This window comes from Pseudomonas sp. FG98 (assembly GCF_057808595.1).
Genome location: NZ_JBMDIJ010000004.1, coordinates 169846 through 227516, shown reverse-complemented (window position 1 = coordinate 227516; position 57671 = coordinate 169846). Strand labels below are relative to the sequence as shown.

Annotated in this window: 49 protein-coding genes and 1 tRNA gene (2 of these 50 only partly in view); 21 read left to right on the top strand and 29 right to left on the bottom strand. The window is 64.6% G+C overall.

Annotated elements, in window-relative coordinates; translation table 11 throughout:
- The 7 genes from dnaB to rnr all read right to left on the bottom strand — a co-directional run.
- A protein-coding gene (gene dnaB, locus ACODSK_RS04990) for a replicative DNA helicase (RefSeq protein WP_330078048.1) crosses the window boundary here: on the bottom strand, positions 1–285 show its beginning. The gene continues 1113 nt to the left of window position 1, outside the view; only the first 285 of its 1398 coding nucleotides appear in the window; its start codon is at positions 283–285; its stop codon lies beyond the left edge, outside the window.
- A 110-nt stretch (positions 286–395) separates the two neighbouring features.
- Positions 396–842, bottom strand: a complete 447-nt coding sequence (gene rplI / locus ACODSK_RS04985) for a 50S ribosomal protein L9 (protein WP_003249568.1) — start codon at positions 840–842, stop codon at positions 396–398.
- 21 nt (positions 843–863) lie between these two features.
- Positions 864–1760, bottom strand: a complete 897-nt coding sequence (locus tag ACODSK_RS04980) for a hypothetical protein (RefSeq protein WP_489014274.1) — start codon at positions 1758–1760, stop codon at positions 864–866.
- Between the two features lie 36 nt (positions 1761–1796).
- A complete protein-coding gene (gene rpsR / locus ACODSK_RS04975) occupies positions 1797–2027 on the bottom strand; it encodes a 30S ribosomal protein S18 (protein ID WP_009403887.1) in 231 nt (76 codons plus the stop codon).
- Positions 2028–2055: 28 nt separating this feature from the next.
- Positions 2056–2481 carry a 30S ribosomal protein S6 gene (gene rpsF, locus ACODSK_RS04970; protein ID WP_009403888.1) on the bottom strand — a complete coding sequence of 142 codons (426 nt, stop codon included), beginning with the start codon at positions 2479–2481 and terminating at the stop codon, positions 2056–2058.
- 258 nt (positions 2482–2739) lie between these two features.
- Positions 2740–3486 carry a 23S rRNA (guanosine(2251)-2'-O)-methyltransferase RlmB gene (gene rlmB / locus ACODSK_RS04965; RefSeq protein ID WP_489014272.1) on the bottom strand — a complete coding sequence of 249 codons (747 nt, stop codon included), beginning with the start codon at positions 3484–3486 and terminating at the stop codon, positions 2740–2742.
- Complete coding sequence (gene rnr, locus ACODSK_RS04960; protein ID WP_489014271.1) at positions 3483–6086, bottom strand: ribonuclease R; 2604 nt, start codon at positions 6084–6086, stop codon at positions 3483–3485. Before rnr ends, rlmB begins: the two co-directional genes overlap by 4 nt.
- Before the next feature lie 287 nt (positions 6087–6373).
- Here rnr and ACODSK_RS04955 point away from each other — a divergent pair.
- Positions 6374–6460, top strand: a tRNA-Leu gene (locus ACODSK_RS04955).
- 73 nt (positions 6461–6533) lie between these two features.
- On the opposite strand, the gene ACODSK_RS04950 is transcribed toward ACODSK_RS04955, so the two are convergent.
- The 4 genes from ACODSK_RS04950 to ACODSK_RS04935 form a co-directional block, all read right to left on the bottom strand.
- On the bottom strand, positions 6534–8027 hold the full coding sequence (locus tag ACODSK_RS04950) for a surface lipoprotein assembly modifier (RefSeq protein ID WP_489014270.1): 1494 nt from the start codon (positions 8025–8027) through the stop codon (positions 6534–6536).
- A 78-nt stretch (positions 8028–8105) separates the two neighbouring features.
- Complete coding sequence (locus tag ACODSK_RS04945; protein ID WP_489014268.1) at positions 8106–8957, bottom strand: Slam-dependent surface lipoprotein; 852 nt, start codon at positions 8955–8957, stop codon at positions 8106–8108.
- A gap of 72 nt (positions 8958–9029) precedes the next feature.
- A complete protein-coding gene (locus ACODSK_RS04940; RefSeq protein WP_489014266.1) occupies positions 9030–12161 on the bottom strand; it encodes a TonB-dependent receptor domain-containing protein in 3132 nt (1043 codons plus the stop codon).
- Between the two features lie 270 nt (positions 12162–12431).
- Complete coding sequence (locus ACODSK_RS04935) at positions 12432–13394, bottom strand: helix-turn-helix domain-containing protein (RefSeq protein WP_489014264.1); 963 nt, start codon at positions 13392–13394, stop codon at positions 12432–12434.
- Positions 13395–13556: 162 nt separating this feature from the next.
- Between ACODSK_RS04935 and ACODSK_RS04930 the strand changes: the two genes are divergently transcribed.
- The 14 genes from ACODSK_RS04930 (at position 13557) to ACODSK_RS04865 (ending at position 32680) form a co-directional block, all read left to right on the top strand.
- Positions 13557–14606 (top strand): class I SAM-dependent methyltransferase, encoded by a 1050-nt coding sequence (locus tag ACODSK_RS04930; RefSeq protein ID WP_489014263.1) that lies wholly within the window; start codon positions 13557–13559, stop codon positions 14604–14606.
- Positions 14607–14610: 4 nt separating this feature from the next.
- A complete protein-coding gene (locus ACODSK_RS04925) occupies positions 14611–15891 on the top strand; it encodes an MFS transporter (RefSeq protein WP_489014261.1) in 1281 nt (426 codons plus the stop codon).
- Complete coding sequence (locus ACODSK_RS04920) at positions 15888–18254, top strand: decarboxylase (RefSeq protein WP_489014260.1); 2367 nt, start codon at positions 15888–15890, stop codon at positions 18252–18254. Before ACODSK_RS04925 ends, ACODSK_RS04920 begins: the two co-directional genes overlap by 4 nt.
- A complete protein-coding gene (pigE, locus tag ACODSK_RS04915; RefSeq protein ID WP_489014258.1) occupies positions 18254–20773 on the top strand; it encodes a prodigiosin MAP biosynthesis aminotransferase PigE in 2520 nt (839 codons plus the stop codon). The genes ACODSK_RS04920 and pigE overlap by 1 nt, the downstream gene beginning before the upstream one ends.
- Positions 20774–21001: 228 nt before the next feature.
- Positions 21002–22174, top strand: a complete 1173-nt coding sequence (gene moeB, locus ACODSK_RS04910) for a molybdopterin-synthase adenylyltransferase MoeB (RefSeq protein WP_489014257.1) — start codon at positions 21002–21004, stop codon at positions 22172–22174.
- Positions 22175–22184: 10 nt separating this feature from the next.
- On the top strand, positions 22185–22595 hold the full coding sequence (locus ACODSK_RS04905; RefSeq protein ID WP_489014256.1) for a M67 family metallopeptidase: 411 nt from the start codon (positions 22185–22187) through the stop codon (positions 22593–22595).
- Positions 22596–22618: 23 nt separating this feature from the next.
- Positions 22619–22891, top strand: a complete 273-nt coding sequence (locus ACODSK_RS04900) for a MoaD/ThiS family protein (protein ID WP_489014254.1) — start codon at positions 22619–22621, stop codon at positions 22889–22891.
- 93 nt (positions 22892–22984) lie between these two features.
- Positions 22985–24787 carry a CoA transferase gene (locus tag ACODSK_RS04895; RefSeq protein WP_489014252.1) on the top strand — a complete coding sequence of 601 codons (1803 nt, stop codon included), beginning with the start codon at positions 22985–22987 and terminating at the stop codon, positions 24785–24787.
- Positions 24784–26433: a class I adenylate-forming enzyme family protein gene (locus tag ACODSK_RS04890; protein ID WP_489014250.1), complete on the top strand. Its 1650-nt coding sequence runs from the start codon at positions 24784–24786 to the stop codon at positions 26431–26433. The genes ACODSK_RS04895 and ACODSK_RS04890 overlap by 4 nt, the downstream gene beginning before the upstream one ends.
- A 3-nt stretch (positions 26434–26436) precedes the next feature.
- Positions 26437–27639: an acyl-CoA dehydrogenase family protein gene (locus ACODSK_RS04885; protein ID WP_489014248.1), complete on the top strand. Its 1203-nt coding sequence runs from the start codon at positions 26437–26439 to the stop codon at positions 27637–27639.
- A complete protein-coding gene (locus ACODSK_RS04880; RefSeq protein ID WP_489014247.1) occupies positions 27636–28814 on the top strand; it encodes an MFS transporter in 1179 nt (392 codons plus the stop codon). The genes ACODSK_RS04885 and ACODSK_RS04880 overlap by 4 nt, the downstream gene beginning before the upstream one ends.
- Complete coding sequence (locus ACODSK_RS04875; RefSeq protein ID WP_489014245.1) at positions 28798–29835, top strand: glucuronyl hydrolase; 1038 nt, start codon at positions 28798–28800, stop codon at positions 29833–29835. The genes ACODSK_RS04880 and ACODSK_RS04875 overlap by 17 nt, the downstream gene beginning before the upstream one ends.
- A 266-nt stretch (positions 29836–30101) precedes the next feature.
- On the top strand, positions 30102–31115 hold the full coding sequence (locus ACODSK_RS04870; protein WP_489014243.1) for an extracellular solute-binding protein: 1014 nt from the start codon (positions 30102–30104) through the stop codon (positions 31113–31115).
- Positions 31115–32680, top strand: a complete 1566-nt coding sequence (locus ACODSK_RS04865) for an ABC transporter permease (protein WP_489014241.1) — start codon at positions 31115–31117, stop codon at positions 32678–32680. Before ACODSK_RS04870 ends, ACODSK_RS04865 begins: the two co-directional genes overlap by 1 nt.
- Here ACODSK_RS04865 and ACODSK_RS04860 read toward each other — a convergent pair whose 3' ends face one another.
- The 12 genes from ACODSK_RS04860 to ACODSK_RS04805 form a co-directional block, all read right to left on the bottom strand.
- On the bottom strand, positions 32681–34615 hold the full coding sequence (locus ACODSK_RS04860; RefSeq protein ID WP_489014239.1) for a methyl-accepting chemotaxis protein: 1935 nt from the start codon (positions 34613–34615) through the stop codon (positions 32681–32683).
- 142 nt (positions 34616–34757) lie between these two features.
- Positions 34758–36050 carry an adenylosuccinate synthase gene (locus tag ACODSK_RS04855; RefSeq protein WP_489014237.1) on the bottom strand — a complete coding sequence of 431 codons (1293 nt, stop codon included), beginning with the start codon at positions 36048–36050 and terminating at the stop codon, positions 34758–34760.
- A gap of 56 nt (positions 36051–36106) precedes the next feature.
- Positions 36107–37294 carry an ATP phosphoribosyltransferase regulatory subunit gene (locus ACODSK_RS04850; protein ID WP_489014235.1) on the bottom strand — a complete coding sequence of 396 codons (1188 nt, stop codon included), beginning with the start codon at positions 37292–37294 and terminating at the stop codon, positions 36107–36109.
- 277 nt (positions 37295–37571) lie between these two features.
- Positions 37572–38441, bottom strand: a complete 870-nt coding sequence (gene hflC / locus ACODSK_RS04845; protein ID WP_489014234.1) for a protease modulator HflC — start codon at positions 38439–38441, stop codon at positions 37572–37574.
- A complete protein-coding gene (hflK, locus tag ACODSK_RS04840; protein WP_489014232.1) occupies positions 38441–39613 on the bottom strand; it encodes an FtsH protease activity modulator HflK in 1173 nt (390 codons plus the stop codon). Before hflK ends, hflC begins: the two co-directional genes overlap by 1 nt.
- Positions 39614–39709: 96 nt before the next feature.
- Positions 39710–41011 (bottom strand): ribosome rescue GTPase HflX, encoded by a 1302-nt coding sequence (gene hflX, locus ACODSK_RS04835; protein WP_489014231.1) that lies wholly within the window; start codon positions 41009–41011, stop codon positions 39710–39712.
- Positions 41012–41023: 12 nt separating this feature from the next.
- Complete coding sequence (gene hfq, locus ACODSK_RS04830; RefSeq protein ID WP_009399549.1) at positions 41024–41284, bottom strand: RNA chaperone Hfq; 261 nt, start codon at positions 41282–41284, stop codon at positions 41024–41026.
- A gap of 93 nt (positions 41285–41377) precedes the next feature.
- Positions 41378–42352: a tRNA (adenosine(37)-N6)-dimethylallyltransferase MiaA gene (gene miaA, locus ACODSK_RS04825; protein ID WP_489014296.1), complete on the bottom strand. Its 975-nt coding sequence runs from the start codon at positions 42350–42352 to the stop codon at positions 41378–41380.
- 1 nt (position 42353) lies between these two features.
- Positions 42354–44240, bottom strand: a complete 1887-nt coding sequence (gene mutL, locus ACODSK_RS04820) for a DNA mismatch repair endonuclease MutL (protein ID WP_489014229.1) — start codon at positions 44238–44240, stop codon at positions 42354–42356.
- Positions 44237–45676, bottom strand: coding sequence for an N-acetylmuramoyl-L-alanine amidase (locus ACODSK_RS04815; protein ID WP_489014228.1), 1440 nt, complete (start codon positions 45674–45676; stop codon positions 44237–44239). The genes mutL and ACODSK_RS04815 overlap by 4 nt, the downstream gene beginning before the upstream one ends.
- A gap of 2 nt (positions 45677–45678) precedes the next feature.
- Positions 45679–46149 (bottom strand): tRNA (adenosine(37)-N6)-threonylcarbamoyltransferase complex ATPase subunit type 1 TsaE, encoded by a 471-nt coding sequence (gene tsaE, locus ACODSK_RS04810; RefSeq protein ID WP_489014226.1) that lies wholly within the window; start codon positions 46147–46149, stop codon positions 45679–45681.
- A complete protein-coding gene (locus ACODSK_RS04805; protein ID WP_489014225.1) occupies positions 46137–46997 on the bottom strand; it encodes an NAD(P)H-hydrate dehydratase in 861 nt (286 codons plus the stop codon). Before ACODSK_RS04805 ends, tsaE begins: the two co-directional genes overlap by 13 nt.
- Before the next feature lie 64 nt (positions 46998–47061).
- Between ACODSK_RS04805 and queG the strand changes: the two genes are divergently transcribed.
- A complete protein-coding gene (gene queG, locus ACODSK_RS04800) occupies positions 47062–48141 on the top strand; it encodes a tRNA epoxyqueuosine(34) reductase QueG (protein ID WP_489014224.1) in 1080 nt (359 codons plus the stop codon).
- Here queG and ACODSK_RS04795 read toward each other — a convergent pair.
- Together ACODSK_RS04795 and orn are read right to left on the bottom strand one after the other, a co-directional pair.
- Entirely contained in the window at positions 48123–48734 is a 612-nt protein-coding gene (locus ACODSK_RS04795; protein ID WP_489014222.1) for a trimeric intracellular cation channel family protein, read from the bottom strand. The genes queG and ACODSK_RS04795 overlap by 19 nt on opposite strands.
- A 197-nt stretch (positions 48735–48931) precedes the next feature.
- A complete protein-coding gene (gene orn / locus ACODSK_RS04790; RefSeq protein ID WP_489014220.1) occupies positions 48932–49474 on the bottom strand; it encodes an oligoribonuclease in 543 nt (180 codons plus the stop codon).
- A 96-nt stretch (positions 49475–49570) separates the two neighbouring features.
- Between orn and rsgA the strand changes: the two genes are divergently transcribed.
- Both rsgA and ACODSK_RS04780 read left to right on the top strand, forming a co-directional pair.
- Positions 49571–50602 carry a small ribosomal subunit biogenesis GTPase RsgA gene (rsgA, locus tag ACODSK_RS04785; protein WP_489014219.1) on the top strand — a complete coding sequence of 344 codons (1032 nt, stop codon included), beginning with the start codon at positions 49571–49573 and terminating at the stop codon, positions 50600–50602.
- Positions 50603–50763: 161 nt separating this feature from the next.
- Positions 50764–51234 (top strand): TIR domain-containing protein, encoded by a 471-nt coding sequence (locus ACODSK_RS04780; protein WP_489014218.1) that lies wholly within the window; start codon positions 50764–50766, stop codon positions 51232–51234.
- A 57-nt stretch (positions 51235–51291) separates the two neighbouring features.
- On the opposite strand, the gene motB is transcribed toward ACODSK_RS04780, so the two are convergent.
- Together motB and motA are read right to left on the bottom strand one after the other, a co-directional pair.
- Positions 51292–52320, bottom strand: coding sequence for a flagellar motor protein MotB (motB, locus tag ACODSK_RS04775; protein WP_489014216.1), 1029 nt, complete (start codon positions 52318–52320; stop codon positions 51292–51294).
- A gap of 3 nt (positions 52321–52323) precedes the next feature.
- Positions 52324–53175, bottom strand: coding sequence for a flagellar motor stator protein MotA (motA, locus tag ACODSK_RS04770; RefSeq protein WP_042120313.1), 852 nt, complete (start codon positions 53173–53175; stop codon positions 52324–52326).
- Between the two features lie 131 nt (positions 53176–53306).
- On the opposite strand from motA, the gene ACODSK_RS04765 reads away from it, so the two are divergent.
- From ACODSK_RS04765 to asd, 3 genes are read left to right on the top strand one after another with little or no spacing between them, the layout of a single operon-like run.
- Positions 53307–54845, top strand: coding sequence for an HDOD domain-containing protein (locus tag ACODSK_RS04765; RefSeq protein WP_489014214.1), 1539 nt, complete (start codon positions 53307–53309; stop codon positions 54843–54845).
- A gap of 46 nt (positions 54846–54891) precedes the next feature.
- Positions 54892–55701, top strand: a complete 810-nt coding sequence (locus ACODSK_RS04760) for a rhodanese-like domain-containing protein (RefSeq protein ID WP_489014213.1) — start codon at positions 54892–54894, stop codon at positions 55699–55701.
- A 9-nt stretch (positions 55702–55710) separates the two neighbouring features.
- Positions 55711–56580: an archaetidylserine decarboxylase gene (gene asd, locus ACODSK_RS04755; RefSeq protein WP_489014212.1), complete on the top strand. Its 870-nt coding sequence runs from the start codon at positions 55711–55713 to the stop codon at positions 56578–56580.
- 54 nt (positions 56581–56634) lie between these two features.
- Here the strand turns inward: asd and ACODSK_RS04750 are convergent, their stop codons facing one another.
- Positions 56635–57042 (bottom strand): lectin OAA family protein, encoded by a 408-nt coding sequence (locus ACODSK_RS04750; protein WP_489014210.1) that lies wholly within the window; start codon positions 57040–57042, stop codon positions 56635–56637.
- 151 nt (positions 57043–57193) lie between these two features.
- Positions 57194–57671: the 3' end of a phosphoserine phosphatase SerB gene (gene serB, locus ACODSK_RS04745; protein WP_489014209.1), read on the bottom strand. It continues 737 nt past the right edge of the window; the window shows 478 of its 1215 coding nt (coding positions 738–1215); its start codon lies off the right edge, out of view; its stop codon occupies positions 57194–57196.

Here is a 57671-nt window from a genome sequence, read left to right as displayed (position 1 = left end):
GCCGCCGACCTGCGAGCTGAGGCCTTCCTTGTCGAGCTGCTCGTGCAGGGTCACCACGTCGAACGGGACGTTCTGGTCGACCAGCTTGTGGATGGCACGGAAGATCAGGCGGTGGTCATGCCGGTAGAAGTCGCCATCGGAGACTTGATCGAGCACGCGCTCCCAGGCGTTGTTGTCCAGCATCAGGCCACCGAGCACGGCCTGTTCGGCCTCGATGGAATGCGGCGGCACCTTCAGCGCGGCGGTTTGCAGATCATATTGCTCTGGGGCGGTTATCTCGTTCATGGCCACCTGGAAATCTGGGGGGTGAAAAAGACAAAGGGCACGACCTGCAATGCAGGATCGTGCCCGATGTTAACCGGCTGTTTCCGAAGGAACCAGCCGATCGATACAGCTTAGGCTGCTACGACGACCACGCGTACGGTGGCTTCGACGTCGCTGTGCAGGTGCACGGCTACGTCGTATTCGCCAACCTGACGGATGGTGCCGTTCGGCAGACGAACTTCAGCTTTGGCAACTTCAACGCCGGAGGCGGTCAGTGCGTCAGCGATGTCGTGGGTGCCGATCGAACCGAACAGCTTGCCTTCATCACCAGCGGTAGCGGTGATGGTGACTTCCAGCTCGGCCAGTTGAGCGGCGCGGCTTTCAGCCGAGGCTTTCTTGTCGGCAGCAGCTTTTTCCAGCTCGGCACGACGCTCTTCGAATGCAGCCAGGTTAGCGGCGTTGGCAACGGTGGCCTTGCCGAATGGCAGCAGGAAGTTACGACCGTAACCAGCCTTGACTTTAACTTTGTCGCCCAGGTTGCCCAGGTTGGCGACTTTTTCCAGCAGGATCAGTTCCATTTGGTATAAACCTCTTAACTTTTAACCTTCACCGTTCGCGGAGCCGTTACCGGCGTCCTTGGACGCCCCGCGTCCGCGAAAATCAATCAGGCTGTCGACAATGGCCAGAACCACGAGCAACGGATAAATCAGCTGCATGAACAGCAGCAGCGTTATGTACAACCCGACCAGCCAGAACTTCGCCAGTCGCCCTTGCGCCACCAGGCCATGAATCATGGCCAGTCCGGCGAAGACCAGCGGCACGGTGCACAGTGGTGTCAACATGCCCAGTCCGGTACCGAAGTTCGGCCCGACCAGGATCAACACCAACAGCGACAGCGACGCCGCCAGCGGCAGTCTTACGGCGCGAAACTCGCTGCCGAAGCCTCCCGGGTTATACAAGGCTGCCTGCCAGTAGCGACCCAACATCAGGGCCATCACACTGACCGCTTGCAGCAAGGCCGCAATCAGGCCGGTAAGCACCGGTGCGATCAGCCCTTCCAGTCGGCCCCGCTCTTCTACCGACAATTGCTGGTAGATCCCGTCGAGCATCTGCGGAAGGATCTTGGCGATCTCTTGCGCGAGGGTGTCGATCGGTTCGCGGAACACCGAACCCAGAACGGCGCCATACACCAGGCCCAGGGCGATGCTGGACAACAGCACCCGGTTCCAGGACTGCCCGGCGCGCAACAGCGCTGCCAGACCCAGCGTACCCAGCAACACCATCAAGGTGCGCGGCTCGCCGAAGAACCACCAGGCCAACGCCGGCAGTAAAGCCCAGGCAAGGACACCGGAGGCATCCTTGAAACCGCGCCGCAGGAACACCAGGCTCCCGGCGGCGGCACTCAACCAGAACAGCAGCGGCAATGCCGCACAACCAACCACTACCAGAGTGGCCTGCACGCGACCGCGCATGATGAAATCAGCCAGGGCCCGCATGCAATCTATCCTTTGCTACTTGTCGACGACCCGGTCTCAGCGGCCGTGGCTGTCGGTGTAGGGCAGCAGGGCCAGGAAGCGGGCGCGCTTGATAGCGGTAGCCAGCTGACGCTGATAACGAGCTTTGGTACCAGTGATACGGCTTGGAACGATCTTGCCGGTTTCGGATACGTAAGCTTTCAGGGTGTTGAGATCTTTGTAATCGATCTCTTTCACGTCTTCAGCAGTGAAGCGGCAGAATTTACGACGACGGAAGAAACGTGCCATGTAATAGGCTCCTCAAAAGATCCGTGGATTACTCGTCAGCGTTATCGCTGTTGTCGCTGTCATTGCTGTCGTCGCCTTCGGCGCTGTCAGCATGCTCAGGACGGTCACGACGCTCACGGCGCTCGCTGCGGTTTTCTTCAGCCTTCAGCATCTCGGACTGACCGGTGACGGCTTCGTCGCGACGGATGACCAGGTTACGGATCACGGCATCGTTGTAGCGGAAGTTGTCTTCCAGCTCGGCCAGGGCCTTGCCGGTGCACTCAACGTTCAGCATCACGTAGTGAGCCTTGTGAACATTGTTGATTGCGTAGGCCAGTTGACGACGGCCCCAGTCTTCCAGACGGTGGATCTTGCCGCCGTCTTCTTCGATCAGCTTGGTGTAACGCTCAACCATGCCGCCGACTTGCTCGCTCTGGTCCGGGTGAACCAGGAAGATGATTTCGTAATGACGCATGAATGCTCCTTACGGGTTGTAGTCTGCCGACAATGCGGTCAGACAAGGAGTGAATGACACTTGTATGTCTTGTCCTGAACCAGGCACGTATGCCCGGGACAAGGCGCGCAATTGTAGAGAAGCGCAGTGGGACAAGCAAGGTAATTGGTGAAATATTGAGCAGCGCCCCAAAAGCATCGCTGGCAAGCCAGCTCCCACAGGGTCAGCGGTGCACTCGATCCTGTGGGAGCTGGCTTGCCAGCGATTGGGGTCAACGAATCACTTGTTGGCGGAACGCTGCCGAACGACCTCGAACAGGCAAACCCCGGTCGCCACCGAGACGTTCAGGCTGCTGACGCTACCGGCCATCGGCAATTTCACCAGGAAATCGCAGTGCTCGCGGGTCAGGCGGCGCATGCCCTTGCCTTCGGCGCCCATGACCAGCACGGTCGGCCCGGTCATGTCCTGCTGATACAGCTCCTGCTGGGCTTCGCCGGCGGTGCCGACTACCCACAGGCCACGCTGCTGGAGCTTTTCCAGAGTCCGCGCCAGGTTGGTCACGGCCACCAGCGGGATCACTTCGGCAGCACCGCAAGCGACCTTGCGCACGGCGGCAGTCAGGGTTGCCGACTTGTCCTTGGGCACGATCACCGCCAGCGCGCCGGCAGCATCGGCGGTACGCAGGCAGGCACCCAGGTTGTGCGGGTCGGTGACGCCGTCGAGCACCAGCAGCAGCGGCACCTTCTCGGTACGCTCCAGCAGCTCTTCGAGCATCGCCTCGCCCCAGACCTGGCTGGGGCTGACCTCAGCGACCACACCCTGGTGCACGCCGTCGACCCAGGCGTCCATTTCGCGACGCTCGGCCTGGCCGACACTTACCCGGTATTCCGCAGCCAGCGCCAGCAACGCCTGCAGGCGCGGCTCGCTACGGCCTTCGGACAGCCAGATCTGCTTGACCCGCTTGGGGTGAAAGCGCAACAGGGCTTCTACGGCATGCACACCGTAGATCTTTTCCAACTGACTCATGACTTGCCTTTGGTTTTACGCGAAGAGGAACCGGACTTGGACGGCCCCTTGCGGTGTTTGGTCGGTTTCTCCGACTTGCCGGAAGACTTGCCCGCCGGCTTGCTGCCATGGGCATGCTTGGCGTCGGCCATCAGCGCTTTCTTCATTTCCCGGCTCTTGCGCACCTCGGCGTTGTTCGTCGCGGCATGGGAGGAGAAATAGGCCTCGGAAGTTTCGTCCTTCTTGCTGCGGCGAGCCGGACGCTCTTCCTTCGCCGGAGCCGGCGCGGACGTCGACTTGCCACCCACGGCGATCTTCGCCCCGGTCACGGCCGGCTCGGCGCCACGCTGCTTGCGCCCGATTGGCGCCTTCAGGGTGTTCTCGGCCATTTCGAAGTCGATCTTGCGCTGCTCCAGATCGACGCGCATCACCCGCACTTCGACGGTGTCGCCCAGGCGGAAGCTGCGACCGGTGCGCTCACCGGTCAGGCGATGGTGAACCGGATCGAAATGGTAGTAGTCACCCGGCAGCGCGCTGACGTGGACCATGCCTTCGACATAGATGTCGGTCAGCTCGACGAACAGGCCGAAGCCGGTCACCGCGGTGATCACGCCGGGGAAGGATTCGCCAACGCGGTCCTTCATGTATTCGCACTTGAGCCAGTTGACCACGTCGCGAGTGGCCTCGTCGGCGCGGCGCTCGCTCATCGAGCACTGTTCGCCCAGTTGCTCCAGGGTGTTTTCGTCGTACGGGTAGATCCGCGCCTTGGGAATGCTCATGGCACCCGCGCGCTTGACGTGCGGGGTTTCCTGGCGGGAACGGATCACGCTGCGGATGGCACGGTGCACCAGCAGGTCGGGGTAGCGACGGATCGGCGAGGTGAAGTGGGTGTACGCCTCGTAGTTCAGGCCGAAGTGGCCGTTGTTTTCGGAGCTGTACACCGCCTGGCTCAGGGAGCGCAGCATCACGGTCTGGATCAGGTGGAAATCCGGGCGGTCGGCGATACTCGCCAGCAGCGCCTGGTAGTCCTTCGGCGACGGATCCTTGCCCTTGTGCAGGGACAGGCCGAGCTCACCGAGGAAGGCGCGGAGTTTTTCCAGGCGCTCCGGCGGCGGGCCATCGTGGACCCGGTACAGGGCCGGAATCTCGTGCTTCTTGAGGAACTCGGCGGTGGCGACGTTGGCCGCCAGCATGCATTCCTCGATCAGCTTGTGCGCATCGTTGCGCACGGTCGGACGGATCTCCGCGATCTTGCGCTCGGAACCGAAGATGATGCGGGTTTCCTGGGTCTCGAAGTCGATCGCACCACGGGTGTGGCGAGCGGCCAGCAACACCTTGTACAGCGAATAAAGCTGCTTCAGGTGCGGCAGCACTTCGCTGTATTCCTCGCGCAGGGCACGGCCTTCGCGGGTGCGGGCGTGCTCCAGCATGCTGCTGACCTTGTTGTAGGTCAGCCGCGCATGGGAGTGGATCACCGCTTCGTAGAACTGGTAATCGACCATCTGGCCGGACTTGTTCATGGTCATTTCGCAGACCATGGCCAGGCGATCGACGTGCGGGTTCAGCGAGCACAGGCCGTTGGACAACTCCTCCGGCAGCATCGGGATCACCCGCTCGGGGAAGTACACCGAGTTGCCGCGCACCTGGGCTTCGGCATCCAGCGCCGAGCCGAGGCGAACGTAGCTGGAAACGTCGGCGATCGCCACGTACAGGCGCCAGCCACCGGAGAACAGGCGCAGCTTGCCGAGGCTTTCGCAATACACGGCATCGTCGAAGTCGCGAGCGTCTTCACCGTCGATGGTGACGAACGGCAGGTGGCGCAGGTCGATGCGCTTTTCCTTGTCCTTCTCTTCCACGTCCGGCTTGAGCTTGCGGGCTTCCTTGAGCACCGCCTCGGGCCATACGTGGGGAATGTCGTAGCTGCGCAGCGCCACGTCGATTTCCATGCCCGGCGCCATGTAGTTGCCGATCACTTCGACGACATCGCCCTGCGGCTGGAAACGCGGGGTCGGCCAGTGGGTGATCTTCACCTCGACGAACTGGCCGATCTTGGCGCCGGCGTTGCGGCCCGGGGTGACCAGCACTTCCTGCTGGATCTTCGGGTTGTCGGCAGTAACGAAGCCGATGCCACCCTCTTCGAAGTAGCGACCGACGATGCTTTCGTGGGCGCGGGAGATGATCTCCACCAGCACGCCTTCGCGGCGGCCGCGGCGGTCGACACCGGAGACCCGGGCCAGGGCGCGGTCGCCGTCGAACACCAGGCGCATTTGCGACGGACTGAGGAACAGGTCTTCAGTACCGTCGTCCGGAATCAGGAAGCCGAAGCCGTCGCGATGGCCGGAAACACGGCCGAGGATCAGGTCGAGCTTGTCCACCGGGGCATAGGTGCCGCGCCGGGTGTAGATCAGCTGACCGTCGCGCTCCATCGCCCGCAGGCGGCGGCGCAGGGCCTCGATCTGATCCTCGGTGTGCAAACCGAATTCCTCAACCAGTTGCTCGCGCGCAGCCGGCGAGCCTCGTTCGGCGAGGTGCTGGAGGATCAGCTCACGGCTAGGGATGGGGTTTTCGTATTTTTCCGCTTCACGAGCGGCCTCGGGATCGAGGGACTGCCAATCGGCCATTAGGAGGGGTTCACCTTGTCTATATAAGGGTTAGTTTGGCATAGCCGTATTGAAACCGGAAATTTCAGCCTTGGACAGCCCCGCTTGGGACGGCCTGTGAACGGGCCTGTAAATGAACTTCATGCTTCGGTCGATCAACGGCTTGAATTTTTTAAGATTTTTTTGAAACGGGGGGTTTACAGCCCCAAGGGGCATCCGTATAGTGCGCACCACAGCGACGGAGACCGTCGTTATAGTTGAGAAGCCGCACGATGTAAAACACTACGTCGAAGCGAAATCAGCGAAATGCCCAGATGGTGAAATTGGTAGACACGCCAGCTTCAGGTGCTGGTGACCTTACGGTCGTGGAAGTTCGAGTCTTCTTCTGGGCACCATATTCTAGAGAAACCCGCGAAAGCGGGTTTTTTTATGCCTGCAGGAAAGCCCCGGCGAATACCGAGGCCCCTCTCAGAACGTCTTCTCGAACTTCAACGCCAGCTCGGTCTGCCGGTAGCTATAGGCCCAGTCGATGGTGCTGTCGGTGACCGTGCGCTTGGCGTACAGGGTCGGCACCACGCCGGCGAAGGCCAGACGCGGCATGCTCAGGCTGGCGATGTAGATCTGCTGGCGGTCCTTGCGCAGGCCACCGAGGAAGGCATCCGGCTCGTCATAGCGGGTACTGCGGTACAGGCCGATCAGGCTCAGGTTCACGCCGATATCGAAGCTGTGATACGCACCGAGGCTGCCCATGTATTCGCGGTTGCTCGCTGTGTCGGCGTCCTGGCTTCGGCGGGTGTAGGTGACGCCGCCGAACACCAGGGTCTGCGGATCGAGCAGGTACGACAGCGAAGTGCCCACCTGGCGCTCGTCGTAGTCGTCAAAGTAGTCGCGTTGCTCACCCTGGAAGCGGTAGTGCTTGTGCTGAAGCTGCAAGCCGAGCTGCAGGCGGTTGCTCAGGTTGTGCTTCCACTCCCCGCGCACACCACTGGCCTGGTACTTGGTGTGATGGTCGTTGTAGTAGTTCTCGAACAGCGGCGTCAGCGACACATCGTTCAAGGCACTCTGGAAGTTGTAGCCGGCGTACAGGACGCTGGTGTTGTCGTCGTACCAGGTCTCGACATCGTCCACATCGCTGTGCCGGTCGTAGTTGTTGCCGTAGCTGAGGCCCCGCACCAACAGATGATGGTTGCCGGCAATCTGGAAACGCCGCTCGGCCGCGACGTCGTAGACCAGGCTGGACGAGGTGATCCGCTTGGGCATCTGCCGGGTGTAGTCGAAGCAGTCGAAGAACACCGAGCAGACCTGGGTGGTGGTGGTCATGCCATTGCCCTGGTTGATGTTGCTGTTGTAGCCGAAGCCCAGGGACGCCGAGCCATGCCACTGGCGGCGCAGGTCGATGCCCTTGTGGTACTCGCCGAGCACGCTCAGCACCTGCTCGGGCACATCGGTCGCGGCGACCTCTCGGAACAGCGTCTCGGCCTCACGGGTCTGGTTGTCCTCGAACAATGTCCGGGCCAGCTCCAGGCGTGCGCGCACGAAACCGGGCTGTAACTCATCGGCCCGGCGCAGATGGGCGATGGCCTGCTTGTAGCGGCGCTCGCTGCGGTCGATCAGGCCCTCTGCCATTTCCACCAGCGCTGCTTCGTGGCCAGGCAGTTGCCGGTAGCGCTCGACGAACTGGCGCACCTTGCCCCACTGCTGCAGGTTGATCGAGACATAGATCGCCGGCCCCAGGTCGGCGAGGGTGTTCTGCACGTTGTAGGTCTGCCCCTCGATCGTTATCAGCGACGCGTCGTTCTCGGCCGGGTCCGGCGCGCCAAGATTGGCCCGCTCGCGCGCTTCGGCGCTGCGGTCGATCTTGTTCAGGAGCAGACGGGTGTCGTCATCGTCGGCCAGCAGCGCGGTGGAAAACAGGGTCGAGAAACACAGCAGGGCGACGTGCACCCGCAGGGACGGCAGCATGGTGATCGGTCCGGGACAGAAAGGAATTGGGGGTCGGAAGGGGGCGCCGAAGCGCCCTCCTCCAATGACTCGCGGGTGTTACTGCTTGGCGCCGCCGAAGGCGACCTTGGTGGTGCCGTTAACGTAGATACCCGCCAGGGCTTCGGCACTGCTGCCGTAGAACTGACCAGTCACCTTGCCGTCTGCACGCAGGAACGAACCGTTGGACGAAATGGTGCTGGAGCCCAGGTTCAGGGTACCGCTGGCGCCGGTCAGGCTGCCGCTCAGGGTGCCGGTGCTGCCGCTGTAGTTGGCAGTCAGAACACCCGAGGAAACACCTGCGCCAGTGCCTGGGTTGTACTGGTTGATGCCGACCACGTTGTACTTGGCATTGACCAGGGTTGGCATGCTGGTGGTCGGGTTCTCGCCGACGAACCAGACAGTACGGTCAGCACTGGACAGGTTAAGGTCAGTGCTGTTCAGCGGCTGGGTGCCGGTCTTGCGTGGCGCCCATTCGCCGAAGTACACCTCGGCACCGGAGACCTTGGCGATGACTTCACCGCCGAACTGCGGGTAGTTCGGGAGCGGGTCATCGATCTGGCGGTAGGCGTAGACGTTGGTGTTGTAGGCGTAGGTGTTTTTCCAGGTCTCGGAGACGTTGGAAGTTACACCAGTGACCGGGTTGGTCTGGGTAATGATCGCCGACGAGAAGCCCGAGCTGGACAGTTTTGCGTTGGTCTGGGCAATCGGGCCAGCCGCAAAGCTGACGACCTTGGTGATATCCGCAGTGCCGCCGACAGTAGTCGGCATGGCGATACCGGCAGTGCCGACGGCCATCATGTTCGACGCTGCAGCGGTGACATAGCTGCTGGACGAACCACCGGAAACGGTGGCAGCAAAGCTGGTGGATGCCATCAGGGACAATGCGGAAACAACAAACAGCTTTTTCATGGAACCTCCTTGGATAGTTGAAAAAACACTGTTTTTAATAAAAAACAGCAAAAAATAAGTTCCCGTCACTCATCAGAAACGAACGGTCATTCCCAACTTCATGGTGCGACCTGGCGCCGGCAACATGGCCCGGGCCAATGGATCGATGTAGTAACGGTTGGTGATGTTGTTGATGCCGAAGTCGACATCGAGATTCTCGGTTACCTGATAACTGGCGAAGGCATCGAAGACCCAGATCGGGTGCCAGCGATAAGGCCGGCCAAAGGCTTCTGCACCGGTGACGCCACTGGCGATCCACTTCGCCTCTTCCTTGTTTTCGGCACTGCTGTGGTAGACCATCCGGCCGCCCAGTTCGAGCTTCTCGTCGAACAACCGCACACCACCATCCAGGTTGATCGAGTACTTCGGCTGCAGGCTGACGCGGGACATGGTCGAAGGAAAACCGCCGGTGACACAGCTGTCGATCGCCTTGTTGTAGATAGGATCGAGGGTCGCCGCGTAATCCTTGTCGCAGAGTTTCTGCTCAAGTCGGTAGCTGATACCGAAGTTGCTGAAGTAGCGCCCGGTATCGGTGCGGGTCTGCAACTCGATGCCGGAATAGGTCTTCTTGTCGAACTGGACGATGTTGTACATCGCGTCCCGGTCGATGAAGTCGTGGATTTCGTTCTTGTAGTAGTTGATACGGAAATCGGCGTGGCGCCAGTCCGGCAGGAAACTGCGCAGGTCGTGGACATAACCGACTTCCCAGTTGTAGGCATGCTCCGGGTCCATCGCATGGGTCGAACTGCGACCGAATGAAGTACCGGCCTGGGTGTCTTCATAGAGCGTCGGGAAACGTACCATTTCGCTATAGCGCACATAGACACGGGCGTGATCGGTCAGCAGGAACGTGGCCCCCAGTATCGGCGTCCAGGCATGGTCACGACGTTTCTTGGGCTTGCTCCACTTTTCCGCAGGTGCAACCGTGACGGGCGAGGAAACCGCTGGCTCGATGTAGCGCTTGGCTGTGCCGGTAGTCCCTTGGGGGTTGGTCACCGTCTCATTGAGGTCGATGGTGCCGTTGAGGAACTGGTTGGTGGAACTGTCGATCTTGAAGCCGTCATAGGCCGCCGTGAAGGTTTGCTCAGTTGTGTAATAGAGCCCGTTGACCCGAGACGAGCTCAGCGAGCTGGCCAGTTCCTGCTCGACCTCTTCCGGAGTGAAGCCCCACGACTCGTACATCTCACGCAGTCCCTGCTCGAGTGACGTTGCCTCCTCATCCGTCATCAAGCGACGGTAGGTGAACTTCCTTCCAACCGTGGTATCACCCACTTCCCAGTTTTTGTCCTGATTCTCCCGGTGTTTGGCCAACCCTTCATCGAAGGAGTTGTAGTCGCTGTAGCGCGCCCCGGCGTTGAGCACCAGCCACGGAACCGCCGTCCACTCGTTGTTGAAACTGAAGTTGTATTGCTGACGGTTGCCACTACGCGGTCCGTAGTGCTGGGTCCCCCAGACGACCTGATTGCCCACCATGGCCGGCGACGCATAGTTTTCATCCAGCTTTTCGTGACTGAAGTCACTGGCCAGGGTCACATTGAAGGTGTCGCTGAGCTCCATGCGGTTGCTCAGGTTCACACCCCAGCGATCATGCTTCGAGACTTGCAGTGAGCGGGCGAAGATCGTGAAGCGCCCATCGCTGTTGTCCATGGGCGTTGGTTCGGTCGTGGGAGCCACCGCGCAATAGGTGGGGTTACCCGAATACTGGCAATGCACCCAGGCATCCCAAACCGTATCGCGGTCAAAACCGGTCGCAGAGACGCCAAAGAGGGAATCACCGGTCTGGTAGCGCTTGCTGTCGTTGCGCGTCTGCCAGATCCCGGCCTTGAGATTGATCAGGTCGTTGTCTTCAGGATTCCAGGCGTAATTGAGCGACCAGGTGTCCTGCTTGACCTGCGAGCGGGGATATTCCAGACCAACGTTCAGATCACCATCAAGCCCCTGAAACACCGCAAGGCTGTTGAAGAAAGGCGAGCTCTCGCCATACTCCAGATCGGTATGCATGTACGACAGCTTGAGGCTCTGCTCATCAGCCAGATACCAGGTGCCCTTGAGCAGCGTGGTGCGCATGTCGCTCGACGTGTTGGTGACCTCATAGCCCGGGTGATATAGCTGGGCCACATAAGAACTCCCTGCCCCCGGTACGCTGTTCTGGCTTTCGGCCTTGGCCTTGTCCAGCCAGTCTTCGGTTTCATAGCGCTGACTGCCGCCCTTGCCGCTGTAGTAGTTGCCTTTGCGCCGGTAGCTGTAGGCCGCAAGCAGGTCGAAGTCCTCCAACCGTGCACCTGCCGCGATACGAAAAGCATTGTCATCGAAATTGAAATCGGTGCCGCCCGAGCCCTTGCGCGGCGTCACTCGACCAGCATTGGGCAGGGCGAAGCCCACAACACCGTCGTAGCCGGACGTGGCCCCGGGCACATCATGATAGTCCTGACCAAAGAGCCCGTCCCCGGAGTCTCCAGGCGATACCGAGTTGCTCGCCGTCTCGGTCTTGATCTCGATGCCCCAGGGCTCGCCCGGCTTGACGATGTCTTCGACATCCAGGGTCTTGATCTGCACCGAGCCACCAATCCCGCTCTTGCTGCCATCGGTGATCGACGGCCCCTTTTCCACCGAGATACTGCCGATCATGTTCGGGTCGACATAGTTACGGTTGGAAATACCCCCCGAGCCCTGCCACACCGACATCGCCTGCTCGGTGCCATCCACCGTCACCGGGATCCGCCCCTCACCCTGGATGCCGCGGATGTTCGGGTCCAGTGCACCGCTGTTGCGCGAGTCGCCGCTGTAGACGCCGTTCAGGCCGCTGAACACATCGGACACCGAAGTACCCTTGTAGCGCTCCAGCTCTTCCTTGCCGGCATAGACGCTGGAGATGTCCTTGCGATAGACGTCATTGCTCCCCTTCTCGTCGCGCTCCTCCCACTCGGCGGTGATCTCCTGCGTCTCCAGTACCTGCGGCTCCTTCCCCGGATCCGCAGGCTTGCCCGATGCGTCCTGATACCCGGCAGGCAGTTCGATTTCCACCGGCCCCATGTTCGGCGTGGCGGGCTTTGCCGCCGGGGTTTCGCTGTCGGCCAGCGCAGCAGGGCTGGACAGCGCCAGCAGGATCGACCAGGCCAGCGGCTTGAGGCGCATAGGCATGGGAGGACTGATGAAGAAGGACATGGCGAGACTCTTGTTTATCGGTGCATGGCAGTTTCATGACCGCTCTGCGGCGGCGAAGTGATACTACCGATAAACGCAAATGAATCTCGTTTAGATTGGTATGCGAGAGGCTGAAAAATGTATGCGCTTGAAAGGCGCTGAGTGAACCCTGTGGGAGCTGGCTTGCCAGCGATTAGGCCCGACCTGACAACATATCTGTCACTGCTGGCCTCATCGCTGGCAAGCCAGCTCCCACAGGTTCAACTATGCATGCAGAGATCCGCGCTGTGCTCAGCGCTTCTTGCCGAAGATCGACTTCGGCGCCCGGCCGAAGTAGCGGGTAAAGGCCACGGTGAAGTTGTTCGGGTACTTGTAGCCCACCTGCCACGCCGCCTGGGCGACCTGCTGGCCGGACTCCAGCAGGGTCATGGCCTTGCGCATCCTCAGGTCGAGAAGCATGCGCGCCGGCGTGGTATCGAACAGGTAGCGGAAGCCTTCCTTGAGCTTGTGCTCGTTCATGCCGACGCTGGTGGCCAGGTACTCCACGGTCAGCGCGGTATGCAACTGCTCGCAGAGGATATTGCGCGCACGCTCGATGCGTTCGATCTCGCTGGTGCTCAGGGGCGAGGCCGTGCCGTCCTGCGGCGCCAGCAGGTTGAACTGCTCCGACAGCAGGCTGAGGGTATGGATATGCAGGTCCAGACGGTTGGATGGATTCAGCAGCCCCGGTTGCAGGTAGCGCACCAGTGCCGCGGCATGGGCCTGGGCGGCCTTGGAACTGGCGCGGAAATCGATGCGCTGCAGGCGCCCGCTACCCAGCACCTGGGCAGCGCGTTCTTCGCCGACGTACTTGCACAGGGTCGGCTGGTCGATCACCACCCGTAGCTGCGAGGCGGTTTCGTTGGCCAGGTAGCGGCGCTCGCCGGGGGTGGCGCGAAATGCGGTGATGGTGGTCTGCCCGGCCTCGAAGGCGAGGTTGCTGCCGTCCTTGCCGAGGAAGCCGGATTTCCCCTGCAAGCCGATGGTCACCACCATCACATGACCATCATGGGGTCCGCAGGTTTCCTCGATCAGGGTGCGGGTCGGGTGGTAATGCAGGCGCCCCAGCGACAGCCCCTGCTCCAGCTGCAACAGCTCGGAATAACAGTTGCCGACATCCTCGGCCAGCTGCATGCGCAAGCGCCCATCAGCCTGCACCGAACGTTGCCGGGGGTGATCGAGGCCGAGACGGCAACTCCCTTTCATTGTGCTCATGACGACATCCCTGCGGTGTGCGGGCCGCGCGCTTCGCATAGGAACGGCTCCGGCTCGCATACTTAACATAAATGATTCTCATTTAATATATATCACCTTTTTCAGTGATTCGGCCACGGCTTGTTTCGTTAAGAAGAACGCGGCCAAGTACAGGGAGTTACCGTGCCTCAGCGTGAAAACATCCAGGATCTGACCAGCCCCCATCCCCTACAAGCCTGCTGGGATCTGCAATTGGCCGGACTCGGCGCCGATGCCTTGCAGGCCGCTCTTGAATGCGCCCTGTTCGATCACCTTGCCACTTCGACCAGCGCCAGCGCCCTGGCCGAACGTCTGAATCTCGATGCGGCCAGCACCAGCTACCTGCTGGAACTGCTGTGGAGCCTCGGCCTGCTCGATCGCGATCAACAACATCCGCCGCACTACCGCAACCAGCCTTCGGCCGACCTTTATCTGCGCGCCGAAGCCAGCGCCTACTGCGGCGATGCCCTGCTGTTCCGCCACCGGGTCATGCGCCAGACCGGCAGCCAGCTCGGCGACTACCTGCGCAACGGCGTGACGCGCCCGCCCATGGCCAGCACCGCGATAGCCGCCGCCTGGGCCAACGCGGCGCGCCTGCAGATTGCCCAGGAACAGCGTGCCGTCACCCGCGAGGTCGCTACTGCCCTGATCGACAGGCTGCCCGAAGCCCCCCATCTGCAACGCATCCTCGACCTCGGCGGCGGCCCCGGCCTGGTCGCCATCGCCCTCGCCGAGCGCCTGCCGGCCGTCGAAGGCGTGGTCTTCGAATACCCCCTGGCCGCCGACGTGGCCCGGGAGAACATCGCCGCTGCCGGACTTAGCAAGCGCCTGCAAGCCATCGGCGGCGACCTCAACGACGACGATATCGGCAGCGGCTACGACCTGATCTGGTGTTCCTCGGTGCTGCATTTCGTCCACGACCTGCCCGCCACCCTGCTGCGCCTGCAGGCCGCCCTGCGCCCCGGCGGCGTGTTGCTGGTGTGCCAGGCCGAAGTGCCGGAGCAGCGCCCGGCGGCCGCGCAGGTGCTGCCTTATTACCTGCACATGCGCCTGCAAGGGCGCCATGTCCTGGCCCAGGGCGAACTTGCCAGCACCCTGGAAAACCTCGGCTTCCGCGCCGTGGAACAGATCAACGGACTGCGTTTCCCGGTCACCCCGGTGAACGCCGTCATCGCCCGCAAAGCCAAGGGATAACTCGATGGAGCGCACGCGAATCGCCGGCCTGCAACTGCTGTTCGGCTGGCTCAACCTGGTGCTGGCGGTACCCAGCATCTACCTGATGTTCGGCATGCCACTGGTGATGCGCCAGTACGGCTGGAGCGGCACCGAGATCGGCCTGTTCCAGCTCGCCGGGCTACCGGCGGTGTTCAAGTTCCTGCTCGCCGTCCCGGTGCAGCGGGTGCGCCTGGGCCGCGGCCACCTGGTGCACTGGATGCTGCTGTTGAGTGCGCTCCTGCTGGTGCTGTACTGGCTGATCGGCCGGCAGAACCTGATCGAACAGCGCCTGCCGCTGTTCGCCATGACCTTCGCCATCAGCATCATCGCCACCTGGATGGATATCCCGCTCAACGCCCTGGCCGTGCAATGGCTGCCGCGCAGCCAGCAACTACGCGCCGGCAGCATCCGCTCGGCGGCATTGTTCCTCGGCGCCATCATCGGTGGCGGGGCCATGCTGCTGATCCAGGCCCGCCTGGGCTGGCAGGCACCGTTCCTGATCATGGCCGCGGGCTTGCTGCTCGGCGTGCTGCCGCTGCTGGCCCTGCGCCGCAAAGCGCAGCCGGTGGAGGCCGAACAGGCGGCACCGTCCGGCTTCGTCGCCGACTGGATGAGCTTCTTCAACCAGCCTGCCGCGCGCCAATGGACCTGGCTGCTGCTCACCGCCTTCCCCTTCATCGGCGCCGCCTGGCTGTACCTCAAGCCGTTGCTGCTCGACCAGGGCCTGCCGATGCAGGAAGTGGCCTGGATCGTCGGCATCGCCGGCGGCATCACCGGGGTGGTCTTCAGCCTGATTGGCGGGCGCCTGATCGGCGTGCTCGGCACCGCCCGGGCAATCCTCGTCTACCTGCTCGCCGCCCTGCTCGCCCTGCTGCTGCTGACCGTAAGCGTATGGCTGAAGCTCGGTACCAACTGGTTGATCGCCAGCGCCCTGTGCCTGGCCGCGAGCATGGGCGCGGTGTCGGCGCTGATGTTCGGCCTGACCCTGTTCTTCAGCCGCCGCCAGCGCACCGCCAGCGACTACGGCCTGCAATCGAGCCTGTTCGTCATCACCCGCCTGGCCGCTCCGGTGGCCGCCGGGCTGCTGCTCGACCGCCTCGGCCAGGCCGGCATGCTCGCCTGCCTGAGCACCGGCCTGCTGCTCGCCCTGCTGCTGGCCTGGCGGGTCCGCCACGGTATCGCCGGCAGCGCCGAGGCGCTGCTGCGCAACGAACACCACGCCGCCAACGGCGTGATTCCCCTCGCCACCGAGAGCAAACCATGAAGCCACGTAATGTCGGCATCTGCCTGGTCAGCCGCGACAGCGCGCTACAGGAGGATGTGCAAGCAGTGCTCGACCGGCTCAACCACTGGTTGGGCCATGAAACCTCGCTGCACAGCCAGTATTGGCCGGACAACGATCCGCGCTGCCTGTACCGCCAGGTCGCCGGGCAGGCCGAAGCCTATGTGCGCGAGCACGCCGCCGGGCACGCGCTGTTCCTCGACCTGAGGATGCTCGACAGCGATGCCGAAGAAGCACTGACTGCCGCCGGCAGCGACAGCGACTACGTGCTGTTCGACACCCGCCACCTGCCCGAACAGCCCGACCACGACCCGCTGGTGGCGCTGCTCGCCGCCCGTGCCGAGGCCAAGCGCTCGCCCAGTTCGGCGCTGCTGCTGTGCGACGAAGAGCACCTGCAACACTGGCTCGGCCGCCTCGGCGGCAACCGCCTGGTGCGCGTCCCCCACGCCGACCAGGCGCTGCGCCGGGCCGACCTGCTGCGGCTGTTCGTCGACCATCTGGAACACGCCTACTTCAATCGCCTGCTGGCCCGCACCACCCTGCAATCCGACGAGCCGGTGGCCCTGGCCCGGGATATCCAGCAGCGCATGGACGCGCGCTGGGGCGAGCAGTGGGACTGCCACTTCTTCACCGGCTCGATGGTCGCCGGCTTCATCGATTCGATGAACGCCCTGCTGCAAGGCAGCGGCCGCGGCTTCCACACCGCCAGCAACGAACACGCCCTGGCGGTCAGTGCCCTGGCCGGCTGGCAGCTGTACCGCCGCGCCTACGTGATCGTCATGACCTCGGGCATGCTCGACGAGCTGCGCGGCACCCTGGCCAACCTCAAGCGTGCCGGCGCACCGGGGCTGGTGGTCTGCGCCGATTCGCCGGAGTCGATCTGGTTCGCCTTCCAGGGCAGCCTCGACTGCGACAACGACGGCCATCAGGTGATCGCCGCCCGCGGCCTGTGGCAGCAGTTCATCCGCAAGCCGGAAGAGTCCCGCGCCAGTGTCGAAGCCGCCTTCGCCGCCCTCGACCAGAGCCCGGCACCGACCTTCCTGTTCGCCACCCAGGCAGTGCTGGAATCCCGGGTCGAGACCGGCCCGCAAGCTGGCCTCGCCCCACCGGCCAACAGCGACAGCGCACTCGACGAGCAGCAACGCGCCGCCCTCGACCAGGTGCTGGAGGTGCTCAACCACGAGCCATCGCGGATCCTCTGGCAGTGCGGCCGCCTCACCGAAAGCGAGCGCGAGCGCGTACTGGCCCTGGCCCGGCGCAGCGGCATCGCCCTGGCCGACAGCATCATCGCCCCGGGCAGCGTGTGCGCCTACCAGGACCAGGAGCCGGTGCTCAACTACCTCGGCCCGTTGTCCATGTACGGCTTCAGCCGGCGCATCCATGCCTTCCTCGAACAGCCGGACGCCGACGAAGGCAAGCCGTGGCTGTTCTTCCTCAAGAGCAAGATCGACCAGTCGGCCACGCCCTACTCCGAAGGCCGCCTCAAGCGCCTGTTCCATATCGTCCAGGTCAACCGCCGCCGCGAGCACATCTCGCCGTTCACCGAACTGGCGCTTGAGCTACCGCTGGCCACCGTGCTGGATTACCTGGAGCCGCGCCTGAACGTCGCCCCGACGCTGTTGCAGGCCCGTCGCGAGCGCCTGCAACGCCTGCAGCGCACCCGCGAGGCGCTGCCCAGCGACCAGATCGAAACCCTGCCAATGACCCCGAACTTCTTCTTCCATCGGCTCGGCCTGCTGCTCGGCGAGATGATCGAGCGCGACGGCTATCGCTACACCGGGGTCTATGACGTGGGCCGTTGCAGCATCTCGGCGATGCGCAACCTGCCGCGCACCGATGCCGGTTTCTCCGGCTGGTATGGCCGCGCCTTGATGGGTGATGCGCTGATGTCGCTGCCCTATATCGCCCTGAACAACTGCCGGCATGTGCTGGCCTTTATCGGCGACGGCGCCCGCGCCCTGGTCCCGGATATCGAGCAGCGCCTGGCCATGAGCCTGGCCAGCGCCAGCGACGCCGCCGAGCGCAACGTCACCGTGATGTACCTCTCCAACGGCGTGCTGTCGATGATCCAGACCTACCTGGACAAGCGCTATGCCTGCCACGGCGCGGCCCAGGTCAACGTGCCGCTGAACGACCGGCCGCTGCGCGAGGACCAGCGCTTCGGCCCGATCAGCATCTGCCGCGCGCGCCTGCTCGCCTTCTGTCCCGACACCCTGCGCCAGGCCCTCAGTGCCCCTGGTCGCCTCAACTTCTTCGACGTCTGGCTCGGCCACAACTCGGAGGGCGACGGCTTGAGCCTCGTCTCCGAAACGGCCTGGAGCCGCCTCAACGCAGAGAACCACTGATGAAATTCGGATTCATTGCCCACCCCACCTCCACCGGCCTGCTGCATCAGGTCAAGCTCATCGACCTGCTCGACCGCACCCTGGAAGAACAGGCCTGGGGCTACGACAGCCAGCGCTGGCGCCAGCGCAACCTGGTGCCCTTCGTCGACTTCGGGCGCATCGTCAGCGCCAGCGGCGCCGAGTGCTCGGGCATCCTGCAATTCATGCCGCTGACCGCCGAACAGATGCTGCGCCAGCCCCGGGCTATCGCCGAACGCGTGCTGCAAGGAGTCAACGACCTCAAGGCCCAGGGCGCCGAGCTGGTCGGCCTCGGCGGCTTCACCGCGATCGTCGGCAACCGCGGCCTGGCGACCATGGAGCAGGCCGACGTCGCGGTCACCACCGGCAACTCGCTGACCGCCTACGCTGCCTACATCAACCTGCTCGACAGCCTGGAGCTGCTCGGTGTCGCCGCAGAAAACGCTGAAGTGGCGGTACTCGGCTACCCGGGCTCCATCGCCCTGGCGGTAGCCCGCCTGCTGGCTGAAAAAGGCTGCCGCCTGCGCCTGGTGCATCGCGGCAACCAGCGCCAGGCCGAGGCTCAGCTGGAGTACTTGCCGGCGCAGTACCACCGCCAGGTCAGCCTCCACGACAACATCGAGGACTGCTACGCCGACGTGCGCTTCTACGTCGCCGCCACCTCCAGCGGCGGCCTGATCGACCCGCGCAAGCTGCTGCCCGGCTCGGTGGTGATCGACGCCGCGCTGCCCAAGGACGTGATGGACGTACCCCACAGCCGCCGCGACATCCTGCTGGTGGATGGCGGCCTGGTCTCGGCCAGCCCGGCGGTGCACCTGGGCATGCGCACCATGGGCCTGGAGCCCAAGCGCAGCATGAACGGCTGCCTCGCCGAAACCATCATCCTGGCCCTGGAAGGCCGCGCCGAGGCCTTCTCCATCGGCCGCGAACTGCCGGCGGACAAGGTCCTGGAAATCGGTGCCATCGCCGCCCGCCACGGCTTCACCCCGTCACCGATGGCCAGCGACGGCGAAAGCCTCGGCAACGAGGATTTCGACCGCCTGCGCCGCCATCACCACGGCCAGCGCCCGATGCGCGCCAGCGATGCGCGCAACGACCCGAAGAGCCTGCGCCGCGAGGTGCTCAACAGCTTCGGCGACCACATCAACCCGGTGCTGCGCGAGTTCTACCAGTTCAACCATATCGAGCGGGTCTTCAGCCACGGCGAAGGCTGCTGGCTAACCGACCTGGACGGCCGCCGCTACCTGGACTTCGTCGCCGGCTACGGCTGCCTCAACACCGGGCACAACCACCCGGCCATCAGCCAGGCGCTGCAACGCTACTTGCAGGAGCAGTTCCCGACCTTCATCCAGTACCTCTCGGCGCCGCTGCACGCCAGCCTGCTGGCCAAGCGCCTGGCCGACCTGGCACCGGGCGATCTGTCGCGGGTGTTCTTCAGCAACTCCGGCACCGAGGCAGTGGAAGCGGCGCTCAAGCTGGCCCTGGCCGCCAGCGACAAACGCACCGTGCTGTACTGCGACAACGGCTACCACGGCAAGACCCTCGGCGCCCTCTCGGTTACCGGCCGGGCCAAGCACCGCAAGCCGTTCGAGCCGCTGCTGCCGCGCTGTGACAGCCTGCCCTTCGGCGATCTGGAAGCCCTGCGCGAGCGCCTGGAAAAGGGTGATGTGGCGGCGCTGATCATCGAACCGATCCAGGGCGAAGGCGGCGTGATCCTGCCGCCTGCGGGCTACCTGGCCGGCGTGCGTGATCTCTGCGACGAATACGATTGCCTGTGGATCCTCGACGAGATCCAGACCGGCCTCGGCCGCACCGGCAAGCTGTTCGCCTGCGAGTGGGACAACACCGCACCGGACATCATGGTCCTGTCCAAGTCCCTGTCCGGCGGCCTGGTGCCGATCGGCGCCACCCTGTCCCGCGAGGCGGTGTGGAAGCGAGCCTACGGCGATATCGACAGCTTCGCCCTGCACACCTCGACCTTCGGCGGCGGCAACTTCGCCGCAGCGGCGGCCCTGGCGGCGCTGGACGTGCTGGAGCAGGACGGCCTGATGGCCAACGCCGCGCAGGTCGGGGCGCACTTGCAGGACGGCTTGCAGACCATCGCCGCGCGCTACCCGTTCATCAAGGCGGTGCGCGGTCGCGGGTTGATGCTGGCGATCGAGTTCAGCAACAGCATGGCCGGCGGTATCGAGGCGCTGGTCAAGGAAATGGCCGGGCGCATTCCGGGCCATGCCGGAGCGACCTGGCGCATGCTCTCGGGCAAGGCGCGGCGGCATCTGGAGGAAGCGGCGGCGGAGCTGGAGCAGAGCCTGGAAGACATGTTCGTCCTGCGCCTGATGACCAAGCTCTCCGAGGAGCACGGCATCCTCACCTTCGTCACCGCCAACAACAACCGGGTGATGCGCATCCAGCCGCCGCTGGTGCTGAGCCAGGCCGAGGCTGATCGCTTCCTCGGGGCGTTCGCGGCGGTTTGCGAGGATCTGGCGACCTTTGAATCCTGAGTGACCTTACTGGCCTCATCGCCGGCAACGCCGGCTCCCCCAGGTTTTGTTTGCACCGCTGAACATGTGGGAGCCGGCGTTGCCGGCGATGAGGCCAGTACAGCCACAGCAGATCTCATAGCTTTTCCGCGCTTTGCCATACGAATCCCCCGCCCCACCCGATTGCAACCCTCCCTGACACAATTGAAAATAATTCCAGTTCGTATCTACTGAATGGAAGAAAGCGATATGACCTTACCGCCGCTGGTAGAACCCGGTGCCGAGCTGAGTCGCGAGGAAGTGAACCGCTACAGCCGCCACCTGCTGATCCCCAACATGGGCGTGACCGGACAGCGCCGCCTGAAGAACGCCAAGGTGCTGGTCATCGGCGCCGGCGGCCTGGGCTCGCCCACCCTGCTCTATCTCGCCGCCGCCGGCGTCGGCACCCTCGGGGTGATCGACTTCGACCGGGTCGACGAGTCCAACCTGCAACGCCAGGTGATCCACACCGTCGACAGCGTCGGCGAGCTCAAGGTGGAAAGTGCGCGCCAGGCCATCGCCCGGCTCAATCCGCTGGTCAAGGTCATCGCCCATAGCGATCGCCTGGAACCGGACATGGCCGTGGAGCTGTTCTCGCGCTACGACCTGATCCTCGACGGCACCGACAACTTCGCCACCCGCTACCTGGTCAACGACGCCTGCATCCTCGCGGACAAGCCCTACGTCTGGGGTTCGATCTTCCGCTTCGAAGGCCAGGCCTCGGTGTTCTGGGAGAACGCCCCGGACGGGCGCGGCCTCAACTACCGCGACCTCTACCCCGAGCCACCACCGCCGGAACTGGCCCCGTCCTGCTCGGAAGGCGGTGTACTCGGCGTGCTCTGCGCGGCCATCGCGTCGATCATGGCCACCGAGGCGATCAAGCTGCTGACCGGCATCGGCGATCCGCTGCTGGGCCGCCTGATGGTCTACGACGCCCTGGAAATGAGCTACCGCGAACTGCCGATCCGTCGCCTGCCAAATCGCCAGGCGGTCACCGCGCTGTCCGATTACCAGGCCTTCTGCGGCCTCAACCGCCCTTCGCCGGCCAACGACACCAGCGTGCCGCTGATCAGCGCGCTGCAACTCAAGTCGCTCAAGGATGGCGGCAAGGCCCCGGTGATCATTGATGTCCGCGAGCAGACCGAATGGGACATCGTGCGCATCGAAGGCGCGCTGCTGATGCCCAAGTCCGCCGAGGTGGCGCAGCAGATCATCGAGCGCTTCGGGCGTGACACCGACCTGGTCATCACCTGCAAGTCGGGCATGCGCTCCCAGGCGGTATCCAGCGACCTGCGCAAGCTCGGCCTGGACAAGGTGCGCAACCTCGAAGGCGGCGTGCTGGCCTGGGTCCGCGACGTCGAACCGGCCCTGCCGACCTACTGAGGACCAGGGCATGCCGCTGCGTATCACCCGCGCGGCGCTGGAACAGATCCAGCGCCATGCGGCCGGGGAGCATCCGATCGAGGCCTGCGGGCTGATCGCCGCGCCCTGCGCGGCCAAGGTTGCCGACCGGGTGATCCCGATGCGCAACCAGGCCGCATCGCAAGTCTGGTTCAGCTTCGACCCGCGCGAGCAGTTGCGGGTGTGGAACGAGCTGGACGAGAACGATGAGGAATGCCGGGTGCTGTACCACTCGCACACCGCCAGCGAAGCCTGGCCCAGTCGCGAGGACATCGCCCACGCCCAGGACCCGACGCTGCACTACCTGATCCTGTCCACCTGGCCCGAGGCCAGGCACCGGGTCCGCAGTTTCCGCATCGTCGCGGGCCGGGTGTTCGAAGAACAGCTGTCCATCCAGGAATGAGACATCAACCAAAGGAGATTCACATGTCGGTTTCAGTCATGGTTCCAACCCTGCTGCGCCCGCTTACCGACGGGCAGAAGAAGGTCGAGGCCCAGGGCGAGACGGTGCGCCATATCATCGACCACCTCGACAGCCGCTACCCCGGCATCAAGGCGCGCCTGGTCCACGGCGACGAGGTGCACCGCTTCGTCAACATCTACGTCAACGACGATGACATCCGCTTCGCCTCCGGCCTCGGCACCGCCATCGCCCCGGGCGACAAGCTCACCGTACTGCCCGCCGTCGCCGGCGGCTGACCCGCGACTGCCGTTGCGCGGCCCTCACCGCGCAACGGCCGGCACCGCCCCAACGGTTTTCGACTGACCGCTCCACCCCGAGGTGCTTCCACCATGTCCCGAATCCTGGATGACGCCAGCCTGAGCTGGCGCAGCGGCCCCTGCCTGCCCGCCTGGCAGACCCTCAGCGCCGCCCTGCACCGCCAGGGCGAATGCCTTGGCCTGCAGCACGCCGGCAGCGATCCCGATGGCCCGGCGCTGCAGCTGTCGCACCCCGACCTGCACCCTCTGCACACCCGACTCAGCGGCTTGCCGGCGTTGCCGGTCGAGCTGTCCACCGAATTCACGCTCCAGGCTGCTTGCGGTCTCATGTCGGTGCACGGCCGCGCCAGTGGCAGGCCCCAGGCGCTGGGCGTGAACTATCTCGCCACCCTCAACGCGGCGCTCACCTGGCAAGGCCTGCTGGCCGCCGCCGTGGGCCAGTTGCGTGGTGGCCACTTCAGCGGCGTGGCCCTGCAACCGGCCGCCGGGGCGCTGTTGAGCATCGGCCAGTACCTGGCCGGCGCTACCGCCCCGGAAGACCCGGAGCAGATCCTCCCCGGCAGCCAGGACGCCCTGGCCCGCCCGCCGTTCCTCTCTGCCGAAGGCGCGCTGTTCGAGCTGGAAACCCTCGACAGCCATCCCTGGAAACGCTTCTGGAATGCCGTCGGGGTCAGCGATGTCATCGCCGGCAAGGCCTGGCAGCGCTTCCTGCTGCGCTACGCCCGCGCCGTGGCACCGATGCCCGCCGAATGCCTGGATGCCCTGGCGGCGTTGCCGCTGGCGCAGATCCGCCTGATCGCTGCCGAAAGCGGCGTCGCCCTGGTGCCGGTACGCGGCCTGGTGCAGCGCCGCGCGGACGCCGACTACGCCGCCAGCGAAGCCGGCCCCTGGCAGTTGCAACGCGGCCAGTCCGGCGTGCCGTCGCGCAAGACCACCCCAGGGCAACTGCCCCTGCAAGGCATCCGCGTCCTGGAATCCTGCCGCCGCATCCAGGGCCCGCTGGCCGGTCATCTGCTCAGCCTGCTCGGCGCCGAGGTGATCCGCCTCGAACCGCCAGGTGGCGACCCGCTGCGCAACATGCCGCCCTGCGCCGACGGCTGCTCGGTACGCTTCGACGCGCTCAATCACCTGAAGGACGTGCGCGAGGTGGATATCAAGACCGCCGCCGGGCGCGCCGAGATCCATGAGCTGTGCCGCGACGCCGATGTGTTCCTGCACAACTGGGCACCCGGCAAGGCCGCCGAACTGCAACTGGACGCCGCCGACCTGCATGCCACCCGGCCCTCGCTGATCCACGCCTACGCCGGCGGCTGGGGCGATGCCAAGGTCGATGCACCGGGCACCGACTTCACCGTGCAGGCCTGGTCCGGGGTCGCCTCGCGCATCGCCTCGGCCTCGGGTACCCGCGGCGGCACGCTGTTCACCGCTCTCGATGTGCTGGGCGGGGTGATCAGCGCCCAGGGCATCTGCGCCGCCCTGCTCGACCGCGAGCTGCATGGCCACGGCGCGCAGTTGCACAGCTCGTTGCTCGGCGCCGCCGACCTGCTGCTCGACAACCATTGCGGCATCGCCTCGCCCACCGTGCTGCAAGGCCTGTTCGCCACCGCCGACGGCCTGCTCGCCCTCGACTGCCAGAGCCGCCAGCAGCACCAGGCCCTGGCCCGCCTGCTCGGTGGCGAGGTCGACCCGGCCAGGCTCACCGCACAACTGGCCGAACGCAACACCGAACACTGGGTCGACGCCTGCCTCGAAGCCGGCATCCCCGCCAGCACCGCCCATGAAGACCTCGCCCTGCTCGCCGCCGATCCGCGCCTGGCCCCGAGCCTGTCCCACCGCGCCTACCGCTCTGTTCAATCTCCGTGGAGTTTCCTATGAATACTGCCGGCATCATTGATCTCGTCCCCCTGCACACCCGTCGCCGCTGGAGCGAAGACGGCAGCTACCCCAACCAGGATGTCTTCGGGCTGTTCCGCCAGCGCGCCGCCGAGGCGCCGGACAAGGCTGCGGTGCTGTCGCCGGAAGGCAACGTCAGCTACGCGCAACTGCTCGACGCCGCCCTGCGCATGGCCAGCAGCCTGCGCCAGGCCGGGATCGTCGCCGGCGACGTGGTCGCCTACCAGTTGAGCAACACTTGGCGCTGCTGCGCCATCGACCTCGCGGTGGCCGCCCTCGGCGCCATCGTCGCGCCCTTCCCGCCGGGTCGCGGCAAGCTGGATATCCAGTCGCTGGTGCGCCGCTGCGACGCCCGCGCGGTGATCGTGCCGCAGGAGTACGCCGGCATCGATCTGTGCGAGGTGATCGAGTCGCTGCGCCCGACCCTGCTGTCGCTGCGCATCCTGATCGTCGACGGCGAGCCGCGTGCCGGCTGGTCGACCCTCGATGGCCTGCTCGACGCCGCGCCGATCGATCTCGCCAGCCTGCCAACGGTGTGCCCGGATTCGCCGGTGCGCCTGCTGGTGTCGTCCGGCACCGAGTCCGAGCCCAAGCTGGTGGCCTACTCGCATAACGCCCTGGTCGGTGGCCGTGGCCGCTTCCTGCAGCGCATCAGCAGCGACAGTGCCGAATTCCGTGGGCTGTACCTGGTGCCGCTGGGTTCCTCGTTCGGTTCCACCGCCACCTTCGGCGTGCTGTGCTGGCTCGGCGGCTCGCTGGTGGTGCTACCGCGCTTCGACGTGGCCGAGGCGATCAAGGCCATCGAGCAACTGCGCCCGAGCTTTATCCTCGGCGTGCCGACCATGCTCCAGCGCATCGCCGCCGAGCCGGCCCTGGCCGACATCGACAAATCCAGCCTGCGCGGCCTGATCTGCGGCGGCTCGCTGATCGACGAAGCCACCGTGCTGCGCTGCACCGAGCACTTCGGCTGCGGCTTTATCAGCCTGTACGGCTCGGCCGACGGGGTGAACTGCCACAACACCCTGGACGACCCGCTCGACGTGGTGCTCAACAGCGTTGGCAAACCGAACCCGGCAGTGTGCGAGATCCGCATCGTCGACGACCTCGGTCGCGAACTGCCCCTGGGCGACGTCGGCGAGATCACCGCACGCGGGCCGCTGAGCCCGATGCAGTACGTCAACGCCCCGGAGCTGGACGAGCGCTACCGCGACCCCGAGGGCTGGGTGAAGACCGGCGACCTCGGCTTCATCAACCCGCAGGGCTACCTGGTGCTGGCCGGGCGCAAGAAGGACATCATCATTCGCGGCGGTGCCAATATCAGCCCGGTGCAGATCGAAGGCCTGGTGATGGGCCATCCGGATGTGGTCACCGTGGCCTGCGTACCGGTACCGGACGCCGATCTCGGCCAGCGCGTGTGCCTGTGCGTGACCCTGCGCGAAGGCGCGGCGAAGTTCGCCCTGGCGGATATCACCGGGTTCCTTCGCGAGCAGGGCCTGGAGGTCAACAAGCTGCCGGAGTACCTGCGCTTCTATCGCCACCTGCCGCTGACTCCGGCGGGCAAGATCGACAAGCGTGCCCTCGCCGACGATGCCGCCGGCCTCGGCGCCGACGTGCGCCAGGTGGGCTGAGCCATGACCAGTGCATCCCCCGAAGCAATCGCCCTGGCGCAACGGGTCCGCGCCTTTATCGACCAGCAGGTGCTGCCCCGCGAGCTGGAGCTGGGGGCCTATGACAAGGCCACTGCGGTGCTCGCCGCCGAGTTGCAGGTCAAGGCCCAGGCCGCCGGGCTGTTCGGCAGTTTCTATCCGGGCAGCCCGATCAACCGCCTGACCGACTACCTGGCGGTGGCCGCCGAGGAAGGCCGCAGCGAGTTCGCCCCGGCGATCCTCGGCTGCGACGCCACCCTCGACACCTGGATGCTCGATCGCCATGCCAGCCCGGAGCAGCGCGAGCGCTTCCTGCTACCGCTGCTGCGTGGCGAACAGGTGCCCTGCTATGCCATGTCGGAGCCGGACAGCATCGGCTCGATCCCGGCGACCATGAACAGCCGCGCCGACTGGCACGGCGACCACTGGCGCCTGAACGGGCGCAAGTGGTTCATCTGCCGCGCCGCCCGGGCCGACTTCGCCACGGTGATCACCCGCACCGGCGACGGCGGTATCGGCGAAGCGCTGTCGATGCTGCTGGTGCCCACCGACAGTCCTGGCTTCCAGTTCGTCCGCCCGCTGGCCCTGTTCGGGCGTCAGCAGGGCCAGGGCGAGCTGAAGTTCGACAATGTGCGGGTCGAGGCCAGCCAGGTGCTGGGCGCACCCGGCCAGGGCATCGCCCTGATGCAGCGCCGCCTGGGCCTTGGTCGACTGCTTCGCGCTGCGCACTGGCTGGGCCTGGCCCAGCGCTGCTTCGACGACCTCTGCGCGCGGGTGCATTCGCCCCGTGGCGAGTTGGCCCGCTTGAGCGACAAGCAGTTGCTGCGCGGCCGGGTCTATCAGGTGTACCGCGATATCGCCGCCGCCCGCGGCCTGCTGCATGACGCGGCGAACAAGTTCGACCTCGGCGTGGCCAATGCCATCGAGGTCAACCTGGCCAAGCTGGCGGCTTCGGATGCGCTGTCCGGCGCGGTCGATTCGGCGATCCAGGTGATGGGCGCCGAGGGCCTGAGCGAGCTGTCGCCGTTGTCCGGCATCTACCGCCACGCGCGCACCACGCACATCCTCGACGGCACCGACGATGCCCTGGTCAGCACTGTCGGCCGCGACCTGCTGGCCGCCACGGCGCCGGGCCAGGCCTTCGACAGCAGCGCGCCGTCGCTGCGCCTGGGCAAGGGGGCACCATGAGACCGTACGCTGCGCTGGCGGCCCTGCTGACCTGCGCCATGGGCCTGCCGATGATGGTGTTCTACGCCCTTGGCGTGCTCGGCCCGCAGTTGATCGCCGACCTCGGCATCGACCGCGAGCACCTTGGCTGGCTGACCACCAGCGCCTTTGGCCTGGCGGCGCTGCTGTCGCCCTGGGCCGGAGCGCTGGTGGCGCGCATCGGTTCGCGCAACGGCCTGCTCGCCCTGTTTTTGCTGGTGGCGTTGTCGTTCAGCCTGATGGCGGTGCTGCCGGGCTTTGTCGGCGTGGTCGTCGCCCTGTCGTTCTGCGGCGTGGCCCAGGCCCTGGCCAACCCGGCGACCAACCAGGCCATCGCCCACACCGCCGGAGCGCCGAAGGCGGCGCTGGTGGGGTTGAAGCAGGCCGGGGTGCAGTTGTCGGCGCTGATCACCGGGCTGGCCTTGCCGGCCCTGAGTGCGGCGTTGGGCTGGCGCCTGGCGTTGGCGTGCTGGGTGCCGCTGGCATTGCTGCTGGCGTTGTGGGTGCCGGGACGGGTTGCCGCGCCGGCAGCCGGCCCGCGTCCGCCGCTGCGCCTGGCACCGGCCAATGGCTGGCTGCTGCGGTTGATGGCGATCCAGGCCTGCGCCGGCTTGTGCCTGTCGTCGTTCATCACCTTTTTCGGCGTCTATGCCAGCAGCCTCGGGGTGAGCGCGGGCAGCATCGGGCTGATGGTCAGTTGCTTCGGCTTGATGGGGATCTTCTCGCGCCTGTTGCTGACCCCCCTGGGCTCGCGCCTGCGGGATGAAACCATGCTGCTCGGCGGGCTGTTCCTGTTCGGCCTGTTGACCCTGCTGGTCATGCAGCAGGCGTCATCCACCAATCATCTGCCGCTGTGGCTGGGGGTGATCGGCATGGGCCTGAGCCTGGTGGCGAGCAATGCCGTGGCCATGAGCATGCTCCTGCGCGACGCGCGCTTCGGCGGCGTGGCCAGCAGTGCCGGGATGCTCTCCCTGGGTTTCTTCGGCGGTATCGCCGTCGGCCCGCCAGTGTTCGGCGTGCTGCTGCGCCAGCCCGGCGGCTTCGCGGCGGCCTGGACCCTGTTGCTGTTCGCTTTGTGTCTCGGCGCCATCCTGTGCCGCAACCTGTATCGCGCCCGTCGCACCGAGGAGAGCCATCCCCATGCCGGCACAGCGTAAACGCCAGGCGGTGGTCAACGCCTTGTTCAAGCAGCTCGACAGCATTTCCCGTCAGTGCGGCGAGCAGTTCCCCCTGTATCGCCTGCCTCGCGAGCGCAAATGGAAGCTGTCGCGGCGCGGCTCCTGGCTGGGTGGTTTCTGGGCCGGACTGTGGTGGCGGCGGGCGGCCTACACCGAGCTCAGCGAGGATCAGGACCAGGCCGCGTTCTGGTGCCGCCAACTGGTGGCGCAACTGGACGAGCCGAGCCTGAATCGCAGTTTCGTGTTCTGGTACGGCGCCGCCTTTGGCGGGCGCCTGGCCCAGGACCCATCGGCACGGGAGCTGGCCTTGCGTGCCGCCGACACCCTGGCCCGGGACTATCGCCCGGATATCGGCGGCTGGCCGCTGGGCCCCGGCATGGGTGGCGGCGACAGCGGCCATGCAACCCTCAATATCGACGCCCTGGCCCCGACCCTGGCGTTGATGCACCTGCAAGGCGACCCGGACCAGCGCGCCATGGCACGCAGTCATCTGGAGCTGTGCCTGCGCACCTTGCGCGGTGACGACGGCGCCTGGGCCAGCCATGCCCGGCTCGACGACGATGGAAGCGTCAGCCGTGGCCCGGCCGGCGAATGGGCGCGAGGCCAGGCCTGGGCCATGCTCGGCCTGGCCGAGGCGGTGGGGCTGTATGGCGGCGCCTATGCAGCGCCCGCTCGCGAGGCCTGCGCCTACTGGCTGCGGCGCTGGGGCAAGAGCACTGGCGATGCCGACCCCTGCGCCGTGGCCATCGCCTCCCTGGCCCTGCTGCGCCTGTGGCAGTGCCTGCCGGGGATGAACGAATGGCGTGAGCTGGCGTTCAAGCAGCTCGAAGGGCTGTTGTCGAGCGAGGTGCAGCAGGGGTGTTTCGTTGGCCACTACTACCGGACCGGGGTGGATCAGGAGCAGATGGTGGAGTCGGCTTGTGCCACGTTCTTCCTGGTGGAGGCGTTGTTGACCCAGGATCAGGTGATGGCGGCGCAGGGTGGGATTGCAGGCTGGTAAACACTACCCGGAACACTGCAGAACCCTGTGGGAGTCGGCGTTGCCGACGATGAGGCCATCCGCCTTGACACTGATCTTGCTGGTCTGTGTTGTTCTTGCGGGCCTCATCGCTGGCAACGCCAGCTCCCACAGAGTCCAGCGGTGCTCTCTCGATCCAGCAGGAACCCGATAGCTAGCTCATGAAAATCCCGTCATGCGGCCACTTGAGAAACGATTTCGTTTACCATTGTTTCCAAATGTGTAGCCGTAAGCGAGGAAGTACCCGCATGACGATCCGCCGTAACCCGATTCTGCGCGGCCTGGCCGTTTCATTCCTGGGCCTGGTACTGGGCGCACCGTCCGCCATGGCCGCCGATCCCGTGACCCTGACCCTGTACAACGGCCAGCACAAGGAAATCGGCGAAGCCATCGCCAAGGCCTACGAGGCCAAGACCGGCATCCATATCAATATCCGCAAGGGCAGCAGCAACCAGCTGGCCAGCCAGATCATCGAGGAAGGCGAGCGCTCGCCGGCGGACGTGATCTACACCGAAGAATCGCCACCGCTGAACAACCTCGGCGAACTCGGCCTGCTGGCGACCATCGACCAGTCGACCCTGGACGTGCTGCCCAAGGAATTTGTCGCCGCCAACGGCACCTGGATGGGCGTGACCGCGCGGACCCGCGTGGTGGCCTTCAACCCGAAGCAGATCGACGAGAAAGACCTGCCGCAATCGGTGATGGATTTCGCCAACCCCGAGTGGGACGGCAAGGTCGGCTTCGTGCCGACCAGCGGTGCCTTCCAGGAACAGGCCGTGGCCATCCTGAAGATCCACGGCCGCGAAGCCGCCGAGGAATGGCTGACCGGCCTCAAGGCCTTCGGCAAGACCTACACCAACAACATGGTCGCGCTGAAGGCCGTGGAGAACGGTGAAGTCGCTGCGGTGCTGGTGAACAACTACTACTGGTACGCCCTGAAGAAGGAACGCGGCCAGCTCGATTCCAAGCTGTACTACCTGGCCGACGGCGACGTCGGTGGCCTGATGACCATTTCCGGCGCCGCTGCGGTGAAGGCCAGCAAGCACCCGAAAGAGGCCCAGGCCCTGCTCGCCTGGATGGCCAGCGAAGAAGGCCAGCGGGTGATCACCCAGACCACCGCCGAGTACCCGCTGCACAAGGGCATGGTCTCCGACCAGGGCCTGAAGCCGTTCGAGGACCTGCGTCCGCCGAAGATCACCCCGGCCGACCTGGGTAATGCCGAGGAAGCACTGGAACTCGAACGCGAAGTCGGCCTGCTCTGATGAGTGCTGCGCTGCCCGTGGGGTTGAACACCGGCTTCGTGCCGCGACGCAAGCGGCCGTCGGTGTGGGTGGTGGTGCCGGTCCTGCTGCTGGTAGGGCTGAGCCTGCTGCCGTTGCTGTATGTGGCGATGAAGACCTGGGAAGCCGGCTGGCATGAGGCCCTGCGCCTGATCTGGCGGCCCTTCGTCTGGGGTCTGATGCGCAATACCCTGCTGCTGATGGTCGGGGTGACCGTCAGTTGCGCGGTGGTCGGCCTGGCCCTGGCCTGGTTGCTGGAGCGCAGCGATCTGCCGGGACGCCGTCTGTGGGGCGTGATCCTGTGCCTGCCGTTCGCCGTGCCGTCCTTTGTCAGCGGCTTTACCTGGGTGTCCCTGAGTCCGAAGTTCGAAGGGCTGTGGGGGGCGATCCTGGTGATGAGCCTGTCCAAATACCCGCTGGTGTTCCTGCCGGTGGCGGCGACCTTGCGCAATCTCGACACCTCGCTGGAAGAGTCGGCGCGGACCATGGGCTGCAACCGCTGGGCAGTGTTCCGCCGGGTCACCCTGCCGCTGCTGTGGCCGTCGATCCTGGGCGGCAGCCTGCTGATTGCCCTGCACATGCTGGTGGAGTTCGGTGCGCTGTCGATCCTCAACCTGCAGACCTTCACCACGGCGATCTACCAGCAGTTCGAACTGGAATTCAGCAACGCCAATGCGGCGATGCTGTCCGCCGTGCTGTTGCTGATGTGCCTGTTGATGCTCTGGCTGGAACTGCGGGTGCGCGGTAAGGCGCGGCATGTGCGCATCGGCCAGGGCGTGGCCCGGCGTGGCGCGCCGATTCGCCTGCGTGGCTGGATGCCCCTGGGCCAGTTGTGCTGCCTGGGCCTGGCGATTCTCGGCAGCGGCATTCCGCTGGGCATGCTGGCGTATTGGCTGAGTGTCGGGTCGTCCGCCGCATTCCCGGTGGCGGATATCAGTCGGGCACTATTGTCGTCGCTGTCGATTTCCCTCGGCGGTGCCGGCGTCAGCCTGCTGCTGGCCTTGCCGGTGAGCTTCCTGGTGGTGCGCTACAAGGGTCGCCTGGCGATCTGGGCCGAGCGCCTGCCGTACCTGCTGCATGCCCTGCCGGGGCTGGTGATCGCCCTGACCCTGGTGTATTTCGCCCTGCACTACGTGCCGGCGATGTACCAGACCACGGGCCTGTTGTTGCTGGCCTACGCGTTGCTGTTCCTGCCCCTGGCCCAGGCACCGGTGCGTACGGCGCTGACCAAGGCCGCGCCGCAACTGGAAGAAGCCGCCAGGACCCTCGGCGCGACGCCGTTCACGGCGTTCTGCCGGGTGACCCTGCCGATCATCTTCCCGGCCCTGGCCGCAGCCTTCGCCCTGGTGTTCCTCGACGCCATGAAGGAGCTGACCGCAACCCTGCTGCTCAGCCCCACCGGCATGACCACCCTGGCCACCGAGGTCTGGGCGCATACCGCCAACGTCGAGTTCGCCGCGGCAGCGCCCTATGCGGCGCTGCTGATCCTGGTGTCCGGGTTGCCGGTGTACCTGCTGACCACCCGGATGTACCTGAACCGCGCCTGATCAGGCGCGGAACTGGCCCAGGCTGGCCTTGAGCTGGGCCGCCAGGTCGTCGAGCACCTTGCTGCTGGCGGTGGTCTGCATGACCACCTGGGCAGCCCGCTCGGCCTGGGCATGGATGTTCTCCACCCGTCCCCGTACCGCCTGCGCCCCCTGGGCCTGCTGCTCGGCTGCCCGCGTGGCGAGGCCGATAGCGGCGTGTACCTGCTCCACCGAGACCTGCACCGACTGTTGCAGACGGGCATTGTCGCGCAGCACCAGCAGGCCTTCGCTGGCTTGGCGCCCGGCCTGGCTGATGGCCGCCACCGCTTCCTTGGCGCCTTGTTGCAGGGCACCGATATGCGCCTGGATATCGCCGGTGGAGCTTTGCGTCTTGCTTGCCAGCGCACGGACCTCGTCGGCGACCACGGCGAAGCCGCGCCCGGTCTCGCCGGCCCGCGCCGCCTCGATCGCGGCGTTCAGGGCGAGCAGGTTGGTCTGCTCGGCGATGCCGTGGATCACGGTCAGCACCACTTCGATCTGCTCGCTCTGCTCGGCCAGGCGCTCGATCACCTTGGAGCCGGTGTCGACCTGGCCGGCCAGGGCTTCGATAAGCTTGGCCACCTGGGCCGAGCTGCGGCTGTTTTCATCGGTGGCCTGACGGATATCCACCACCTGCTGCAGGGCTTCCTGCATGGCACGGCTTTCCGCCTGGGCTTCGTCGGCCATGCTCGACAGGGCGCGCAGGCTCTCGGCCACTTCGTCACGCTGCATCGCCGCAGCGGAGTCGGCGCCGGCGCTGTGCTGGGCCATGCTGCTGATTTCCACGCCGGTACGCTGGGCCACTTCACCGGCCTCGCGGACGATGGGTTGCAGCTTGTCGACGAAGCGGTTGACCGCCGCAGCCATGTCGCCGATCTCGTCGCGGCTGTCGATGCTCACGCGCTTGGTCAGATCGCCTTCGCCGGCGGCCAGGTCGTTGAGCGCGGCGATCAGCAGGCGCAGCTTGTTGACCACCCGGCGGCCGAGGACCACGGCGACCACCAGCAGCACGCCACAGCCGACCAAGGCCAGGCCCAGGCCGATGCGCCAGCGCAAGGTCGAAGCGGCGTCCTGCACGCTTTGCGAGGTGTTGGCTTTCATTTGCAGGGCGCTGCCCTGGGCGGTTTGCAGGCGGGATTGCAGGGTCTTGGTGCTGTCGGCAGCGGCGCTGGTCAGGCTGTCGGCCACCAGTTGGTCGCCGCTGGCGATCAGCGCAGAGAAACGCTTGTCCAGGGCTTTGAGTTCGGCGTCCACCGAAGCGGTGGAGATACCCATCAGCACCTTGCCGATTTCCACGCCGTTGGGGTTGATCGAGGCTTCGACGAAGTACACCGCCGGATCGGTGCGCGCCGCATCCAGCACCTTGTCGAGGGCACGCTCGCCCTTGCCCTTGTCGAGCAGCGCCTGGTTGATCGGGTTCTGGCGGTTGAGGTAGCGGGTCAGGTGTTCGCCCTGGGCGTCGTCATAGACCACGAACAGCACGTTGGGATTGCGTTGGGCGCGGCGGGCGAATTCCGACAGGGTCGGCACGTCGACGTCCCAGATGGCGCGGGGCGCCACCGAGGCGAGCAGTTCGGCCATGTCGGTGGCCGAGTCACGCAGGTTCTTCTCCAGGGTGGCGCGCAGTTGCGCCTGTTCTTCTTCCAGGCGCGACGACAAACCGGCGGTGAGACGCTGGCGGGTGCTTTCGGAGAGGCTGCTCAGGCCCGAGCTGACTTCCTTCGCAGCCTGATCCAGTTCCGTCGCCAGTTTCTGGCTGTCGGTGCCCAGACGATTGCCCAGATCGGCTTCCAGTGCCGTGACCGTGCTGCGTGTCAGCACCACGGCGACTACCACTTGCACCAAAAGAGCGATACCAAGTGCCACAAAGACAGGCCGCAAGAGGCGGCTTCGTAACAATGAGATAACGGCAGACACAATAAATCCCTCTGCTTTTTGGAGCCATTACAGTGATGGCATCCCTGAAGGCAATTTCACAGCAAAGCTTGTGCCGCAGCAGAGGGGCAAAAACGCCAAAGGCCCCTATAAAGGGGCCTTTGGGTGTTATCGCGTGACTAAATCAGGCGAAAGGGTGACGCAGGACAATAGTCTCGTTGCGGTCAGGACCGGTGGAGATGATGTCGATCGGCGCGCCGACCAGCTCTTCCACGCGCTTGATGTAGGCGCGGGCGTTGGCTGGCAGTTCTTCCAGGGTCTTGGCACCGACGGTGGATTCGCTCCAGCCCGGCATTTCTTCGTACACCGGCTCCAGGCCGATGTAGCTGTCGGCGTCGGTCGGTGCGTCGATGACAGCGCCGTTTTCGTTCTTGTAACCCACGCAGATGCGGATGGTTTCCAGACCGTCCAGCACGTCCAGCTTGGTCAGGCACAGGCCCGAGATGCTGTTGACGTCGATGGCGCGGCGCAGGATGACGGCGTCGAACCAGCCGCAACGACGGGCACGGCCGGTGGTAGCACCGAACTCGTGGCCACGCTTGGCCAGGTAGGCACCGACGTCATCGAACAGTTCGGTCGGGAACGGACCGGAACCGACGCGGGTGGTGTAGGCCTTGGTGATGCCGAGGATGTAGTCCAGGTACATCGGGCCAACGCCGGAACCGGTGGCGATGCCGCCGGCGGTGGTGTTGGAGCTGGTGACGTACGGGTAGGTACCGTGGTCGATGTCCAGCAGCGAGCCCTGGGCGCCTTCGAACATGATGTCCTTGCCGGCGCGGCGCAGAGCGTGCAGCTCGGCGGTGACGTCGAGCATCATCGGCTTCAGTTGTTCGGCGTAGGCCATGCACTGGTCCAGGGTTTCCTGGAAGTCGATGGCCGGCTCCTTGTAGTAATTGACCAGCTGGAAGTTGTGGTAGTCCAGCAGCTCACCCAGCTTGGCGGCGAAACGCTCGCGGTGGAACAGGTCGCCGACGCGCAGGCCGCGACGGGCGACCTTGTCTTCGTAGGCTGGGCCGATACCGCGGCCGGTGGTGCCGATCTTCTGCTCGCCACGGGCCTTCTCGCGCGCCTGGTCGAGGGCGACGTGGTAGGACAGGATCAGCGGGCAGGCCGGGCTGATGCGCAGGCGATCGCGAACCGGTACGCCCTTCTCTTCCAGCTTGACGATTTCACGCAGCAGGGCGTCGGGTGCAACCACCACGCCGTTGCCGATCAGGCACTGCACGCCTTCGCGCAGGACGCCCGAAGGAATCAGGTGCAGCACGGTTTTCTCACCGTCGATCACCAGTGTGTGACCGGCGTTGTGGCCACCCTGGTAGCGCACTACGGCGGCAGCATGTTCGGTCAGCAGATCGACGATCTTGCCTTTGCCCTCATCACCCCACTGGGTGCCCAGGACTACGACATTCTTACCCATAACACTTGTCCTCATTCGCGCAAACTTGGCGCCGGCGAGAGGGCCGGCGACTAATCTCAGATGGTCAGTGGCAGTACTTGCCAGTGGCCGTTTTGCAGAATCAATTGCCGGTCGCAGTCCGCCTCGATGGCGGCAGCCAGTGGTTGGCCAGGCAGAGCCTGCACAACCCGCTGACCGTCACTGCGCAACTGGCAGGCCAACTGCCACAGAGCCGCGTCGCCGCTGTCGGGCATCCAGATCCCGCCAGTGGGCAATACGACCTCTGCCCGCCCCAGTGTCACAAGGGTCTTCAAATCCGTGGAGAAACCGGTGGCCGGACGTGCCCGGCCGAAGTCAGCTCCGATATCGTCGTAGCGACCGCCCTGGGCGATCGACTGACCGACACCCGGGACGAACGCGGCAAACACCACACCGGTGTGGTAGTGGTAGCCGCGCAGCTCGCCCAGGTCGAAATACAGCGGCAGGTCCGGATAACGGGCGGTCAGCCGATCGGCGATCGCCAGCAGGTCATCCAGGGCTGCCAGCACGGCCGCCGGGGCACGGCCCAGACGCACGCGGGCGGCTTCCAGCACTTCGCGGCCACCGCACAGTTCGGTCAGGGCGCGCAGCATGCCGGCCAGGTCCGCCGGGAGGTTGGCGGTCAGGTCGATCACTTCGTCGATGGCCTTGCGCTGCAGGGCATCGAACAACTGCTGCTCGACCGCGCCGGACAGGCCGGCGGCACGGGCCAGGCCGCGGTAGATACCGACATGGCCAAGGTCCATGTGCACATCCGGAACGTCGGCCAGTTGCAGCATGGCCAGCATCAGGCTGATGACTTCGACGTCGCTGACCGGGCTGGCGTCGCCGTACAGCTCGGCACCGAGCTGGATCGGGCTGCGCGAGGTCGACAGTGCCCGTGGCTGGGCGTGCAGCACGCTACCGGCATAGCACAGGCGGCTCGGGCCTTCGCGGCGCAGGGTGTGCGCATCGATGCGCGCGACCTGCGGCGTGATGTCGGCCCGGAAGCCCATCTGCCGACCGGATTGTGGATCGACCACCTTGAAGGTCCGCAGGTCCAGGTCCTGACCGGCACCGGTGAGCAGCGATTCCAGGTACTCGATATGGGGAGTCACGACGAACTCGTAACCCCAGCTCTGGAACAGATCCAACACCTGGCGACGCGCGATTTCGATGCGCGTCGCTTCAGGTGGCAGTACTTCTTCGATGCCATCTGGCAGCAGCCAGCGGTCTACCGTTGCCATTACGCCATTTCCCCTGTGGTCCGGGCGGCCTGCCCGCGGGCCAGCCGTGAGTGAAGCAGGTCCCGGCAAATCACCCGCGCAGCGCCGATTCCAGCGTTGCCGCAGTGCCGATACCCTCGTGAATCCTGAGTCGCGCTGCCGATCGGGACCGGTTTCGATCATTCGATCTTGCAGACGCAAAAAAGCCGGGAATTTCCCGGCTGCCGCATCATACACCCGTTGTCTTGCAGAAATCACCCCGCCAGACGTATTAGCCGCCCGACGGGGTGATTCGACATCAAGGTTTCGCTTTGTTCATGAAGCGGAAGAACTCGCTGCTCGGGTCGAGGACCAGAACGTCGTTCTTGCTGCTGAAGCTTTCACGGTAGGCATTCAGGCTACGGTAGAACGCGTAGAAGTCCTGATCCTGGCCGTAGGCCTTGGCGTAGATCGCCGCCGCCTGGGCATCACCGTCACCGCGGGTCTCTTCCGACTCGCGATAGGCTTCTGCCAGCAGTACACGGCGTTGGCGATCAGCGTCGGCACGAATGCCTTCGGCCAGCTCGTTACCCTTGGCGCGGTGCTCGCGGGCTTCACGCTCACGCTCGGTGCTCATCCGCTCGAACACGCTGCGGTTCACTTCCTTCGGCAGGTCGATGGCCTTGACGCGAACGTCGACCACTTCGATACCGAGCTCTTTCTCCGCCATGCGGTTCAGCGAGCCAGTGATGTCCGCCATCAGCGCATCGCGCTCACCGGAAACCACTTCGTGCAGGGTGCGCTTGCCGAACTGGTCACGCAGGCCGCTTTCCAGACGACGGGACAGACGCTCGTCGGCGATCTGCTTCATGCCGGAAGTCGCGGTGTAGAAGCGCTCGGCATCCTTCACCCGCCATTTGGCATAGGCGTCGACCATCACCGCTTTCTTCTCCAGGGTCAGGAACCGCTGGGTCGGGGCGTCGAGGGTCATCAAGCGAGCGTCGAACTTGCGCACCTGGTTGACGTAGGGAATCTTCAACCGCAGGCCAGGCTGGACATCCGCCTCGACCACCTTACCGAATTGCAGGAGTACCGCGCGTTCGGTCTGCGACACGATGTAGAAGCTGTTCCAGGCCACAATGGCCAGGACCACGCCGACAATCAGGGCGATCAGCGATTTATTGCTCATCAGCGGCTCTCCCTGGTGCGCACTTGCTGCTGTTGCTGTTGCAGATCCACGGCACGGGCGGCGTCATTGACCGAAGTCGCGGATACGCTGCCGACCGGCGCGCCGGCATTGCGGCTGCTGTCGACCATCTTGTCCAGTGGCAGGTAGAGCAGGTTGTTCTGCCCGTCCTTGCCGCTCACCAGCACCTTGCTGGTGTTGCTGTAGACCGCTTGCATGGTCTCCAGGTACAGACGCTCGCGGGTGACCTCAGGGGCCTTGCGATACTCGGTGACCAGCTTGGTGAAGCGGTCGGCCTCACCCTTGGCACGGGAGATCACTTCGTCGCGATAACCGTTGGCGTCCTCGATGATGCGCTGCGCCTGACCGCGGGCCTCCGGCACCACGCCGTTGGCGTAGGACTCGGCCTGGTTGCGGGCACGTTGCTCGTCTTCACGGGCGCGGATCACGTCGTCGAAGGCTTCCTGCACTTCACGCGGGGCTGCCGCGCTCTGTACGTTGACCTGGGTGACGGAGATACCGGTACGGTAGGTATCGAGGAAGCGCTGCAGACGCTCCTTGATTTCGACAGCCATCTGTTCACGGCCTTCGGTCAGTACCTTGTCCATCGAGGTCGAACCGACCACGTGGCGCAGGGCGCTGTCGGTGGCGTGTTGCAGGCTGACCTCAGGCTGGTCGACGTTCAGCACGAAGTCCTGCAGGTTGCTGATCTTGTACTGCACGGTCAGCGGCACCTCGACGATGTTCTCGTCCTCGGTCAGCATCTGGCCCTGCTTGGTATAGGCACGCTCGCGCGTGACGTTTTCCATGTACTTGCGGTCGATCGGCGGGAAGTAGATGTTCAGGCCCGGACCTACGGTTTCGTAGTACTTGCCGAAACGCAGCACGACGGCTTGCTCCTGCTCGTCCACCACGTAGACCGCGCTGTACAGCCAGATGGCCGCCAATACGGCGAGGCCAAGGCCAAGCAGGCCAAAACCGCCACCTTTGGGAAGGCTGTCACCGCCACCACGTTTCTTGCCACTGCCGAACATGCCGTTCAGGCTATCCTGCAGCTTGCGGAAGGCCTCGTCGAGATCCGGAGGGCCTTTCTTGTCGCCGCCACCACCACCGCCGCGGCGCCCACCCCAGGGATCCTGATTGTTCGAGTTGCCACCCGGCTCATTCCAAGCCATAGCGCTCTCCATCTGATAAAGCAAAGACGCGCCAACGGCGCGCCGTCCAATGCTACAGAATGCCTGTCACGGCTGCCTGACCGCGTCGCCAGGCTTTTATTGCAAAGTGTGTTGCTCGATGAACTCGACCGGCTCCAGCCCCTCGCGCGCCACCAGGCGGTTGAAATCGGCTCGCGGCAAACGCACCGCCAGCAGGCTGCTGCCTTCTTCGTCGTGTTCTTCGTTCTGCACGGCCCCCGCCGCAAAGAATTGCGCACGCAAACGCGCGTAACGCTGCTCCAGGCGCAAGGTACCGATGAACAGGTCATCCCCCAGCAATTCGGCAATCGCCTGCCCCACCAGCTCCAGACCGCGACCCTCGCGGGCCGAAACCCATACTCGCTCAGGCTTGCCGTCGGCATTGCGTTGAATATGTGGCTCAATGCCTTCAAGCAGATCGAGTTTGTTATACACCTCGAGGATCGGCAAGCCTTCGGCACCGATCTCGCCGAGTACCGCCATCACCTGTTCGATCTGCGCCATGCGCTCGGGCTCATGGGCGTCGATCACATGCAGCAGCAGGTCGGAGTTGCTCGACTCTTCGAGCGTAGCCCGAAAAGCTTCGACCAGCTTGTGCGGCAGGTGACGAATGAAGCCCACGGTATCCGCCAGCACGATCGGCCCGATATCGCTCAGTTCGAGACGGCGCAAGGTCGGGTCGAGGGTGGCGAAGAGCTGGTCGGCGGCATAGACCTCGGAGGAAGTCAGCGCATTGAAGAGCGTCGATTTGCCGGCGTTGGTGTAGCCCACCAGTGAAACCGAAGGTACGTCGGCGCGTTTGCGACCACGCCGTGCCTGTTCGCGCTGACTGCGCACCTTGTCCAGGCGCGCCTTGATCTGACGCAGGCGCACACGCAACAGGCGGCGGTCGGTTTCCAGCTGGGTTTCACCCGGGCCGCGCAGACCGATACCGCCTTTCTGCCGCTCAAGGTGAGTCCAGCCGCGAACCAGACGCGTGCTCATGTGTTCAAGCTGCGCCAGCTCGACCTGCAGCTTGCCTTCGTGAGTCCGCGCGCGCTGGGCGAAGATGTCGAGAATCAGGCCGGTACGGTCAAGCACGCGACACTCGAAAACACGTTCGAGGTTGCGTTCCTGACTGGGCGTGAGGGTGTGATTGAAAATCACCAGGTCGGCCTCTTCGGCCTTGACCAGATCGCGCAGCTCCTCGACCTTGCCGCTGCCAATCAGAAACTTGGCAGTGGGCTGGTGTCGCGCCACATTGGCGAGCGCAACGATATCGGCGCCGGCCGACAAGGCCAGCTCCTGGAACTCCTGTGGGTCTTCGCGCGCCTCAGGGCTCTGACCTTCCAGATGAACGAGAACGGCTCGCTCACCACCACCGTGGCGCTCAAAGAACAAAGGAGACTCCTATCAGGCGTTACCTGGCTCAGCGTCGCCGTGATCGGCATCAGCTGCGCTAGGCAGACGGATTGGACGGACCGGTACGACGGTCGAGATCGCGTGCTTGTAGACCATCTGGCTGACGGTGTTCTTCAGCAGGATGACGAACTGGTCGAAGGACTCGATGGTGCCTTGCAGCTTGATGCCGTTGACCAGATAGATGGAAACCCCGACTTTTTCTTTTCTCAAAGTGTTCAAGTAAGGGTCTTGTAGCGAATGCCCTTTTGACATATGCCGCACTCCTGTAAGGATCAATAGTAAAAAAACAAGAAAACTGATGGCTAACGCCGCCCCACCCCCAAGGATAGACGGCAATTGCGGGATTCAGCCCAATATGGAGACGCTCCCGAGGTATTTCAAGGTGCGAGACAGATTGTCGCAAGCCAGGCTGTCCAACCAATGGAGATCGGCCCAACTGCGCAACCAGGTAAACTGCCGCTTCGCCAACTGGCGGGTGGCAATGATGCCGCGCTCCTGCATTTCAACTGAAGTCAGCTTGCCATCAAGATGATCCCAGACCTGACGATAACCCACCGCCCGTATAGACGGCAGCCCTGCGTGCAAGTCACTTCTCGCGCGCAGCAATCGGACCTCGTCAATGAAGCCCTGTTCCAGCATTTGCGTGAATCTTAGTGCAATTCGCTCATGCAGAACCTGTCGGTCCTGCGGGGCGATGGCCAGGCTGGCGACAGTATAGGGCAATTGACCCTGGCCAGAAGGGTCAGTGCTACTACTTTGCTCAGCTTGACGCAAACGATGTGAAGTCATCGTTAAACCGCTCACTCGATACACTTCGAGCGCACGGATCAAACGCTGTGGATCATTCGGATGGATACGCGCCGCCGACACCGGATCGACCGCAGCCAACTCGTCATGCAGCGCCTGCCACCCCTGTTGCTGTGCCTGGGCCTCCAGCTCGGCACGAACCAGCGGGTCCGCCGCCGGCATGTCCGCCAGGCCTTCCAGCAGCGCCTTGTAATAGAGCATGGTGCCGCCCACCAGCAGCGGGATCTTGCCGCGCGCGGTGATCTCGGCCATGGCCTCGAGGGCATCACGGCGGAAGTCCGCCGCCGAATAGCTCTGCGCCGGGTCGAGGATGTCGACCAGCCGATGGGGGTAAGCCGCGAGAATCTCCTTCGACGGCTTGGCCGTACCAATGTCCATGCCGCGATAGATCAGCGCCGAGTCGACACTGATCAGCTCGCAGGGCAGCACTTTGGTGAGCTCGATGGCCAGGTCGGTCTTGCCCGCCGCGGTCGGGCCCATCAGAAAGATCGCAGGAGGTTTCGACAACGCCATTTCAACGACCGCGCAGGAACAGTTTGTCCAGGTCATCCAGGCCCATCTGGGTCCAGGTCGGACGACCATGGTTGCATTGGCCGCTGCGCTCGGTGTTTTCCATGTCGCGCAGCAGGCCGTTCATTTCCGGGATGGCCAGGCGCCGGTTGGCGCGCACCGCGCCGTGGCAGGCCATGGTGCCGAGCAACTCGTTGAGGTGCGCCTGGATGCGGTCGCTGGTGCCATATTCCATCAGGTCGGCGAGCACGTCCTGAACCAGGCGATTGGCCTCGGCCTGCTTGAGCAGCGCCGGGATCTGCCGGATCGCCAGGGTTTCCGGGCCCAGGCGCTGCAATTCGAAGCCCAGGCGCTGGAACCACTGCGCATGTTCTTCCGCGCAATCGGCTTCGCGCTGGCTCAGGGCCAGGGATTCCGGCACCAGCAACGGCTGGCCGCTCAATCCCTCGCTGGCCATGGCGATCTTCAGGCGCTCGTACATGATCCGCTCATGAGCGGCATGCATATCCACCAGCACCAGGCCATGGGCGTTCTCGGCGAGGATATAGATGCCTTTCAACTGGGCGAGGGCGTAGCCCAGTGGCGGGATATCGCGCTCGCTTTCCGGCAACGGCGCCGGTTGTGCGGTGGTCAGCGGCGAATAGAACTCGCGATAGACCTCGCGCACCTCCTCCACCGGACCGCTGGGTGTCGGTCGCGGAGTGTATTGGTACTGATACCCACCACCACCCGAGGGGCTTGCCGACGGCGCGGCAAGGGGCTGTTCGAGCACTGCGGCAGACAGACGCATCTCGCCCTGCGGCCCGAATTCGCCGGCCTGCAAGCCGGTCGGCCGAGTGATTTCCTCGGTCGCCGCCGGTGCGGCCAACTGGTCGTCCGGACGCACATCCGCCAACGCCCGGTGCAGGGTACCGTAGAGGAAGTCATGCACCATGCGCCCTTCGCGGAAGCGCACTTCATGCTTGGTCGGGTGAACGTTGACGTCGACCCCGGTCGGATCGAGTTCAAGGAACAGCACGAAGGTCGGATGCCGACCATTGAACAAGACGTCACGGTAAGCCTGGCGCACCGCGTGGGCGACCAGCTTGTCGCGCACCGCGCGGCCATTGACGAAGAAATACTGCAGGTCCGCCTGGCTGCGGGAGAACGTCGGCAAGCCGACCCAGCCCCACAGGCGCAGGCCATTGCGCTCGATCTCGATCGGCAGCGCTTGTTCGAGAAAGCCCGGCCCGCAGATCGCGCCGACGCGCCGCGCCCGGGAAACCTCGTCCGGCGCCTCGTGCAGGCTGAGAATGCTCTTGCCGTTGTGACGCAGATGGAACGCCACATCGAAGCGCGCCAGCGCCAGGCGCCGGATCACTTCCTGAAGATGATCGAACTCGGTCTTTTCGGTCTTGAGAAACTTGCGCCGCGCCGGGGTATTGAAGAACAGGTCGCGCACTTCCACCGAGGTGCCCACCGGATGGGCTGCGGGCTGAACATGCGAGGTCATGTCGCGGCCTTCGGTCTCCACCTGCCAGGCCTGCTGGGCATCGCGAGTCCGCGAGGTCAGGGTCAGGCGCGCCACCGAACTGATCGACGCCAGCGCCTCGCCGCGAAAGCCCAGGCTCATCACCCGCTCCAGGTCTTCGAGGTCGCGGATCTTGCTGGTGGCATGGCGGGCCAGGGCCAGGGGCAGGTCGTCGGAGGCGATACCACTACCGTCGTCGCGCACCTTGAGCAGCTTGACCCCGCCCTGCTCCACTTCCACGTCGATGCGCCGGGCCCCGGAGTCGAGGCTGTTTTCCAGCAATTCCTTGATCACCGACGCCGGACGCTCGACCACTTCGCCCGCGGCGATCTGGTTGGCGAGGCGCGGACTGAGCAATTCGATACGCGAAGCAGAACTCATGGCTGCGCTGCCAGGGTAGTAGCGGGAATATCAAGGTTCTGCCCGACCTTCAGCTCATCGCTCTTCAGGCTGTTGCTGCTGCGCAGGCTGGCGACGCTGACGTTGTAGCGCACGGCGATCATCGCCAGGGTCTCGCCAGGGCGCACGGTGTGCTCGCGCGGCCCCTGGGCGATCTTGCCGTTGTCGCGCAGCCAGGCGATGTAGGTGCCCGGTGGCGGGTTCTGCTGGAAGAACTGCTTCACGCCGCTGTGGATCGAGCGAGCCAGGGATTGCTGGTGGCTTGGCGTAGCCAGCTTGGCGGCCTCGGCGGCGTTGGAGATAAAGCCGGTTTCCACCAGGATCGACGGGATGTCCGGCGACTTCAGCACCATGAACCCGGCCTGCTCGACGCGCCGTTTGTGCAGCGAAGTCACCCGACCGATGTTGCCCAGCACCTTCTGCCCGACGTTGAGGCTGGAGCTGAGCGAGGCGGTCATCGACAGGTCGAGGAGCACGCCGGCAAGCATGCGGTCCTTGTCATCGAGGCTGACGTTGCCGGCACCACCAATCAGGTCGGAGCGGTTTTCGCTGTCGGCCAGCCAGCGCGCGGTCTCGGAAGTAGCGCCGCGATCGGACAAGGCGAATACCGAGGCACCGAAGGCCGCCTTGGACGGCGCGGCGTCGGCGTGGATCGAGATGAACAGGTCGGCGCCCTTCTTGCGGGCGATCTCGGTGCGTTTGCGCAGCGGGATGAAGTAGTCGCCGGTCCGGGTCAGTTCGGCTCGGAAGCCCTTCTCGGTATTGATCTGGCGCTGCAGCTCCTTGGCGATCTGCAGGACGATGTCCTTCTCGTGCTGGCCGCGGGAACCGGAAGCACCCGGGTCTTCACCGCCGTGACCGGCGTCGATGGCGATGACGATATCGCGCTTGCCGTTCGGCACCGGGGTCAGCTTGATCGCCGGCTGTGCAGGCGTGACCGGTACCGCCGGAGGCGTCGGGGCAGTGGCGGCCGGAGTAGGTGGCGGCGTCGATGCGGCGACGGCGTCGGCCTCCTGGTCATACAGGTCGACCACCAGGCGGTTGCCGTACTGGGCGTTGGGCGCAAGGGTGAAGCTCTTCGGGGTGACCGCCTTGTTCAGGTCGACCACCACACGCAGATCGGTGGGGGTGCGCTGCGCCGAGCGCACCGCAGTGATCGGGGTGTTCGAGGTGGACGCGGTCAGCGGCGCAGCCAGGGTCGCGCCATTGATGTCGATGACGAGGCGATCCGGGGCGGTCAGGGTGAAGACGCTGTGCTCCACCGGCCCGGAGAGGTCGAAGACCAGTCGCGTGTTGTCCGGCGCCCGCCACAGACGCATGCTCTTGACCTGCGTGGCAGCCAAAGCCTCAACGGTTACTGCCGTGAGCAGCAGTCCTACGACGGCAACCAGTGCGCGAAAGCGCATACCTTTCCCCATTTCTATTTGAATTCCACGGCCAAAGCGGCACACCAGGCTTCACCGCGAGCACCTTGCGGCGACAGGCTCAACGACCGGCCGCCCGCCTGGGGGCTTATGGTAATGGTCAGGTCCGGCTTTGGCAAAATGCCCTCACCCTTGTCCGGCCACTCGAACAGGCACAGCGCGTCACCCTCGAAATAGTCGCGAATCCCCATGAACTCCAGCTCTTCCGGATCGACCAGACGATAAAGGTCGAAGTGAAAGGCTCGGACTTCACCAATCTCGTAGGGTTCCACAACTGTAAATGTAGGACTTTTCACCGCACCGGTATGCCCGAGGCCACGGATGATGCCTCGGGACAGCGTGGTCTTGCCCGCACCGAGGTCACCTTCGAGAAAAATCACACCATGGCCTTGGGTCACCTGGGCGACACGCGCACCGAAGTTGACCATGGCCTGCTCATCGGCCAGAAACAGGGTTATGCCTGACACGCTGAATGCTCCTCCAACAACTGACGAATAGACGGGACCAGATCATGGGCCGCCAGCCCGCGGCCCTGGTCGCCCAGGCGCTCTCCGGCGCAGGCATGCAACCAGACCCCGAGGCAGGCGGCATCCCAGGCATTCATGTCCTGGGCCAACAGCGCGCCGAGCACTCCGCTCAGCACATCGCCCAACCCGGCGCCGGCCATGGCGGGATGACCGCGCTTGCACAGGGCCAGACGCCCCTGGGGATCGGCGACCAGGGTGCCGGCGCCCTTGAGCACGCACACCGCCGCATACTTGCGCGCCAGTTTGCGCGCCGCGCCAGGGCGATCGGCCTGCACCGCCTCGGTGGAAATGCCCAGCAGGCGCGCGGCTTCACCGGGATGCGGGGTAATGATGCTGCCGCGGACAAGGGCCATCGGAGACGACGCCAGCAGGTTCAGGGCATCGGCATCCCAGATCTGCGGCAGACTCGAACTGGCCACCGCCGACAGCAAGCTACGCCCCCACGCCGCCTGACCCAGCCCCGGCCCGACCACCAGCACCGAAGCGCGCTCGATCGGCGCCATCAGCTGGTTGGCGGAATGCACACCCAGGCTCATGACCTCGGGCAAGCGCGCCAGGGCCGCTGGCACATGCTCGAGGCGACTGGCCAGGGACACCAACCCGGCCCCGCAGCGCAATGCCGCTTCCGCACCGAGCAGCACGGCACCGCCGGTGCCACGGTCGCCACCAACCAAAAGAACATGGCCGAACTGTCCCTTGTGGGCATTGAACGGACGTGCGGGCAGCGCCGCCAGGGCATCGCGGGTGAGCACCAAGGGCTCGTGGGAGGGGTGTTTGGTCTGAGGCATGCGTCGTTCGGCTCCGATGTCTGGCAGAATTATACGCACCTGTCCTTTTATTGCCCTATTTCGCATGTCCGCCTCCTCCATCGATCTCCCCGCCCTCGCCCAGTCCATCAAGGATTGGGGGCGCGAACTGGGTTTTGCCCATGTCGGCATCGCCGGCGTGGAGCTGGCCGAGCACGAACAGCACCTCGAACGCTGGCTGGCGGCCGGTTACCACGGCGAGATGGACTATATGGGCGCCCACGGCAGCAAGCGCTCGCACCCCGACGAACTGGTGCCCGGCACGGTGCGGGTGGTCTCGTTGCGCATGGACTACCTGCCCGGAGACACGCAGATGGCCCAGCGCCTGGCCCAGCCGGAGCAGGCCTACATCTCCCGCTACGCCCTCGGTCGCGATTACCACAAGCTGGTGCGCAAGCGCGTGCAGCACCTGGCCGAGCGCATCCAGAAGGAAATCGGCCCGTTCGGCTTCCGCGCCTTCGTCGACAGCGCCCCGGTACTGGAAAAGGCCATCGCCGAACAGGCCGGTCTCGGCTGGATCGGCAAGAACACCCTGCTGCTCAACCGCAAGGCCGGCAGTTACTTCTTCCTCAGCGAGCTGTTCGTCGATCTGCCGCTGCCGGTGGATGAAGCCCAGGCCACCGAGCATTGCGGGCGTTGCAGCGCCTGCCTGGATATCTGCCCGACCAAGGCCTTCGTCGGCCCTTATGTGCTGGACGCACGGCGCTGCATTTCCTACCTGACCATCGAACTGAAGAACGCCATTCCCGAAGAACTGCGGGCCATGATCGGCAACCGCGTGTTCGGCTGCGACGACTGCCAGATCGTCTGTCCGTGGAACCGCTTTGCCAAGGAGACTGCGGAAAACGACTTCAAGCCACGCCACGGCCTCGATAATGCTGGCCTGGCGGAACTGTTCATGTGGGACGAAGAGCGCTTCCTCGCCAGCACCGAGGGATCGCCGCTAAGGCGCGCCGGCTATGAGCGCTGGCTGCGCAACCTGGCGGTCGGGCTGGGCAATGCGCCTTCCACCGTGCCGGTACTGGAAGCCCTCAACGCCCGCCGGGACTATCCCTCGGAACTGGTCCGCGAGCATGTGGAATGGGCACTCAGGCAGCACGCCGAGCGTCAGTGCTCGTCGTTGTAGTGAAACTTGGGCATTTCCCAGTGGAAACGGATCGCCAGCAGGCGCAGCAGGAAGCCGCCGAACAGGGTGATCAGGATCGACTGTTCGGCCGGTAGCTTCAGGTAGATGCAGCCCATGTAGCACCAGGCGGCAGCGAAGGACACGCTGGCATACAGTTCGCGGCGGAACACCAAGGGAATGTCGTTGCAGAAGATATCCCGCAGGATGCCGCCGAACACCCCGGTCACCACACCGCTGATGGACGCCACCAGCATGCTGTGCCCGAGTTCGAGGGCGGTCATGCAGCCAATCAGGGTGAAGGCCACCAGCCCCAGCGCGTCGAGCACCAGGAACAGCGAGCGCAGATGGCGCATGAGCGGCGCGATGAAGATGGTCAGCAACGCGGCGACACTGGTCAGCACCAGGTATTCCGGATGTTTGACCCAGGTCAGCGGGTAATGCCCCAGCAGCACGTCACGTACCGAGCCGCCACCCAGCGCGGTGACGCAGGCGATCAGCACCACGCCGAACCAGTCCATGCCGCGACGACCGGCAGACAGCGCGCCGGTCATGGCTTCGGCGGTGATCGCGATGAGGTAGAGCATCAACAGCATGGTGCGGGTCCTGGCAGAAAGGCGCGCAGTCTAACCAGTTGCTGCTGGCACCAAAAGGGGGCACAAGACTTCTAGTGATGCTGATGGCCTCATCGCTGGCAATCGGATCGCCGCCCGGCCGGCTCCCACAAGGTCCAGAGGTGCATAAAATCCCTGTGGGAGCCGGCGTTGCCGGCGATGAGGCCGGATGCAACAACTCAGAACTTGATGAAATGCTCGCGATAATGACGCAGCTCGGCGATCGACTCGCGGATATCGTCCAGCGCCAGGTGGGTGCTGCCCTTCTTGAAGCTGTCCTTCACTTCCGGCGCCCAGCGGCCGGCCAGTTCCTTCAGGGTCGAGACGTCCAGGTTGCGGTAGTGGAAGTAGTTTTCCAGCGAGCGCATGTGGCGATAGAGGAAGCGGCGGTCCTGGCAGATGCTGTTGCCGCAGATCGGCGACTTGCCCTTCGGCACCCACTGTTCGAGGAAAGCGATGGTCTGCGCCTCGGCCTCGGCCATATCGATGCGGCTTTCGCGTACCCGCTGGGTCAGGCCGGAGGCGCCGTGGGTACGGGTGTTCCAGTCATCCATGCGGGCCAGCACTTCGTCGCTGTGATGGATGGCGATCACCGGACCTTCGGCCAGGGTGTTGAGGTCGCTGTCGGTGACGATGGTCGCCATCTCGATGATGACGTCGTGGTCAGGGTCCAGACCGGTCATTTCCAGGTCGATCCAGATCAGATTCTGTGGGTTTTGCATAAGTCGGACTCCTCGGTAGGTGCGCAGTTTAGCCTAGTGGAGCGTGCTAAACTCGACGCCGTTTCAACATCCCTGCTTTAAATCGACGAGACATTCATGGCCAAACGCCAGCTCAACCGCCGCCAGAACTGGCGCATCGAAAAAATCCAGGAAGAACGCGCCGCCCGTGCGGCCAAACGCGAGGAGCGCGCCCTGGAGGTGCTCGAAGGCGGCGACCTGGGGCCAGAACAGACCGGCCTGGTGATCGCCCATTTCGGTGTGCAGGTGGAAGTCGAGGCCGATGATGGCCAGGAAGCCGGCCAGGTATTCCGCTGCCATCTGCGCGCCAACCTCCCGGCGCTGGTGACCGGCGACCGCGTGGTCTGGCGCGCGGGCAACCAGGGCATCGGCGTGATCGTCGCGCAACTGCCGCGCAGCACCGAACTGTGCCGCCCCGACAGCCGCGGCCAGCTCAAGCCGGTAGCAGCCAACGTCGACCTGATCGTGATCGTCTTCGCCCCGGCCCCGGAGCCCCACGCCAACCTGATCGATCGCTACTTGGTCGCCGCCGAGCACGCTGGCATCCGCCCCCTGCTGCTGCTGAACAAGGCCGACCTGATCGATGACGACAACGCTCCGGCCCTGAACGCCCTGCTGGCGGTGTACCGGCAACTGGGTTATCCACTGCTGGAAGTTTCGGCACACCACGGCAACGGCATGGAACAGCTGCAAGCGATGCTCGACGGCCATATCAGCGTATTCGTCGGTCAGTCGGGGGTCGGCAAGTCGTCGCTGGTCAACAGCCTGCTGCCGGACGTGCAGACCCGGGTCGGCGAACTGTCGGAGTGGTCCGGCCAGGGCCAGCACACCACCACCACCGCACGCCTGTACCACTTCCCCGGCGGCGGCGAGCTGATCGACTCCCCCGGTATCCGCGAATTCGGCCTGGTGCACGTCAGCCGTGACGATGTCGAGGCAGGTTTCATCGAGTTCACCGACCTGCTCGGCACCTGCCGCTTCCGCGACTGCAAGCACGACCGCGAGCCGGGCTGCGCACTGCTCAAGGCCCTGGAAGACGGGCGCATCCAGCAGCAGCGGATGAACAGCTACCGCTCGATCATCGCCAGCCTGCCGCAGGATACCTACTGATCGAGAGGGCGGTCGGCCTCGCCCGAGGCGGCCGCCAGTAGGACGTGTCTGTAGGACACGTCATACGGATATGTAGGACATTTCTTTGTTTTTGGGCATCTATTGCCGGGCTGAAGGAATTCACTGATCGTCGCCGCTTTCACCAGAAAGGACGCCTCGTGATGCCTGTATTCATCAGCTACCGCCACCCTGACCGCCTCGACGCGTTCGTGATCAACGAACGGCTCAAGCTCGAAGGCATCAATACCTGCCTCGAACTGTTCGACCCTCAGGCCCAGCAGACCACCGACGACATCTGCACGCTGTTCAACACCAACATCAACGCCTGCACCCACATGATCACAGTGCTCGGCCAGGGCGGCGTGGATGAGTGGTGGATTCCCTTCAGCCTCGGCAGTGCGACCCAACTGAACCGTCGCCTGGCCTTCTACCAGTGCGAAGGCAGCCTGCCCGGCTACCTGGAGCGCTGGCCGACCCTGACCCGGCGCGAACACATCGACCTGTTCGTCAGCGCTTACCACGACGAGCACACCTTCCGCCGCGCCATCAGCAAGGACGCCGCCGAGACCAACCGCAACAACGCCGAGTTTTTCCACACCGATCTCAAGGCCCGCGTACGCCGCGGCTTCTGAGAAAAACAAAACGCCCGCCTGGATGACTCCAGGCGGGCGTTTTTCCTGCAAGCGTGCTTACTGCTGCTTGCCTGGCTCGTCCATCTTCAACGTACCGTCCTCGAAGATGTTCAGCTTCTGGCGCAATTCCTGAGGCTGCATCGGCTCCGGCTCGGGCTGCGGCGCCGCTGCACCCGGCGCGGCAGGCGCCGCCGGGGTGCCATCCGGGTTGGTCGCAGGGGCCGGGTTGTCCGGCGTCGACTGCTCACCTTCGATGGCGCGCTGGGCCCGCTTGGTCAGCACCACGATATCGATGCGGCGGTTCACCGGGTTCAGCGGATGCTCGCGATCGAACAGCGACGACGAGGCATAACCCACCACCCGCGCCACCTGGCCGTCCGGATAACCACCGGCGACCAGCGCACGCCGCGCGGCGTTGGCGCGGTTGGCCGAGAGCTCCCAGTTGCCGAACTCGCCGCTGCCGGCATATGGCTTGGCGTCGGTATGGCCACTGACGCTGATCTTGTTCGGCACCGTCTTGATGGTGTCGGCCATGGCCAGCAGGATGTCTTCGAAATAGGGCTTCAGGCGCGCGCTGCCGAGGTCGAACATCGGCCGGTTCTCGGCGTCGACGATCTGAATGCGCAAGCCATCCTGGGTGATTTCGAAGAGGATCTGGTCCTTGAACTTCTGCAGCTCGGGGCTCTGCTCGACCTTGTTCTGCAGCTCCTGCAGGACTAGCTCAAGGCGCTCGCGCTCCACCTGCTCGGCCAGGTTCTCGGCCTGCTCGGGGCTGACGATGCTGCTTTCCGGCGTCGGCTCGGCCTTCTGCTCGGGGTTGATGGTCTTTTCCGGCGCCAGCTCGGGGGAGCCACCCAGGTCGATGATGTACGGCGTACCGCTTTCGGAGAACCCGATCGGGTCCTTGAAATAGCCGGCGATGGCGATCTTCTGTTCCGGTGTGGCCGTGGACAGCAACCAGAGCACCAGGAAGAACGCCATCATCGCCGTGGCGAAGTCGGCGAAGGCGATCTTCCACGCACCACCATGATGGCCGCCGCCGAAGCGCTTGACGCGCTTGATGATAATCGGCTGATTATTTTCCATGGATCAGCGACCGCGGACTGCTTGTTCCAGCTCGGCAAAGCTCGGGCGGTGCTTCGGATACAGCACCTTGCGCCCGAATTCGACCGCCAGCGACGGCGGCATGCCCGAGGCCGAAGCCACCAGGGAAGCCTTGATCGCTTCGTAGGTGTTCAGCTCTTCCTTGGCATCGTGGGCCAGGGAGTTGGCCAGCGGACCGAAGAAGCCGTAGGCCGCGAGAATACCGAAGAAGGTACCGACCAGTGCCGCACCTACGTGCAGACCGATGGATTTCTGGTCGCCGTCGCCGAGGGAAGCCATGGTCACCACGATACCCAGTACCGCCGCGACGATACCGAAGCCGGGCATGCCGTCGGCGATACCGGTCACCGCATGGGAGGGATGCTCCAGCTCTTCCTTAAGGCTCAGCAACTCCATGTCGAACAGGCCTTCCAGCTCATGGGGTGCCATGTTGCCGGTGGACATGATGCGCAGGTAGTCACAGATGAACGCGGTCATGCGTTCATCCTTCAACACCGCCGGGTACTTGGCGAAGATCGGGCTGGCTGCGGCATCCTCGATGTCGCCCTCGATCGCCATCATGCCTTCGCGACGGCTCTTGTTGAGAATCTCGTAGACCAGGCCGAGCACTTCTATATAGAAGGCATGGGAAAAGCGGCTGCTGAACATGCTCAGCGACTTTTTCACCACGTGCATGGTCATATAGCCAGGGTTGGCCTGCAGGAACGCACCGAATGCGGCACCACCGATGATCAGCACCTCGAAAGGCTGGATCAGGGCCGCGATCTTGCCGTGGGAGAGAACATATCCGCCTAGCACGCTCGCGAATACGACAATGATGCCGATAATTTTAGCCATAGATAGAAAGCACTTACTGTCGGGGTCTTGGGTGAGGACGGAAGTTAGTAAATCTCTTCTTCTACTTATCGGCAGTTCTGCGCCAGACTATAGCCAGTCAAGGCGAAAAGCCAGCTTGGCCCACTTCCAGCATGCCTAGTGAAACCATCGTGCCAACTACGAATCCGAAGACTCTCGACGCCTGGATCAAACTACTGGACAGCACCCACCTGCCGGTGCCCAGCCACAGCCACGACCGGGTCAAAACCGCGATCGCGGACAGTCGCCGCTCGCTGCGCGACATTGCCGAAGTCATGCAGGATAGTCCGGCTTTGGTACTAAGCGTAATGCGCGAGGCGAATCGGCATACCCACACCACCATCGCCGAGCCCGCCGAGAACCTCGAAGTGGCCCTCAACCGTCTCGGCCTGGCGCGCGCCGATGCCCTGATGGAACGCCTGACCAGCGCCCCCATCGAACAGATTCCCCTGGCCCTGCGCCAGTTGCAGATGATCAGCCAGCACGCCAGCCAACAGGCCAGCGGCCTGTTCGCCAGCCGCCTGGCGCGGCTCTGGCAGGACATCCACTGGGGCAGCCTGCTGTTCCTTTCCCCGCTGTGGCCATTGGCCCTGACCCACCCGCAACTGCTCGAAGAATGGGAAGTGCGCGTGGTGCACCGCGGCGAGCCAGCACCCAAAGTCGAACGCGAACTGTTCGGCGTGCGCCTGCTGCGCCTGTGCCAGGCCCTCGCCGAGTTCTGGCGCCTGCCGACCTGGGTCACCCAGGGTTATCGCCTGCTGCTGGAAGAACGCCGCTCGCTGGCCAAGGTCATGCACATCGCCCGCGACCACAAGAGCCCGCTGCGCCAGCAACAAAAGCTGGACGCCGACCCGGAACTGCGTCGCTGGCTGAACCACCCGGCCAATACCGTGATGCTGGCCAACGGCGTGGCCCTGGCATCGCAGCATGCCTGGACCGGTGCGCACATCCGCCGCTGGCAACGCTTGATCAGCCTGTACCTGCAAGCACCGCTGGAAGATGTCCAGGTGCAGAACCACCAGCAGGCCGCGGTCAGTGCGCGCAAGCATGCGCTGGAGGGCGTGTTCCATCCGGCGCAGATGCTGCTCTGGCCCGCAAATGCCCGCTACATTCCCCGCGGCATGCAACAGGCGACCACCCCCGACACCAAGGCCCTGGGCGACTGGCGCAAGTACTGCGCCGAACTGCTCAGCGAGCCGAGCCCGTTCTCCAACGCCATGCACCTGACCAGCTACGCCCGCGAAGCCTTGCAGGCCTGCGGGATGAAACGGGTGCTGCTGTTGATGAGCGACAAGACGCAAAGCTACCTGCGCGTGCACCAACTGGCCGGACTGCCGCAACAGGCCGCCAACCTCACCGTGCCGGTGGAACAAAGCAAGCTGCTGCAACGACTGCTCACACAATCCGCGCAGTTGCGCCTGACCCCACAGAACCACGCCCAGTTCTCCGCCTTGCTGCCCGGTAGCCTGCGCGTGCTGTTCCGCGGCGAACACCTGCTGCTGCGCTCGCTGTCGAACAACGGCAAGGTGATCATGCTGCTGATGGCCGACCAGGGTGGCGGCCCCTTCTCCGAAATCAGCGTGCAGGCCTTCGCCAAGACCGCGCAGTGCCTGGAGCGCGCCCTCGCCACCTTCAGCAACCGCGGCGCCTGACCCTGCGCTACAATCGCCCCCCTCTGTTCCGCTCTGGAGTTTCTGGATGACTGACTTTTCTGGCTTGCCCCTGGTGATCGAACCGGCAGACCTGCAGGCGCGCCTCGACTCGCCGGAGTTGATCCTGGTCGACCTGACCAGCGTCAATCGCTACGGCAGCGGCCATATTCCCGGTGCCCGCTTCGTCGATCCCAAGCGCACGCAACTGGGTCAGCCACCGGCACCAGGCCTGGCACCGGCCAAGACCGAGCTGGAAAAACTCTTCGCCGAACTGGGCCATCGCGCCGATGCCACCTACGTGGTCTACGACGATGAAGGCGGCGGCTGGGCCGGCCGCTTCATCTGGCTGCTCGATGTCATCGGCCACAAGCGCTACCACTACCTCAATGGTGGCGTGCAGGCCTGGCCAGCCAACCTGCTGAGCACCGAAGTCCCGGCCAATGCCACGGCAGCGGTCAACCTGGTGCTGCACGACGAGCCCACCGCCACCCGCGAATACCTGCAAAGCCGCCTCGGCGCCGCCGACCTGGCGATCTGGGACGCGCGCAGCCCCGGCGAATACCGCGGCGAGAAAGTCCTCGCCGCCAAGGGCGGACACATCCCTGGCGCGGTCAACTTCGAGTGGACCGCCGGCATGGACCTGAACGACGCGCTGCGCATCCGCAAGGACATGCCGCAGATCCTCGAACAGCTCGGCATCAGCAAGGACAAGGAAGTGGTCACCCACTGCCAGACTCACCACCGCTCGGGCTTCACCTACCTGGTGGCCAAGCACCTGGGCTACCCACGGGTCAAGGCGTACGCCGGCTCCTGGGGCGAATGGGGCAACCATCCGGACACGCCCGTCGAAGTTTAAGGAAACCCAATGAAATCCCGTTTGTTCATCATCAGCCAGTACCTGCTGCCCCATCACCTGCTCTCGCGCCTGGCCGGCTGCATCGCCGAATGCCGCGTGCGCTGGTTCAAGAACGCCTTCACCGCCTGGTTCGCCAAGCGCTACCAGGTCGACATGTCCCAGGCCCTGGTGGAAGACCTGACTGCCTACGAGCACTTCAACGACTTCTTCACCCGCGCCCTGAAGCCGGGTGCCCGCCCGCTCGACGAGACGCCGGGGGCGATCCTCTGCCCGGCCGACGGTGCCATCAGCCAGCTGGGCCCGATCGAGCACGGCCGCATCTTCCAGGCCAAGGGCCACAGCTACAGCGCCCAGGAACTGCTTGGCGGCGACCCGGCCAATGCAGCACCGTTCATGGGCGGCGAATTCGCCACCGTGTACCTGTCGCCAAAGGACTACCACCGCGTGCACATGCCGCTGGCCGGTACCCTGCGTGAAATGATCTACGTGCCTGGCCGCCTGTTCTCGGTGAACCAGACCACCGCGGAAAACGTCCCGGAACTGTTCGCCCGCAACGAACGCGTGGTGTGCCTGTTCGATACCGAGCGCGGGCCGATGGCCGTGGTGCTGGTGGGTGCGATGATCGTCGCCTCGATCGAGACGGTCTGGGCCGGCCTGGTCACCCCGCCGAAGCGCGAGCTGAAAACCTTCCGCTACGACGAAGCCTCGCGTGCGCCGATCCATCTGGAGAAGGGTGCGGAACTGGGCCGCTTCAAGCTGGGCTCCACCGCCATCGTGCTGTTCGGGCCGGAGCAGGTGAAGTGGGGCGAGAATCTCGGTGCCGGTTCGCCAGTCACCATGGGTCAGGGCATGGCCCTGCCGGTCGCAGCGCAAGCCTGATCCCCGCAACGCAAACCGCCCCCGATGCAGGGGGCGGTTCTTCAGCCTGGCGCCTTACTCCAGATGACTGCGGAAGCCGATCGGGCCTTCGTTGTCATAGGTGTTGGTGCCATCAAGGCTCTTGCCGCCATCGTTCGACTTGACGCTCAGGGCAACCACGCTCTGGTTGTCACGGCCGCCAATGACCCATTCGCCACCCGGATGCCACGGAGCGTCGTTGCCGCCCCACTGGTTCTGGACTTCGTAGCGGTTCTGGGCGACACGCTTGGCCTTGAAGCCGATCGGACCTTCGCCCGAATAGGTCATCTGGCCTTTGAAGGTCACACCGCCGTCACCGGAACGGATATCGATGGCCACGACCTTCTGGTTATCCCGCGCACCCAGCTGCCAGGTTCCACCCGGATGCCACGGTGCACTGTTACCACCCCATTGGTTCTGAACTGCGTACTTGTTGTTCGCCATGAACTTCATCTCCTTGAAGTTGCTGGTGGGGACCGGCCAGTTTCCAGACCGGCCGTGCGGCCCTGGGAACGGACCGCACGCGAGCAAGCCTAGCCGCCTCGCAAAGAACGCCAGGGAACAAGGGACGAATGGTTAGAACCGTTCGCTCTAATCAGGCATTGCCTTCGCGATCACGCATGCCCAGCAGGTAGAGCACACCATCGAGGCCCAGGGTGGAGATCGCCTGCTTGGCCGACTGGCGCACCAGCGGCTTGGCGCGGAACGCCACGCCCAGGCCAGCAATGCCGAGCATCGGCAGGTCGTTGGCGCCATCGCCGACAGCGATGGTCTGCTCCATCTGCAAGCCTTCCTTGCGCGCCAGTTCGGTCAGCAGGTCGGCCTTGCGCTGTGCATCGACGATCGGCTCGATGGCAACGCCGGTGCACTTGCCATCGACCACTTCCAGTTCGTTGGCGAACACATAGTCGATGCCCAGCTTGGCTTGCAGTTGCTTGGCGAAGTAGGTGAAGCCGCCGGAGAGAATGGCGGTCTTGTAGCCCAGGCGCTTGAGCTCGGCGAACAGGGTCTCGGCGCCTTCGGTCAGGCGCAGCGAGGCACCGATTTCGTCCAGCACGCTGACGTCCAGGCCC

Coding starts and splice junctions, on each gene's coding strand:
- ACODSK_RS04895 (WP_489014252.1), top strand. CDS start 22,985: ATGTCCCGAATCCTGGATGACGCCAGCCTGAGCTGGCGCAGCGGCCCC.
- ACODSK_RS04815 (WP_489014228.1), bottom strand. CDS start 45,676: ATGGGGAAAGGTATGCGCTTTCGCGCACTGGTTGCCGTCGTAGGACTG.
- ACODSK_RS04875 (WP_489014245.1), top strand. CDS start 28,798: ATGCCGGCACAGCGTAAACGCCAGGCGGTGGTCAACGCCTTGTTCAAG.
- pigE (WP_489014258.1), top strand. CDS start 18,254: ATGAAATTCGGATTCATTGCCCACCCCACCTCCACCGGCCTGCTGCAT.
- rplI (WP_003249568.1), bottom strand. CDS start 842: ATGGAACTGATCCTGCTGGAAAAAGTCGCCAACCTGGGCAACCTGGGC.
- ACODSK_RS04940 (WP_489014266.1), bottom strand. CDS start 12,161: ATGTCCTTCTTCATCAGTCCTCCCATGCCTATGCGCCTCAAGCCGCTG.
- ACODSK_RS04950 (WP_489014270.1), bottom strand. CDS start 8,027: ATGCTGCCGTCCCTGCGGGTGCACGTCGCCCTGCTGTGTTTCTCGACC.
- ACODSK_RS04870 (WP_489014243.1), top strand. CDS start 30,102: ATGACGATCCGCCGTAACCCGATTCTGCGCGGCCTGGCCGTTTCATTC.
- ACODSK_RS04880 (WP_489014247.1), top strand. CDS start 27,636: ATGAGACCGTACGCTGCGCTGGCGGCCCTGCTGACCTGCGCCATGGGC.
- ACODSK_RS04890 (WP_489014250.1), top strand. CDS start 24,784: ATGAATACTGCCGGCATCATTGATCTCGTCCCCCTGCACACCCGTCGC.
- ACODSK_RS04905 (WP_489014256.1), top strand. CDS start 22,185: ATGCCGCTGCGTATCACCCGCGCGGCGCTGGAACAGATCCAGCGCCAT.
- motB (WP_489014216.1), bottom strand. CDS start 52,320: ATGGAAAATAATCAGCCGATTATCATCAAGCGCGTCAAGCGCTTCGGC.
- ACODSK_RS04750 (WP_489014210.1), bottom strand. CDS start 57,042: ATGGCGAACAACAAGTACGCAGTTCAGAACCAATGGGGTGGTAACAGT.
- ACODSK_RS04925 (WP_489014261.1), top strand. CDS start 14,611: ATGGAGCGCACGCGAATCGCCGGCCTGCAACTGCTGTTCGGCTGGCTC.
- ACODSK_RS04920 (WP_489014260.1), top strand. CDS start 15,888: ATGAAGCCACGTAATGTCGGCATCTGCCTGGTCAGCCGCGACAGCGCG.
- ACODSK_RS04795 (WP_489014222.1), bottom strand. CDS start 48,734: ATGCTGTTGATGCTCTACCTCATCGCGATCACCGCCGAAGCCATGACC.
- miaA (WP_489014296.1), bottom strand. CDS start 42,352: ATGGCGTTGTCGAAACCTCCTGCGATCTTTCTGATGGGCCCGACCGCG.
- asd (WP_489014212.1), top strand. CDS start 55,711: ATGAAATCCCGTTTGTTCATCATCAGCCAGTACCTGCTGCCCCATCAC.
- ACODSK_RS04760 (WP_489014213.1), top strand. CDS start 54,892: ATGACTGACTTTTCTGGCTTGCCCCTGGTGATCGAACCGGCAGACCTG.
- rpsF (WP_009403888.1), bottom strand. CDS start 2,481: ATGCGTCATTACGAAATCATCTTCCTGGTTCACCCGGACCAGAGCGAG.
- queG (WP_489014224.1), top strand. CDS start 47,062: ATGTCCGCCTCCTCCATCGATCTCCCCGCCCTCGCCCAGTCCATCAAG.
- rlmB (WP_489014272.1), bottom strand. CDS start 3,486: ATGAGTCAGTTGGAAAAGATCTACGGTGTGCATGCCGTAGAAGCCCTG.
- ACODSK_RS04935 (WP_489014264.1), bottom strand. CDS start 13,394: ATGAGCACAATGAAAGGGAGTTGCCGTCTCGGCCTCGATCACCCCCGG.
- ACODSK_RS04980 (WP_489014274.1), bottom strand. CDS start 1,760: ATGCGGGCCCTGGCTGATTTCATCATGCGCGGTCGCGTGCAGGCCACT.
- hflC (WP_489014234.1), bottom strand. CDS start 38,441: ATGAGCAATAAATCGCTGATCGCCCTGATTGTCGGCGTGGTCCTGGCC.
- orn (WP_489014220.1), bottom strand. CDS start 49,474: ATGCAAAACCCACAGAATCTGATCTGGATCGACCTGGAAATGACCGGT.
- ACODSK_RS04805 (WP_489014225.1), bottom strand. CDS start 46,997: ATGCCTCAGACCAAACACCCCTCCCACGAGCCCTTGGTGCTCACCCGC.
- rpsR (WP_009403887.1), bottom strand. CDS start 2,027: ATGGCACGTTTCTTCCGTCGTCGTAAATTCTGCCGCTTCACTGCTGAA.
- rsgA (WP_489014219.1), top strand. CDS start 49,571: ATGGCCAAACGCCAGCTCAACCGCCGCCAGAACTGGCGCATCGAAAAA.
- ACODSK_RS04780 (WP_489014218.1), top strand. CDS start 50,764: ATGCCTGTATTCATCAGCTACCGCCACCCTGACCGCCTCGACGCGTTC.
- hflK (WP_489014232.1), bottom strand. CDS start 39,613: ATGGCTTGGAATGAGCCGGGTGGCAACTCGAACAATCAGGATCCCTGG.
- ACODSK_RS04885 (WP_489014248.1), top strand. CDS start 26,437: ATGACCAGTGCATCCCCCGAAGCAATCGCCCTGGCGCAACGGGTCCGC.
- ACODSK_RS04855 (WP_489014237.1), bottom strand. CDS start 36,050: ATGGGTAAGAATGTCGTAGTCCTGGGCACCCAGTGGGGTGATGAGGGC.
- mutL (WP_489014229.1), bottom strand. CDS start 44,240: ATGAGTTCTGCTTCGCGTATCGAATTGCTCAGTCCGCGCCTCGCCAAC.
- ACODSK_RS04945 (WP_489014268.1), bottom strand. CDS start 8,957: ATGAAAAAGCTGTTTGTTGTTTCCGCATTGTCCCTGATGGCATCCACC.
- ACODSK_RS04900 (WP_489014254.1), top strand. CDS start 22,619: ATGTCGGTTTCAGTCATGGTTCCAACCCTGCTGCGCCCGCTTACCGAC.
- moeB (WP_489014257.1), top strand. CDS start 21,002: ATGACCTTACCGCCGCTGGTAGAACCCGGTGCCGAGCTGAGTCGCGAG.
- ACODSK_RS04765 (WP_489014214.1), top strand. CDS start 53,307: ATGCCTAGTGAAACCATCGTGCCAACTACGAATCCGAAGACTCTCGAC.
- rnr (WP_489014271.1), bottom strand. CDS start 6,086: ATGGCCGATTGGCAGTCCCTCGATCCCGAGGCCGCTCGTGAAGCGGAA.
- motA (WP_042120313.1), bottom strand. CDS start 53,175: ATGGCTAAAATTATCGGCATCATTGTCGTATTCGCGAGCGTGCTAGGC.
- ACODSK_RS04850 (WP_489014235.1), bottom strand. CDS start 37,294: ATGGCAACGGTAGACCGCTGGCTGCTGCCAGATGGCATCGAAGAAGTA.
- ACODSK_RS04865 (WP_489014241.1), top strand. CDS start 31,115: ATGAGTGCTGCGCTGCCCGTGGGGTTGAACACCGGCTTCGTGCCGCGA.
- hfq (WP_009399549.1), bottom strand. CDS start 41,284: ATGTCAAAAGGGCATTCGCTACAAGACCCTTACTTGAACACTTTGAGA.